This is a genomic window from Parabacteroides sp. TM07-1AC (assembly GCF_003480915.1).
GTDB classification, from domain to species: domain Bacteria; phylum Bacteroidota; class Bacteroidia; order Bacteroidales; family Tannerellaceae; genus Parabacteroides; species Parabacteroides chongii.
Genome location: NZ_QUKD01000004.1, coordinates 1 through 57,671, shown reverse-complemented (window position 1 = coordinate 57,671; position 57,671 = coordinate 1). Strand labels below are relative to the sequence as shown.

Annotated in this window: 58 protein-coding genes, 2 pseudogenes and 1 riboswitch (1 of these 61 running past the window's edge); of the genes and pseudogenes, 36 read left to right on the top strand and 24 right to left on the bottom strand. The window is 50.5% G+C overall.

The features are described from left to right. From DXD68_RS10045 to DXD68_RS10005, 9 genes are all read right to left on the bottom strand, one after another. Nucleotides 1–764: the 5' portion of an ABC transporter ATP-binding protein gene (locus DXD68_RS10045; RefSeq protein ID WP_004293588.1), read on the bottom strand. It extends 1 nt beyond the left edge of the window; the window shows 764 of its 765 coding nt (coding positions 1–764); the start codon lies at nt 762–764; its stop codon straddles the left edge of the window (only 2 of its three bases are visible, at nt 1–2). Further along, a complete protein-coding gene (locus DXD68_RS10040; protein ID WP_004293587.1) occupies nt 761–1,741 on the bottom strand; it encodes a FecCD family ABC transporter permease in 981 nt (326 codons plus the stop codon). Before DXD68_RS10040 ends, DXD68_RS10045 begins: the two co-directional genes overlap by 4 nt. Beyond that, nucleotides 1,742–2,881, bottom strand: coding sequence for an ABC transporter substrate-binding protein (locus DXD68_RS10035; RefSeq protein WP_004293586.1), 1,140 nt, complete (start codon nt 2,879–2,881; stop codon nt 1,742–1,744). It abuts the gene before it with no gap. 24 nt (nt 2,882–2,905) lie between these two features. Beyond that, complete coding sequence (locus tag DXD68_RS10030; protein ID WP_004293585.1) at nt 2,906–4,963, bottom strand: TonB-dependent receptor; 2,058 nt, start codon at nt 4,961–4,963, stop codon at nt 2,906–2,908. Then, nucleotides 4,960–5,457, bottom strand: a complete 498-nt coding sequence (locus DXD68_RS10025; RefSeq protein WP_004303978.1) for a transposase — start codon at nt 5,455–5,457, stop codon at nt 4,960–4,962. Before DXD68_RS10025 ends, DXD68_RS10030 begins: the two co-directional genes overlap by 4 nt. Further along, entirely contained in the window at nt 5,457–6,527 is a 1,071-nt protein-coding gene (locus DXD68_RS10020; RefSeq protein ID WP_004293583.1) for a glutaminyl-peptide cyclotransferase, read from the bottom strand. The genes DXD68_RS10025 and DXD68_RS10020 overlap by 1 nt, the downstream gene beginning before the upstream one ends. A gap of 71 nt (nt 6,528–6,598) precedes the next feature. Beyond that, nucleotides 6,599–8,725 carry a hypothetical protein gene (locus tag DXD68_RS10015; RefSeq protein ID WP_122361472.1) on the bottom strand — a complete coding sequence of 709 codons (2,127 nt, stop codon included), beginning with the start codon at nt 8,723–8,725 and terminating at the stop codon, nt 6,599–6,601. Between the two features lies 1 nt (nt 8,726). Continuing rightward, on the bottom strand, nt 8,727–10,535 hold the full coding sequence (locus DXD68_RS10010) for a PKD-like domain-containing protein (protein ID WP_087393864.1): 1,809 nt from the start codon (nt 10,533–10,535) through the stop codon (nt 8,727–8,729). Nucleotides 10,536–10,588: 53 nt separating this feature from the next. Then, on the bottom strand, nt 10,589–11,548 hold the full coding sequence (locus DXD68_RS10005; RefSeq protein ID WP_004293580.1) for a DUF4465 domain-containing protein: 960 nt from the start codon (nt 11,546–11,548) through the stop codon (nt 10,589–10,591). 156 nt (nt 11,549–11,704) lie between these two features. After that, a riboswitch (cobalamin riboswitch) is annotated at nt 11,705–11,893 on the bottom strand. 91 nt (nt 11,894–11,984) lie between these two features. Here DXD68_RS10005 and DXD68_RS10000 point away from each other — a divergent pair. From DXD68_RS10000 to DXD68_RS24470, 10 genes are all read left to right on the top strand, one after another. Further along, a complete protein-coding gene (locus tag DXD68_RS10000; RefSeq protein ID WP_004293579.1) occupies nt 11,985–16,754 on the top strand; it encodes a hypothetical protein in 4,770 nt (1,589 codons plus the stop codon). 51 nt (nt 16,755–16,805) lie between these two features. Further along, nucleotides 16,806–17,093: a hypothetical protein gene (locus DXD68_RS09995; protein WP_004293578.1), complete on the top strand. Its 288-nt coding sequence runs from the start codon at nt 16,806–16,808 to the stop codon at nt 17,091–17,093. A 5-nt stretch (nt 17,094–17,098) separates the two neighbouring features. Next, nucleotides 17,099–17,422, top strand: a complete 324-nt coding sequence (locus DXD68_RS09990) for a hypothetical protein (RefSeq protein WP_004293577.1) — start codon at nt 17,099–17,101, stop codon at nt 17,420–17,422. Nucleotides 17,423–17,532: 110 nt separating this feature from the next. After that, entirely contained in the window at nt 17,533–18,210 is a 678-nt protein-coding gene (locus tag DXD68_RS09985; protein WP_004293576.1) for a hypothetical protein, read from the top strand. Further along, nucleotides 18,203–19,135, top strand: a complete 933-nt coding sequence (locus DXD68_RS09980) for a hypothetical protein (protein ID WP_004293575.1) — start codon at nt 18,203–18,205, stop codon at nt 19,133–19,135. The genes DXD68_RS09985 and DXD68_RS09980 overlap by 8 nt, the downstream gene beginning before the upstream one ends. Continuing rightward, entirely contained in the window at nt 19,132–20,025 is an 894-nt protein-coding gene (locus tag DXD68_RS09975; protein WP_004293574.1) for a hypothetical protein, read from the top strand. Before DXD68_RS09980 ends, DXD68_RS09975 begins: the two co-directional genes overlap by 4 nt. Continuing rightward, complete coding sequence (locus DXD68_RS09970; protein WP_004293571.1) at nt 20,015–20,581, top strand: hypothetical protein; 567 nt, start codon at nt 20,015–20,017, stop codon at nt 20,579–20,581. Before DXD68_RS09975 ends, DXD68_RS09970 begins: the two co-directional genes overlap by 11 nt. Beyond that, complete coding sequence (locus DXD68_RS09965) at nt 20,578–23,160, top strand: hypothetical protein (RefSeq protein WP_004293569.1); 2,583 nt, start codon at nt 20,578–20,580, stop codon at nt 23,158–23,160. The genes DXD68_RS09970 and DXD68_RS09965 overlap by 4 nt, the downstream gene beginning before the upstream one ends. Before the next feature lie 2 nt (nt 23,161–23,162). Then, nucleotides 23,163–23,375, top strand: a complete 213-nt coding sequence (locus DXD68_RS24475; protein ID WP_191835317.1) for a hypothetical protein — start codon at nt 23,163–23,165, stop codon at nt 23,373–23,375. Nucleotides 23,376–23,409: 34 nt separating this feature from the next. Continuing rightward, the gene (locus DXD68_RS24470) at nt 23,410–23,769 is read left to right on the top strand and encodes a hypothetical protein (protein ID WP_224241394.1); all 360 of its coding nucleotides are present in this window, start codon (nt 23,410–23,412) and stop codon (nt 23,767–23,769) included. A 108-nt stretch (nt 23,770–23,877) separates the two neighbouring features. Here DXD68_RS24470 and DXD68_RS24280 read toward each other — a convergent pair whose 3' ends face one another. Continuing rightward, nucleotides 23,878–24,036 (bottom strand): hypothetical protein, encoded by a 159-nt coding sequence (locus DXD68_RS24280; RefSeq protein WP_008672739.1) that lies wholly within the window; start codon nt 24,034–24,036, stop codon nt 23,878–23,880. Between the two features lie 14 nt (nt 24,037–24,050). Between DXD68_RS24280 and DXD68_RS09955 the strand changes: the two genes are divergently transcribed. From DXD68_RS09955 to DXD68_RS09860, 20 genes and pseudogenes are all read left to right on the top strand, one after another. Then, nucleotides 24,051–25,310 (top strand): hypothetical protein, encoded by a 1,260-nt coding sequence (locus DXD68_RS09955; RefSeq protein ID WP_004293566.1) that lies wholly within the window; start codon nt 24,051–24,053, stop codon nt 25,308–25,310. Nucleotides 25,311–25,477: 167 nt separating this feature from the next. Continuing rightward, complete coding sequence (locus DXD68_RS09950; RefSeq protein ID WP_233577089.1) at nt 25,478–26,452, top strand: exonuclease SbcCD subunit D; 975 nt, start codon at nt 25,478–25,480, stop codon at nt 26,450–26,452. Continuing rightward, on the top strand, nt 26,440–28,764 hold the full coding sequence (locus DXD68_RS09945) for a hypothetical protein (protein WP_004293564.1): 2,325 nt from the start codon (nt 26,440–26,442) through the stop codon (nt 28,762–28,764). The genes DXD68_RS09950 and DXD68_RS09945 overlap by 13 nt, the downstream gene beginning before the upstream one ends. Continuing rightward, nucleotides 28,739–29,224, top strand: coding sequence for a crossover junction endodeoxyribonuclease RuvC (locus DXD68_RS09940; protein WP_004293563.1), 486 nt, complete (start codon nt 28,739–28,741; stop codon nt 29,222–29,224). Before DXD68_RS09945 ends, DXD68_RS09940 begins: the two co-directional genes overlap by 26 nt. Before the next feature lie 144 nt (nt 29,225–29,368). Beyond that, nucleotides 29,369–29,971, top strand: coding sequence for an RNA polymerase sigma factor (locus DXD68_RS09935; protein WP_004322848.1), 603 nt, complete (start codon nt 29,369–29,371; stop codon nt 29,969–29,971). After that, nucleotides 29,949–30,566, top strand: coding sequence for a hypothetical protein (locus DXD68_RS09930; RefSeq protein WP_008672745.1), 618 nt, complete (start codon nt 29,949–29,951; stop codon nt 30,564–30,566). The genes DXD68_RS09935 and DXD68_RS09930 overlap by 23 nt, the downstream gene beginning before the upstream one ends. Then, entirely contained in the window at nt 30,563–31,918 is a 1,356-nt protein-coding gene (locus DXD68_RS24745) for a DnaB-like helicase C-terminal domain-containing protein (protein ID WP_004293560.1), read from the top strand. Before DXD68_RS09930 ends, DXD68_RS24745 begins: the two co-directional genes overlap by 4 nt. 634 nt (nt 31,919–32,552) lie before the next feature. Next, complete coding sequence (locus DXD68_RS09915; protein WP_004293559.1) at nt 32,553–33,593, top strand: toprim domain-containing protein; 1,041 nt, start codon at nt 32,553–32,555, stop codon at nt 33,591–33,593. Beyond that, a complete protein-coding gene (locus DXD68_RS09910) occupies nt 33,590–35,347 on the top strand; it encodes a PHP domain-containing protein (protein WP_004293558.1) in 1,758 nt (585 codons plus the stop codon). The genes DXD68_RS09915 and DXD68_RS09910 overlap by 4 nt, the downstream gene beginning before the upstream one ends. Continuing rightward, nucleotides 35,313–36,080 (top strand): DNA-methyltransferase, encoded by a 768-nt coding sequence (locus DXD68_RS09905; protein WP_009316563.1) that lies wholly within the window; start codon nt 35,313–35,315, stop codon nt 36,078–36,080. Before DXD68_RS09910 ends, DXD68_RS09905 begins: the two co-directional genes overlap by 35 nt. Next, a complete protein-coding gene (locus DXD68_RS09900; protein ID WP_004322855.1) occupies nt 36,073–36,615 on the top strand; it encodes an HNH endonuclease in 543 nt (180 codons plus the stop codon). Before DXD68_RS09905 ends, DXD68_RS09900 begins: the two co-directional genes overlap by 8 nt. Further along, the gene (locus DXD68_RS09895) at nt 36,612–38,789 is read left to right on the top strand and encodes a DNA polymerase III subunit alpha (protein ID WP_117600110.1); all 2,178 of its coding nucleotides are present in this window, start codon (nt 36,612–36,614) and stop codon (nt 38,787–38,789) included. The genes DXD68_RS09900 and DXD68_RS09895 overlap by 4 nt, the downstream gene beginning before the upstream one ends. A gap of 6 nt (nt 38,790–38,795) precedes the next feature. After that, a complete protein-coding gene (locus DXD68_RS09890; protein ID WP_117600109.1) occupies nt 38,796–39,563 on the top strand; it encodes a PolC-type DNA polymerase III in 768 nt (255 codons plus the stop codon). Beyond that, complete coding sequence (locus DXD68_RS09885; protein ID WP_009316565.1) at nt 39,560–39,919, top strand: hypothetical protein; 360 nt, start codon at nt 39,560–39,562, stop codon at nt 39,917–39,919. Before DXD68_RS09890 ends, DXD68_RS09885 begins: the two co-directional genes overlap by 4 nt. Further along, nucleotides 39,888–40,409, top strand: coding sequence for a hypothetical protein (locus DXD68_RS09880; protein WP_118158622.1), 522 nt, complete (start codon nt 39,888–39,890; stop codon nt 40,407–40,409). The genes DXD68_RS09885 and DXD68_RS09880 overlap by 32 nt, the downstream gene beginning before the upstream one ends. After that, the gene (locus DXD68_RS24275) at nt 40,390–40,548 is read left to right on the top strand and encodes a hypothetical protein (RefSeq protein WP_004322860.1); all 159 of its coding nucleotides are present in this window, start codon (nt 40,390–40,392) and stop codon (nt 40,546–40,548) included. The genes DXD68_RS09880 and DXD68_RS24275 overlap by 20 nt, the downstream gene beginning before the upstream one ends. A gap of 3 nt (nt 40,549–40,551) precedes the next feature. Next, entirely contained in the window at nt 40,552–40,851 is a 300-nt protein-coding gene (locus DXD68_RS09875) for a hypothetical protein (RefSeq protein ID WP_004322861.1), read from the top strand. 22 nt (nt 40,852–40,873) lie between these two features. Then, the gene (locus tag DXD68_RS09870; RefSeq protein WP_118158621.1) at nt 40,874–41,080 is read left to right on the top strand and encodes a hypothetical protein; all 207 of its coding nucleotides are present in this window, start codon (nt 40,874–40,876) and stop codon (nt 41,078–41,080) included. Further along, nucleotides 41,073–41,666 carry a DUF6549 family protein gene (locus DXD68_RS09865; RefSeq protein ID WP_118158620.1) on the top strand — a complete coding sequence of 198 codons (594 nt, stop codon included), beginning with the start codon at nt 41,073–41,075 and terminating at the stop codon, nt 41,664–41,666. Before DXD68_RS09870 ends, DXD68_RS09865 begins: the two co-directional genes overlap by 8 nt. A 153-nt stretch (nt 41,667–41,819) precedes the next feature. Further along, nucleotides 41,820–42,074, top strand: a pseudogene (locus tag DXD68_RS09860) (site-specific integrase); the annotation flags it as partial. A 144-nt stretch (nt 42,075–42,218) separates the two neighbouring features. Here DXD68_RS09860 and DXD68_RS09855 read toward each other — a convergent pair. Next, a complete protein-coding gene (locus tag DXD68_RS09855; protein ID WP_233577085.1) occupies nt 42,219–42,515 on the bottom strand; it encodes a WG repeat-containing protein in 297 nt (98 codons plus the stop codon). Between the two features lie 635 nt (nt 42,516–43,150). On the opposite strand from DXD68_RS09855, the gene DXD68_RS09845 reads away from it, so the two are divergent. Genes DXD68_RS09845 through DXD68_RS09835 form a run of 3 tightly spaced genes read left to right on the top strand, consistent with a single transcriptional unit; the run spans nt 43,151 to nt 44,451 of the window. Further along, nucleotides 43,151–43,759, top strand: a complete 609-nt coding sequence (locus DXD68_RS09845) for a DUF4948 family protein (protein ID WP_118158619.1) — start codon at nt 43,151–43,153, stop codon at nt 43,757–43,759. Between the two features lie 10 nt (nt 43,760–43,769). Beyond that, the gene (locus DXD68_RS09840; RefSeq protein WP_118158629.1) at nt 43,770–44,051 is read left to right on the top strand and encodes an Imm17 family immunity protein; all 282 of its coding nucleotides are present in this window, start codon (nt 43,770–43,772) and stop codon (nt 44,049–44,051) included. A 4-nt stretch (nt 44,052–44,055) separates the two neighbouring features. Continuing rightward, nucleotides 44,056–44,451, top strand: a complete 396-nt coding sequence (locus DXD68_RS09835; RefSeq protein ID WP_118158618.1) for a hypothetical protein — start codon at nt 44,056–44,058, stop codon at nt 44,449–44,451. Here the strand turns inward: DXD68_RS09835 and DXD68_RS09830 are convergent. Further along, nucleotides 44,435–44,851 carry a hypothetical protein gene (locus DXD68_RS09830; RefSeq protein WP_118158617.1) on the bottom strand — a complete coding sequence of 139 codons (417 nt, stop codon included), beginning with the start codon at nt 44,849–44,851 and terminating at the stop codon, nt 44,435–44,437. The genes DXD68_RS09835 and DXD68_RS09830 overlap by 17 nt on opposite strands. Before the next feature lie 13 nt (nt 44,852–44,864). Continuing rightward, complete coding sequence (locus DXD68_RS09825) at nt 44,865–45,695, bottom strand: hypothetical protein (RefSeq protein ID WP_118158616.1); 831 nt, start codon at nt 45,693–45,695, stop codon at nt 44,865–44,867. A gap of 274 nt (nt 45,696–45,969) precedes the next feature. Between DXD68_RS09825 and DXD68_RS09820 the strand changes: the two are divergent. Beyond that, a pseudogene (locus DXD68_RS09820) lies at nt 45,970–46,730 on the top strand (ParA family protein). Between the two features lie 4 nt (nt 46,731–46,734). After that, nucleotides 46,735–46,992: a hypothetical protein gene (locus DXD68_RS09815; protein WP_004328504.1), complete on the top strand. Its 258-nt coding sequence runs from the start codon at nt 46,735–46,737 to the stop codon at nt 46,990–46,992. A 188-nt stretch (nt 46,993–47,180) separates the two neighbouring features. Here DXD68_RS09815 and DXD68_RS09810 read toward each other — a convergent pair whose 3' ends face one another. The 3 genes from DXD68_RS09810 to DXD68_RS09800 are packed head-to-tail and all read right to left on the bottom strand — an operon-like array spanning nt 47,181 to nt 50,483. Beyond that, on the bottom strand, nt 47,181–48,302 hold the full coding sequence (locus DXD68_RS09810) for a fimbrillin family protein (protein WP_122361471.1): 1,122 nt from the start codon (nt 48,300–48,302) through the stop codon (nt 47,181–47,183). Nucleotides 48,303–48,345: 43 nt separating this feature from the next. Further along, nucleotides 48,346–49,266: a DUF5119 domain-containing protein gene (locus DXD68_RS09805; protein WP_118399414.1), complete on the bottom strand. Its 921-nt coding sequence runs from the start codon at nt 49,264–49,266 to the stop codon at nt 48,346–48,348. After that, nucleotides 49,263–50,483: a DUF3575 domain-containing protein gene (locus DXD68_RS09800; RefSeq protein ID WP_122361470.1), complete on the bottom strand. Its 1,221-nt coding sequence runs from the start codon at nt 50,481–50,483 to the stop codon at nt 49,263–49,265. Before DXD68_RS09800 ends, DXD68_RS09805 begins: the two co-directional genes overlap by 4 nt. 303 nt (nt 50,484–50,786) lie before the next feature. Here DXD68_RS09800 and DXD68_RS09795 point away from each other — a divergent pair, with 303 nt between their 5' ends. After that, complete coding sequence (locus tag DXD68_RS09795; protein ID WP_018665648.1) at nt 50,787–51,845, top strand: LuxR C-terminal-related transcriptional regulator; 1,059 nt, start codon at nt 50,787–50,789, stop codon at nt 51,843–51,845. A 353-nt stretch (nt 51,846–52,198) separates the two neighbouring features. Here the strand turns inward: DXD68_RS09795 and DXD68_RS09785 are convergent, their stop codons facing one another. The 8 genes from DXD68_RS09785 to DXD68_RS09750 form a co-directional block, all read right to left on the bottom strand. Beyond that, nucleotides 52,199–52,510 carry a hypothetical protein gene (locus DXD68_RS09785; protein ID WP_081032677.1) on the bottom strand — a complete coding sequence of 104 codons (312 nt, stop codon included), beginning with the start codon at nt 52,508–52,510 and terminating at the stop codon, nt 52,199–52,201. Between the two features lie 23 nt (nt 52,511–52,533). Further along, nucleotides 52,534–53,124: a DUF4948 family protein gene (locus DXD68_RS09780; protein WP_009316585.1), complete on the bottom strand. Its 591-nt coding sequence runs from the start codon at nt 53,122–53,124 to the stop codon at nt 52,534–52,536. A 70-nt stretch (nt 53,125–53,194) separates the two neighbouring features. Further along, nucleotides 53,195–53,743, bottom strand: coding sequence for a hypothetical protein (locus tag DXD68_RS09775; protein WP_009316586.1), 549 nt, complete (start codon nt 53,741–53,743; stop codon nt 53,195–53,197). A 144-nt stretch (nt 53,744–53,887) separates the two neighbouring features. After that, entirely contained in the window at nt 53,888–54,898 is a 1,011-nt protein-coding gene (locus tag DXD68_RS09770) for a hypothetical protein (protein WP_009316587.1), read from the bottom strand. Nucleotides 54,899–54,971: 73 nt separating this feature from the next. Then, nucleotides 54,972–55,436: an Imm21 family immunity protein gene (locus DXD68_RS09765; RefSeq protein WP_009316589.1), complete on the bottom strand. Its 465-nt coding sequence runs from the start codon at nt 55,434–55,436 to the stop codon at nt 54,972–54,974. A gap of 71 nt (nt 55,437–55,507) precedes the next feature. Beyond that, a complete protein-coding gene (locus DXD68_RS09760) occupies nt 55,508–56,257 on the bottom strand; it encodes a DUF4241 domain-containing protein (protein ID WP_004327342.1) in 750 nt (249 codons plus the stop codon). 80 nt (nt 56,258–56,337) lie between these two features. Next, entirely contained in the window at nt 56,338–56,952 is a 615-nt protein-coding gene (locus tag DXD68_RS09755) for a suppressor of fused domain protein (RefSeq protein ID WP_122361469.1), read from the bottom strand. A 77-nt stretch (nt 56,953–57,029) separates the two neighbouring features. Then, the gene (locus DXD68_RS09750) at nt 57,030–57,617 is read right to left on the bottom strand and encodes a hypothetical protein (RefSeq protein WP_009132151.1); all 588 of its coding nucleotides are present in this window, start codon (nt 57,615–57,617) and stop codon (nt 57,030–57,032) included. Nucleotides 57,618–57,671: the final 54 nt, after the last annotated feature.

The following is a 57,671-nucleotide window of genomic DNA, read 5'->3' as shown; positions in this document are numbered from 1 at the left end:
CAGTCTCTTGGCATGGATTTCACGATCCCGCTCACGGGGTCGAATTGTACGGCGGCATTGTTGAACAGCCGCTCGATATGCCCGCTGCGGATCATTTCGGAGGTCGGCAGACAGTGAAGGACGGGCGTATCGATAAGGGCTATTCTGTCACTCAGCGAGAGGGCTATATCCAGTTCGTGAGTGGAGAACAGAATGCATTTGCCCTCAGCATGCGCTAACCGTGCGAGCAGGGAACACAATTCGTAACGGTTGGGCATGTCAAGAAACGAGGTCGGCTCGTCCAACAGGATGACGGGCGTTTCCTGAGCCAGAGCACGGGCTATCATAATGCGCTGGCATTCACCGTCCGACATCTTATCCATCGTGCGGCCGGCATACGCCTCCATTCCGACCGAAGAGAGCGACCGCATGACGATTTCCCTATCTTGAGGCTGCATGCGGCCGATCCAGTTGGTGTAAGGGGCGCGGCCGATAGCCACGACATCCTCGCACCGCAGGTTGGCGATGCGTGTGCGCTCGGTCGTGACAAATGCCAGTTGCCTTGCCTTCTCCGGAGTTCTCATGTTTGCGATACAATGTCCGTCGAGCAGGATTTTACCGCAATAATTATGATTCAGTCCGGCTATGGCACGGAGAAGTGTAGATTTCCCCGTGCCGTTCCTGCCAATAAGGGCAGTCAGCTGTCCTCTTTTGAAAGAGGCATCGACCTTATCGAGAAGCCTCTTCTCTGCGTAGCCTATGGAAAAATCGCACAGTTCTATCATACCGTCATCGATTTATTGCGTAAAACCACCCATACGACTATCGGGATTCCCAGCAGTGCGGTAATGGCATTTACGGGCAAAGTGAACATTTTGGAAACGATATCGCAAAGAAGCAATACCGCCGCCCCCGAGAGAAGGGTTCCCGGCAGGAGCACGCGGTGGTCGGCCTCGCGGAAGAGCATCCGCGCGACGTGAGGCATGGCAAGACCGATGAAGCCGATCGGGCCGCAGAAAGCCGTTACCGTGCCGGCCAGCAGCGTCGTCGAGAGAAACAGCAGACCGCGCGAACGGCGGATATTCAGTCCCATCGTTACGGCATATTCCTCGCCGAAGAGCAGGAGGTTGAGCGGTTTGATCGTCCATACGGCCAGCAGCAACCCGACGATGACCGACGGAAGGAGGATGGCGAGCTGCGGCACCGTCACGTCGCCGAGCGACCCCATCGTCCAGATGACGAACGCCTTTAACGCCTCCTCTTTGCTCAGATATTGCAATATCTGCACGACAGCGCTCACGCCTGACGAGAACATCATACCCAAAATCAATATCACCATAATGTCCTTTATGCGGTGTCCGACGGCAGCGATTACGAGCAGCACGACGGCCGCACCCAGCCAAGCCGCTCCGGCGATGCCTATCGACGAGCCGACGCCTGCCAGCACCACGAGCGCCACGCCGAGGCTTGCACCCGAGCTGATGCCCAGCACGTAGGGGCCGGCCAGCGGATTGCGGAACAATGTCTGCATCTGCAAGCCGCTGACCGATAGCGCCGCCCCGGCCAGCAGAGCCACAACCGCCTTTATCAGCCGTATGTTCAGTACGATTTTCGCCGTAGTCCGCGGGCAGTCGCCGCCCGTCAGGGCCGCCCATACGTCGCCGACGGGAATGCGAACCGCGCCCACAGCCAAATCCAACAGGAAGAGGCCGACCGTAAGCACGGACAACGCGGTGAACAGGATGACGGGGCGTGAACGCATCTATTTCAGTTGTTTGTAGTATACGAAATCTTCTTCGACCAACTCGGGGTGGAATATCTTCACGAGGTCGCGCAGAAGAAGGTCGGGATTCACGACGGCCGATTCGTAGTAGTCGTTGCCTCCGGCGGCATTGGTGCGGGCGTTGTTGTTATAGACATAGCCGTTTCGGACGCAGCGGGTATCGGCGAACTTCGGGCAGGCGGCTTTCAGTTCGTCGAGTGTGTTCGCCATGCCGACGTTCAGCCACATATCGGCCTCCGAAGCGAGCAGGTATGCCTCCTCCAAGTCGATAGGCGTCGAAGAGTTGCCCGTGTTCTTCTTGTAGATGTAGTCGCCTCCGGCGTCGGTAATCAGCCGCACGGCATAGTTTTCCGTCGAGGGCATGAACCACGAATCGCCGTAGGGCGTATTGAGCATGACCGACGGGGCATCGAGAACGGCACCGGACACTTTCTGTTTCAGCGCATTGTATCGGATCGGAATATCCGCGAATACCTTTTCGCCCTTCGCGCGTTTCCCGACGACCTCCGAAAGCGCCACCAGCCATTCGGCTTTGCCCAGCGGAGATTCTTCGAGATAATCGCCGACATACATGAACGGGATGCCGAGCTCCTTGAGTTTGCTCTCCATCGCACTGGCCCCGTTCACGCCGAAAAGCAGCACAAGGTCAGGGTCGAGCGACAACAGAAGTTCATAATTGATATTTCCCTCGTAACCCACGTCGCCGATGCTGTCGCGGCGTGCCTGAATGTCGGGATTGGAGATATAGTCGAGTCCCGAAACGCCGACCACACGTGCCGTCTCGCCGATGGCGTCGAGCATGGCGATATGGGTCGAGGACATCGCCACGATGCGCTGCGCATCCCCTTCGAGGACCTGCCCGTCGAAACCCTCGGGAACGGGTTCCCCGTTACGGGAGATGAACAACCGGGTGGTGACGCTATCCGCGCCCTGCCACGGATTCATGACGGAAACCAGCACGCTCTGTCTGCCGTCTGCTCTTTCAATCTTGAATCCCGAGGCATATTCGGGAGCGTAAAGCTGTTTGTTGAAATCGGCAAGTTGGGAACTCTTGCCACGACAGCCTGCAAATGCCAGCGCAAGCAGCACCATCAGGCTCAAATTCTTTAATACTTTCATATCATTACCTTATTTACGTTTACATTATTTTCTGCTTTTCCCGAATTTCGGGGTGATGCCGATGAAGAACTCGAAGTTGATGCCGGGCATAGGACGCGACAGCACCGAGAGATAGTCCTCGTTGAACAGGTTATTGACGGCAAGTTTCAACTGTACATCCAGCGGTTTGAACGACAGCATTTTCTCCAGTGAGATATTGCTCATGAAATACCGGGGCAGGTGGCCTGTCAGCGTGTAATCGTTGCTCGACATGGTGAAACGTTCCGAGTAGTAAGCCCACTTGTAGAGGAACGCCCACGTCCGCCATGACAGCCGTCCTGTCAGCGAGGCGGAGTGCTCCGGCACGTAAGGCAGTTGTTTTCCCACCGACTGGTCGGCGGGCGACATCTTTTCGCCCTCGTTGATGGAGGGGGTCCACGAATAGGAACCGTTCAGGTCTATCAGCCAGTCCTTTGCCGGCTGCACGGCAAGGTTGGCCTTCACTTCGACACCGTAGGCATGGACTTTCTTCACGTTGCGCGGCGAGAAGAACCCCTTGGTCGTCGGCAGCCAGATGATCCAGTCGTCGATGTAGGAGTCGAACCAGCTTGCGCTGCCGCCCAGTTTATATACCCCCTTTTTGCCGACATCGAAACTCACTCCGGCGTCATAGCTGAAGCCGTGTTCGTTTTTAAGGTCGGGGTTGCCGCCCGGCAGAAAGTAGAGGTCGTTCAAAGTCGGAAAACGATAGTTGCGCGATACGGAGGCTTTCACCATCACGTTCCCTTTGCGCGAAATCAGTCCGTCGATGAAGAATGCCGGGATGAGCGGAGCCCATTTGTCGCCCGACATCTCCTCGCGCAAGACCAGCGACAAGCCCAACGGCTCGACAGGCTGCCATTTGGCCGATACAGAACCGGAGAGCTCGACACGCCCCTTGTCATATCCGACGACGGCTTTGTTGCCATCCTGAAGGATGATGTTCTTGTCTTCGCTGCGCACGAGATGCTGGTACACGGATACGTTCGAGGTGAAGAACCATTTCCTGCCGGGCGAGTATTCCGCTTCCGCCTGTCCGTAGAACGTGTTTATCTTGCTCCGCGAACGGGTCATGGAGGCCCAGTTGTCCGGCGCCACCTCACGACGGTAGTCGTAGGCCATCCACGTATGGATATAACCGCCTTTCACGCCGACTTTCCATTTCTCTTTGATATGGTCCCATGACAGGACACCACGAAACGTCTGCTCCCGCTGGCGGTTCTCGAAGGCGGTCTCATCGCCGTAATCGGTCGTGAGCATCGGCAGTTCCCGGTTGGAGTTGATATACCATGCGTTCAACCCGAAACGGTCGCCTTTCAGGGTGTTGTAATATACCTCCTGCAACAGGTGCAGGTCCTTGAACGAACCCGATCGGTTGCGTTCCTTGGGATGATACTGTCCGATGATGTTCTTCTCCTCGTCGTAGATATTTATCTTCTTGTCGTGGTTGGTGTACTTGTAATCGTTGGGCGACGACGAATAGACCGCGCGGGTCGAGACCTGCCATCGGTCGCTGCCGTAGGTGAAGCGGGCGAACTCGTCGAACGTGCGGAACGACCCGATGCCCTGCACGTATTGGGCATGGAAGCCCTCGCCGACCTGCGGCGTAGTACCGAGTTTGACAAGTCCGCCGAGTCCGCCGCCCGTTTCATTCACCGACGACGTGCCATGAAGCAGCGAGGCCTGATCTATGAAGTAGGACGGTATGGTGGAAAAGTCGGTCATACCCAGCATGGGATTGTTGATGCGCATGCCGTTCCACGTCACCTGCGTGTGGCTGGGCGACGTGCCGCGGAAAGCAACGGTGGAGAGCGTGGCGCGTCCGTAACTCTTGACGAACACGGACGAATTGAACGTCAGAATGTCGGCCATCGATAAGGCAATGTTCTCTTTCAGTGCGAGCGAGTCGAACTTCGTCTTCTGCACGCCGATTTCTTTCATCGGGCGTTTGCCCCACACCGTGACCTCGTCTATCTGGTGGATGCGTCGTGTGATTCCCTGCGCGGACAATACGGACGGACAGACGAGCAGTAGCGAGAAAAGTATGTATTTCGTATAAATCATTTGATTCCGTTTTTAGGGTGGGTATTCGCGGAAAAATGTACCGTGGAGGATGCCGGCACGGACGTTTGATGCGGGTCGAACCCATTCTCTTCAAGCAGTTGTCCGTATTCTTCCTCGAACGAGATCTCCTGATGGATTGTATGCTGCTCCTCGATGTGCCGTCTGAGCCGGTGAAGGTCGCTGAACGACACGCTGAACGAGTCGAATCCGGCAGCCCAACCGGAGAAGTCGGCATATTCCGGGGTTTTCTGGTATACCGTTCCCGTGGCGCCTTTCACCTTGTTCACGATCTTGCTGAAATCCCCGGAATTCGGAATCTCGACAAGTACATGCACGTGGTTGAGAAAGGCATTGGCGGCATGTACGCGGCAACCTTTCCCTGTAAAAATCCGTGTCATCCGCTCGAGCATCAATCCTTTTCCCGTTGTCGGAATCGTCATCTTGCGTCCTTTGGTAACGAAGATGAGATGGTATAGGTGTCGTATCCTGCCCATCACTTCCAACAAAATGCGCCGGGGATTATCCCGACATAGAATTCATCGATCAGTTCACCTTCGGACGAGTAGCGGTAGACAATGCCCTGCTGCTGGTAGTCGATGGCATCGGCCACGTAGACATCGCCACGCACGGGGTCGACGGTCAGGCCGTAATAAATCGTACCGCTGTATTCGAGGAACGGGCGCACGGGAACACGTTCCGCATCCACGTCCATCGACCATATGTCCTTGTTGATCCAGTAGAGCTTGTCGCCCGTACCGTTGAGCTGCACCTCCGAAGGCCAGTCGCCCATCTTGAACTTGAACTGCTTCTCTACGGTGAACGTCTCGGCATCGATGCGGTAGAGAGACGGGGCTTCGTAGCCGTAGGGCGAACCCTCGTACCCACCGTCGGTGATCGTCCACATCTTGTGGTTCTTGTCCATTACCAGCGAGGTGGGCTGGATGCCGACTTTCAGTTCTTCTACCACCTGATCCGTTTCGGTATCGATCTTGATGATGCGGTTTTGGTACGACCAGCAGTTGCAATAGACATATTTGCCATACTGCACCATCTGCTCCGTGGAGCCGCTTTCCATCGTCATGTCCGGCACCTGGATGTAACCGGTGATTTCATATTTCTTGGGGTTGATGATGAAGATGCGGTTGTCCCACAATTGGGTGACATAGGCTTTCTCGTCGCTGAGGAAATGGATATAGCGCGGCGAAGTCAGGTTCGTGATACGGCCCACCTCTTTGAACGTATTGAGGTCGATGGCGAAAATCACGTGGGAATTGTTCACCACGACCCAGCCCTTATTGTCGTGGATGCACATCGATTGCGCCACGTCGCCCAGCTTCATGCCGTTGGCACGGAAGAACACTTCATTCTGCACCTGTTGGGTTTCGGGGTCGTAGTACGACAACGTGGCATTGCCGTACTGGAAGTTGCCCTCGTTGGTGATGAACAACCCGGCTCCGGTAGCGTTGAAATCTTCCACCGCATCTCCGTAGTCCCACTCCATGCAGCCCGCCAGCAACAGCGGCAACCCGCATAGAAGAATGATATGTCGTATCAGATGTTTCATTGGCTTGTTATAAACGGGAAAGAGTACCGGTCTTTTGGCCAGTACCCTGTTCCCTTGTAAAATAATGGGTGTTACTGCTGGGTATAGCGACCGGTTTGCATATCCTCGTAGGTGGGGTTATAACCGCAATTGGTTACAAGCCAGTCTTCTTTCTTGATTTGCTCTTCTTCTACAAAAGATTTGAAGAACGTATAATCAACAAACCGTGTCAACCGGATAAATCGAACTCCTGAGAGTTTTGTTAAAGTTGGCATATTGAAAGTCGTAAGCGATGCTGCATTTGCAGCACAAAGTGTTCCATCAATGGCCTGCAATTTGGGGCATGAAATAGTTTTTACGGCACGAACAGTCATACCAACACCCCCGACATGTTCCAATGACGGAAATGTAAAATCTTTATTTGATGCCATAAAATCTAAAGAACCATATAAAATATTATTAATCACCCCTTCTTTGATATATTGAGGATTGCTTGAACAACCGACTGACTTTAAATTCGTAAAATCATAATCATAGTTAGAAACAGCGTTCAGATTACCGATAATACATAACTGACCTCCGACAATTTCCAATTTCGGGAACGAGATATTGTTTGCCATTGTAGTTTCGATGCTTAAATATCCATCTACACTTACCAAGTTAGGGGCTGAAACGCCTTTTTTTGAACCTCTTATAATTTCCATATTCCCGTAAACTCGTTCAAATTGGAATACAGGATCTGTTGTCATATTGCTAGAATACTTAAAATTCTTAATACTCTTAAAATTCAATTCTGGATCTATTCCAACACTTGAACCGGTAATACCGCTCGGAGCTAGAAACATGCTAACTTGCGACATATCCTCTTTTGTGATAATTTTTGAGAATATAGTCCCGTCTGTAATAGAAATTAAAGGTTCGTTATCCTCAAAAGGTACAAAATTTACTTTGCTCAAATCTAAAATTCGATCAGAACACTCCAATAAACGCAGCAAGGTCAGTCCTCCGAGTTGTTCTAATTTACTCCAATCCGGCAATTTTTTCAAGACTTGGAATTTAGATATTGTCAATGTGCCTTTAACAATCGACAAGTTAGACAGTCCATCTATTTCTTGTAATTTATTATTTCCCGTAGATGTAAAAGCATCGGACGCAATATAACTGGAAACGAGATTAAGGTCGCCGTTTACTACCGATAATTCCGGCAATGAAAGGGTCTCCAACGGAATCGGTATAGAAGCAAAATCCACACTTCCAACTTCTTGTAATTTCGGAAATTCCAAAGAAATCATTTTGCCTAAATTATTAACCCCTAAGCGACCGTTTACTTTTGTCAATTCAGGAATTCTCAAAGATGTGATTTCTCCTCCTGGTTCTCCGTCACTTGTCAGACACTGGAGATCAAAATCCTTTACGACAGTGGTTAATTTAGGGAATTCAAAACTTTGTAGAGATGAAGTCCTGAATATTATATTTCCATCAATCGTTTCAAGGTTGTCGAATTGCACATATGCTACTTGATTGTTGCAGACAACGATGTCGCCAGTAATATGCTGCAAAGATCTCATACTGACCATCTGCAATTTACTGTTGGTCGCAAAGGCAGTTTCAGTTCCTATTTGCAAACCTCCAATTGAAGTGATATTATCAAGTCCCGTAAGATCTTGTCCAACATAACTTTTCCGAATGATGATGTTTCCTTCGACTTCCTTCAATATTTTTAATGCGGCGATATCCGACAATTCTTCTGCATCCTCAGCATCCGACCCGATAATCAAATCACCTTTGATAACCGTTACGTCCGTATCAATGAAAGCCGTAACATCCGCTGTTGTCTTCAATTCCACATCCCCTTCATAGCGAATCTCGTCTTTAATGACTTTATATGTATAATCATTCGCTTCTCCATTGTAAGAGGTTACACGAAACGTTCGTTCCGTATCCCAGTCAGTAATGCTTGCCGGATCGGGAATAATTGTTGCCGAGGATGTGTATTTGAATTCGACTTGAGCATTATTTAACGAAACAGTATATGGAACTGTTATGGTAATTATATTGTCAATTATTTCCGCTGTATAGGATTGACTTGCCACAGTCATCACGACTGATGTGATAAAATTGTCATCGGCATCAGCAGGACTTTCTGGAGTCTGATTATCTTCTGAACATGATAAAAAAAGAAATGGGGCAATGAATAGTAAAAGCCAAAACTGTCTCATATTATTGATTATTAGTTATTGATAAGTCTTCAAATGAAAATACTTCTGTGGATATCTCTCCAAGCCAACCACTTTTCGATAATACTCCACACTGAACTTTGATAAAGTCTATATATTGCAATTTTACTGGAGTCCCGTCATGATATATTGCATTGGCTATTTTGAATCCGTTGCGCTGACCGCTACCATCAATGACATTTCCTCCTACCAGATTATCTGAACCCATATTATCCACATACCCCCACTCATAAGCGTTATTCGCCCAATATCCTGTAACGGGATCTTGATTGTTGCGAGGAGTCAGACGCGTCCCATATAATGTATAGCTATCTTCTTTAATCCAATTGGGATAATAATATTCTTGGCCATGGTATGCATTCATATCGACAGAACCTGAATTACCTTCACTATCTACCCACGGAGTATGTGCTCTGGGTGCAGGTCTATAGTAAGTTACTTCGTAGTCTTGTATTGTACCATCGATGCCGGTTTCAGATCCTTTTAATTCATACCATTCATCGTCTGGCTGGCCATTGCCATTTATATCTTGCATTACCCAAACAATGCCCGGCTCATTTGAGCCACCGCTCGAACTGTTAAAAGCATTTCCTTGTATTGCAAAATCGTATTCTCGGCCACTCGGAGCAATACTATGGTCAAAACCGATGATGATATAACCACCGAAAGATCCCAGTGAAACATGCGCTTTTTTGTTCAATCGTTTCGTTGCATACTCTATGGCTTGTTGGGGCGTCGTTTCATTTCCTATAAATCCGGTATTTTGGGATAACTCATTAATAAACTGTCCGGGAGCAGGAATGAATTCATAAACCTTATCCCAAATACCTGAACTTGTCGCTGTCGCTTGCCGATAGCGTTCTTGTTCCGTTTTTTCTTCACAAATAACCTTAACTGTCGTTGTAATTGAAGTATTACTACGTGTTATGTTACGTGAAAGTGGCTGTGTGTTGGGCATTTTTTCTGTAACAGTAACAGCAACGAAATATTCTCCAGGAGTCGTCGGCGTGAATTTAAAAACCCTGTCGGTAGCGGCTTCCATAATTTTTCCATTGACCTGCCATTGATACTGTGGATAATCGAAATATTCCAGCAAAGGCCGCAAATATACAGGACGCCCTGCAAAAGTATAACGATCCGTAGAAGTTTGTGTATAGGATGGTGTCGGAAACCGTACGGAATAAGGCATTGTTTCCACAACTTCTACGTCGAAATCACGGATTGTTTCTCCGTCTATATTGGATGCCCGGATTGTTATCGAATATGTACCGAGTTCTTTTTCGTGAAACGTATATGCTTTTTCTGTTCCGACGATTTCTCCATCGCGTACCCATTCAATTCTAAAATTTTCAAGATCGTCATGTTGAATATCTGGAGATAAAATATAATCCGTGTTTTGAGGCACTTTTAATCCTTTAGAGGGGATTATGATTGAAATTGTAGGTGGAGTTAACTCCAATACTTCTACTTTTAACTCTTCTTCCGCATAACCCTCTGGTGTATCAACTCGCAATTTGATATATAGATGTTGTTCCTGATTCCATGTATACTTCAATATTGATTCAGATGAAAGAAGTTTTCCATCTACTGTCCATGCATAAAGTGCATTATTCGCATATTTATATGTCGGGGCAATTGTCAGTTCACGCCCAACTTTGATAGTGTAAATGCCAGTCTCACTATCGAGTTCAATTATAGGAGCTTGTTTTATTGCTTCAGTAATTACATCGTTCTTATTACAGCTTGTAATAAAAAACAAAAGTACAAGAATACTAAATATGAAAGCCTTCATAATAAAAAAGGCATAGAACTGAAATCAGTTCTATGCCAAACTATATTAAATTGTTATTCTATTGTAACGTCGTCTATACAAAGATACGCCGGAGTATTGAGTCCATATATAGGATCGACATCAGATCCTTCAAAATTGAATTTTACACTTTGCACATCCGCTACATTAATATCCCAATATGTCCATGTAGTTACGGGGGACACTGTTGGTTTATCATATCGGTAGTCGGCCAACAATTTCGATACAGTGGTGATCAAATTTCCATCTACGTCATAACATTCGATGTTGACTTGGAAATATCCTATATTGTTGCCGTCAGAATCTTTCAGATTACTCAACGGTGTTGCAACACCCGATGTTCCGAACTGATTACCATTTATAATCACACCATAGGTATATGCTGTGTTACAATACCATAAACCCTTGAATTTGCGAGGGGAGTCAAAATAGAATTCAGGTTTGGCCATCCACTCCGTATTTCCGAAATCAGAGTAGCCGTATACAACAGCAAAATTGGAACCGCTGTGACCTGCCCCTGTATTGGCCCCATCTGTGGATGCTGTATTATAGACACTACATTGATTCTCCCAAGTATACCACCAATTAGTTCCAGAAGTCTTGCCGGCAGCAGAATCAGAACGATAATTGTATTTCGACAACGCAATGGCACCACTGGAAAATTCAGTATACGCTCCATAAGAATTGGTTACAGTATTCATGTCGGAGACAAACACAAAATCGGGATCGTATATTTCCCTGATTTGGTTCTCTGCAGTATATCCATAAAGCGTGTAGTAGTTCTCTGCTTTAGGCGAAACCGCCATGAATGTTTCATCGAAGTCATCGAATGTAATGGTTGTAGTGCCATCATCATTAAAGTTGGCTCGGGTTTCGGGAGTTACTGAATCAGTTTGAGGATTCATCAAAAAGTCATCGTCTGAATTACAGCCGGTGAACAGGGCGGTTGCCGTCAACAGGAAAGCTCCCGCCAGAAAGCGTAAATTTCTTTTCATAGCTTACTTGTTTTTTAATAAAACATATTTTTAACAAACACAAAAAATCCCGTTCGCGCAGGTTTACACGAACGGGATTATGTTTGTCTTCAAATATGAGAATGACTCCTACGGCATTCCGTATCTGATCGCAACCCGATTTTCTCCCGCGGGTGTAAATCCTTTTCCGGTCATGGCAGGTCTTCTGACTCGTCCCAGTCGTCGCGCCTTCCCAGCATTACACCAGTGGCAGGTTGCGGCAACCTTGAGGGGACTTACAGCAGCGGGTACTGTCCCGGATTCTCACCGGATTCCCTTTTCATCCGTGGCGGCGAACCGCCCGGAACCATTTCCAATTACAAAAATACAAATATTTTTTATAATAATATCATTTACACGAAAAAAAATCCGCAACCTGCCGGAATCATTCCGCACTATACTTTCAGAAAAAGGTTTCATGGCAAAGATTCTCATCGCCCGGGGACAGGCGACCATCTATGTCCAGAAGGACGGGTATACCATAACCCAGTCTTTGGGTGAATACGTGTTCCCCGCGGATGACACGGGGAAGATTCTCTCGTCCGTCACTCTCACCTCGACCGTACGGGTGATGTGCGGGGACGAGGAACTCACGGCCTTTACCATCGGTGCGGTGGGTAAGCCGGCGGGATTCTCATCCGTTACCGTCAATAACGGCACGAAGACCTTAACCTACGTTATCACCGCCGGTACGACGACCCTCGCCGACCACGGAACAATAGATATTCCCGTGACAATTTCCGGTATTGTCTATCATCTGTCGTTCGTCTGGTCGAAAGCCAAGGCGGGTATCCCGGGCAAGGACGGGGTCGATGCCGACATGCTCGACTGGGTCAAGGAGTGGAATACGGGTAAGACGCTCATCAACGGCAACACGGTCATCACCCCCAAACTCTTTGCGGGCACGAAAAACAGCGACGGCACCGTCTCCGGGATAGCCATAGGCTCGTTTACACTCAATACGAAGACCTCCTCGGGAACGATCGCCGCAGAGGCGGTAAACGGCATCTATGGATTTAGGGATGGCTACAAAACCTTCTATGTAGATAACGGCGGTAACGCCCAGTTGGGTTATGGCGACCAGTATGTCAGGTATAACGCCACGACAGGCAAGGTCGAGTTCGGCAGCGGAGTGAGTCTGAACTGGGTCGGTGCGACCTACATCGACAAGGACGGCGTCTTTACCGGAACACTCTCGGCCGATACGATTAAGACGATTTCCATCAGTGCTTCCCAGATCACATCGGGGATTATCGCTGCGGCACGCATCGACACGGCGGCGTTGAAAGCCTCCTTGATTACCGCCGGAAACATCGAAGCTCTGACCTTGAACGTTACAAAAGGGAAAATCGGCGGCTGGACGGTGGATGCCGACTCCCTTTACCGGGGTACGAAGAACAACACTGTGGGGAGCTGCACCTCTGCCGCAGGTAGCATTACGCTCGGCTCGAACGGTATCCGGGGCTATAAATGGCGGCTGGATGCCTCGGGAGCCGGAGCGGTCGCGGGCGGCAACATCGCGTGGGACGCTTCGGGCAACGTCACGTTCGCCTCGACGGTCAGTGCCTTGTGGACGGCACCTATCGGCTCCCTCACCACGGCTTTGGGCGGCAGCGGCTATCCCAAGCTGACGAAGATCACGGCCGACGGAATCTATACCGGCAGTATCACCGCCTCGCAGATTACCGCAGGAACCATCTCCGCCGACCGCATAGCGGCAGGCAGTATAGCGGCCTCGAAGCTCGATGCCGCCAGCATCAGGTCCTCCATCATCAACACGGACTATATCAACGGCCTGAGCTGTACCTTCACCAAAGGAAAAATCGGCGGCTGGATGATCGGGGCTTCGGCCCTCACTGCCACGCATATCTCGATAGACAGCGGCAACAGACGCATCGCGGTGTACGGGGCCAATTCGGGTGTCGCTAGCGGGCAGCGGGTGCAGCTCTACTACAACAGCGACACGGACTTCGGGCTCTATACCACGGACAGTGCAGGGTACTGCGTGGCACAGCTGGGTTCGAGCAACAGCATAGCCGGCTGGACGATCGACACGACTTCCATTCGCAAGGGCAACGTGTCGCTGGGCAGCGACGGCTCGATCATCAACTCCACGAAATGGAAACTGAACAACGACGGTTCGGGGCAGATCGCCTCGGGCAACATTGCATGGGACACTGCCGGGAACGTTACGTTCGGGGCTTCCGTATCGCTGCAATGGAAGAACGACATCGAAGCGGCCAAGGTTACGAACTTCGGCTATCGATATTACAAGAAACTCATCATCAACGGCGACGAAGCGACCTATTATCCAGTCGTTTTCAAAGGTGGCGACCAGAACATCAAACGTACCATTCTCGTCCGTCGGGGATATGCCGAGCAGGCTCCGGTCTCGTGGAACACATCCACGCACAAAGGAGGTCTGATCGTACTTATCAAAACCAACTTCGGCGGTTGGGGTGGCATTGCCTATTCATGGGATATCTATGACCTTTCCGAGACCTACTGCCGGATGTTCGCCGGGGCGCAGCTGTGCGGCAACTACTGCATGTTCGCCGTCTTCCTGCGTGGCGGCGGCGATACGGGTGCCGTGTACCACCTCTACTCCGACCAGCCGATAGAGAGCAGCAGTTATAGTCCTTCGCCGATTCCGGCAGCTCCGCAAATCGCTTACGGCAACGACCTTATCTTCCAGAGCGGTTCCACACAAGCCTATGCCCCCGCGCCGCGCACCCTCACGGCTGCCGTCGAGGAGGAGATCCGCCGCCATCGGTTCATTGCTCTGGCGCAAAGCACGGACAGCACGCTTGCGGCGCACCCGCTGACCTATATCGGCTCGACAGGGATTTACACGGGCACCCTTACCGCGGCGCAGGTCAACGCCGTGGCGATCGATGCCGGCAGTATCAAGACGGGAACACTTTCGGCAGACCGTATCGCCGCGGGCAGCATCAGCGCCTCGAAACTCGATGCCGTGGGTATCAAGTCGTCCATTATCAATACCGATTACATCAACGGTCTCAGCTGCACGTTCACGAAGGGCAAGATCGGCGGTTTCTCCATCGGCAGTGACAACATGACCATAGGGAACGTCGGAGCTGTGGGTGCCATCCCGTTGCAAATCCGTTCCGCCTCCACGGGCAGCGGTTACTGGTACACGGGAGCCTACAAGCCGCTGGGTATATGCCTTACGTGGTATCAGAGCAGCAATGCAGGGCATATCGTCCTCGGGCAGGTGGCGGCATCCGGCAACAGTGTCAAGACCGGATTCATAGGTCTTCAGATGATGTCATGGGACAATCTGGAATACTTCTGCCTCTCGGTGAACTATACCAAAAGCGGCAGCAAGGAGGTATACAACCGTATCGCGGGGTGGGCCTTCGACCACAACCATATCTGGAAAAACAACATCTCGCTGGGCAGCGACGGATCTATCGCCAACTCCACGAAATGGAGTCTGAACAACGACGGGTCTGGGCACATAGCCTCGGGTAATATCTCATGGAATGCCGCCGGCACGGTTACCTTTGCCGCATCCGTATCCGCCCAGTGGACTACGGGCATCACGACGGCGCAGGAACTCGCTTCGGCCATGGCGTTCGGGAAGATGCTCTACCGCGACCCGACTTTCTGGAACGGAAACAACGGTGTCGTGGTTTACAACAACTCCCAGAACGGTATGGTGACCGTTACCCGGCAGCAGGATGCCACGGCACCCAATGACAGCAAGTATGTCCTGAAAATCCAGACCAGCGGCAGTGCCAGCCCTCGCAACGGAGGCTTCTATTTCGGGGCGAAATGCGGTTACCGCAAGGTGCTCGTCGCCCGCATTATCGCCAAGATCCCCGCCGGCAGAAATCTCTGTTGGGCGACGAACAGCGTCGGCACGGGAGGTTCGCACCGGTGGCTTACGTCGAACGCCGGCACGGGCGACTGGAAAGAATACGTCTACAAGGTCGTGTGCGGCACCGCCGATTTTTCCAGCACCCATTTCTTCTACGTGGACGGCACGCAGGGGACTTCCGATACGCCTGTCATCTGGTATGTGGCCTATGCCACGGTCTTCGACCTTACCTCCACGGAGAAATACACGACCACCATCGATGCCAACGGCATTTACACGGGAACCGTACGCGCCAACCAGATTATCGTGGATTCCGCCCTGACTGTCGGAGGGAGCAGCTATAACGGCAGCATCTCCGTCAAGGATGCGAACAATAGCGTAAAGGTCACGCTGGACAGGAACGGTATCACGGCCGTGAGCGGCAAGATCGGCGGCTGGATTCTCGGAACAAGCGCCCTGACCGCTTCGGCTCCGGCCTCGGGGCACCGCATCGTTATGGGGGCTTCAGGATATATTTACCACGACAACCCTTCCACCGGAGTAAACTATTGGGCGCTGAACACGGACGGTTCCGCCACGTTCGGGTGCGGGAAAATCTCCTTTGCCAATGACGGATCGGGTTATCTGGCCAACCAGAATATCAAATGGGACGCCTCGGGAAATGTCACGATGACGGGCACCATCAACGCCAATGCCGGCACCATCGGGGGATTCGTCATCGGTCAGGGGCGCATCGGCTCGACGGCGACAGGAACCGGCTCAGGCGGCGGCCTTGCCATCTACGACGACCTGTTCCGCGTGGGGGACACCATTTCGTATGTCCTGTTCGGCAGCAACACCATACCGGCATCCGCCGGCGGATCATGTGCCACCGGACGTATTGTGAACAACAAGGTGAACAGCATCTTTAATAACAACTACGGGCTTTATATCGATGTCAAAAACGGTAACCGTAACTACGGAATATGGTCCAATGCCTCTGTTATAGCCCCTGCCTGCATCGGCAACAAGATCAAGAATGTCTATTTCACAGGCAGCGGTTACACGATCGATTTCTCGCAGTTCAACATCTTTTTCGTTTATGCCAACCAGAAGTACAGCGTGACCCTGCCGTCGGCATCGTCCGTGGCCACCATGTTCGGTTACTCGACTCTGCCGTCGGACTTCGCCTGCATATTTACCCTAATTTACAACTACAACTGGGGGAATAGCCTTGTATTCACCAATATCCGTAACCACAACGGGGATCTTGCCAGTTACACGTTAGCCAAGGGAGACTCCATTACGGTATTGTGCGCCAATTACCCCTCGTTCCATTACCAGATATTAAATCACTCTTATTAAAAACTTTTCTGCTGGGAATATCCCTACACTTAATAAAAACAGAAGCGAATTATGAACATCACCAACGTAACGGTAACCAAGGTTGCCGAAGAGAGCACGGAGAATGCCGACTACCAGTTGGAATATTCCATCGTCAATGACGCGCTGACCCGCGTCCACGCCTCCATCCGCAAGAAGGATACGGATGGCTCGGGGAACGCTCCGCAGATAGGTATCATCTACATGGAACAAGGCGTTATTTCATGCAACATTCCTATGGGAGAGCCGCTTGCACCCCTGTTTCATGATTTCGATACCATGATCGACGAAATAAAAAAGAGTAACGTACAAAATGCATAAATAATATGGAACTGTCAGTCAAAGACCGCCTTTACCTGCCGTCCTTTTTGCCGGCACGGGGCAACTTCAAGGACTTCAACCTCAAAAAAGAGATTCTGCGCAAGATCGCCATTCCGGACGAGGAGCGCAAAGCCATCGGTCTTCACGAGAATGCCGAGGACAAGCGCATCGAATGGGATGTGGAGAAGGAGAAACCGCTTGCCGTGGAGTTCTCGGGGGACGAGATGGAGTATCTCCGGAAAGCCTGCGAACGCATCTCGGACGAGGAGCTTCCGGACGATATGTGGGCTACCGTGTCGCGCATCTACGATTTCATTCAGGAGAAGTAAACCATCCTTTCTTTCTGCCGCTACTCTTTTGAAAAGAGTGCCCGGTCGTACTCTGATGTATGGTCGGGCTTTTTGTTGAAGTATCGTTCATGGCAAGACAGGACATAACAATGGACGCCGAATACGGTGAGGTGGAGACTTCCGGCAATATCGCCGGCAAGAGTTTCTACGACTTCCGCCTGCTCGATGCCGTCGCGGGTGCGGACAACGACACCTTCCGCTACGGAGAGATTACCGTCCCCGTCGGCTTCGTGTACACGTATAACGACGGCAAAGGGTTCCATGTCAGGATTCCCTATACGCCCGACATGCGCCGCCTGACGGTCCGTCTGGTTATGGAAAGCGGTTCGGGCGGCACGGAGTACCTGAGAAATCCTGCGACGGGCAAACATTGGTTTCCCGTCGTGGCGGAGACGGAAGCCGGCACGGCCGATATCGCCCTGGCCGCATTTTTCTCCCTCAATGAGAAGGGAGTCTACAACCTGCTGTCACGGGACGGTTACCTTGCCGTGTACAGCGGCTCAGAGACCGACTTCGAAATAGGAGCCGCCAAAGCCCAGAACGAGACGTTTCTGCTGAAAGCTTCAGCCGGAAATCTCTACCAACATTCTACGACAGGTGTCGGCCTCGTCGACTACCTGCATTCGAGTCTGGAAAACAACGGTCTTGCCGCCAAACTGCAGTCGGAATTCCTGTCGGACAAGGTCGTCATCAAGAATGCCTATATGGATTCTGCCACGGGAGAGCTGCTTTTAGAAACCGAGGAAAAGGAGGAGAACGATGGGTAAGTACAGGGTCGTAGCCGGACAGAATATCTACGATGTGGCCCTGTACCTGTACGGCAGCATCGAGGGAGTCGTGGATTTGCTCATCAACAACCCCGATCTCTCCTTCGCCACGACATTGACTGCCGGCCGGGAACTTGTCTACACGGACGATTTCGTTATCCGCGCCGATGTAGTCGCCTATAACGGGTTGCACGGCATCGTCCCCGCTAACGGTGAACGGCATGTCTATCCCAAAACGTTCACCTTGCCGCTTGCTGTCGTCCTCACGCTCGCTGCCGGGATCATCACCGTGCAGTGTGCCGTTTCCGGTGCGGGACAGCTGGAAATCGACTGGGGCGACAACAGCGACACCGAGACCGTCCTCCTCGCGGACACGCCGCAGCTGCTCACCCATACCTTCGACAACAAAGTCAGGGACAGGCGTCGTATCCGTTGGTTTACCGATGCCTGCTTCCGGAGTATCGACTGGAGCGGGCTCAAACCGCGGTCGTTGGTACTGGTGCAGACACTGCCGGTGGAGGAGCTGACGCTCACGCACGCCACACTCTCCTTGGAGAGCCTGCGGCTGCTTTCCGGAACCTACAGCCTGAACCTGTCGAATTGCGCGTTGGCCGATCTTGCACCGCTTGCCGAATGCCGGGAACTGATGACACTCGACCTCTCCGCCGCCCGACTGAAACCGACAGTCATAGATCATTACCTGACAACCCTTGTGGAACATTACGGCGACCGACGGAATTGCACGGTCATTTTACCTACAGCCCCGACGGGAACCTATCGGGAGCCGGACCGGGATACCGAAACGGGGCGCTACCGTATCGCCTCGGGCATGGAAGCCGTATGGGTCATCCTGCACGAGGAGGCCTGGAATGAGGGTGGCGCGTGGAAATTCATTATCGACGATATAACCTATACAGTGGAATGAGCCGGACGATTAAGGAGATATACAATGAAGCCGTGCAGGAACGCAACCGGCGGCTGGAACTGACGGAGTTCGCCAGCGACTCGAAGCTGTCTGTCATGAACGGTATCCTATGGACCGTAGCCGCTGTCATCTACAGTTTCGAGACGCTGCTTGATGTCTTCGCGGTGGATATCTCGGAAGCCATCAACAACCGGATCAACGGCACGCCGGACTACTACGCCAATGCGCTGCTGCAATACCAGCAGGGCGACGAGCTGACCGTCCGCGAGGACGGACTGGCTTTCGGGTATGCCCAGGTCGATGAGACCAAACGCATCATTACGCAGGTCTCCTATGTGGAGAGCACGGACGACAGCAACCTCGACAGCAAGCTGGTACTGAAAATCGCTACCGGCACGAAAGGACATCTGGAAGCTATTCCCGCCGAGGAGCTGGTTCCCATCAATGCCTATATCGGCAAGCTGAAATTCGCCGGCACACGCATCGAGGTCATCTCGACCAAAGGCGACGTGCTGGTGCCGCGTCTTACGGTCTTCTACGATGGTGCCGTTCCCGAGGCGGAGATGTACGACAGCATCGAGACCCGTATCCGGGACTACATTATGGGCATCGACTTCGACGCTGCGGTCTATGTCTCCCGCCTGACGGATGCCATACGCCGTGCCGAACACGTTACAGACGTCTATATCGACGAGACGGCAATCCCCGAGCAGGGCGTGTTTATTGCTTGCCACGATACGGACGGGCAAATCCAGCCCCTGCAACGTGTCGGCCGCATGACATACACCGCCTCGGGCTACCTGAAAGAGTCCTCGCGCAAGGACGAGGAGTCGGAACTGCCGACCTTCCGGGAAGCCATCACGCTCAAAGTCGAAAACCATGAGATATAAGCTGCCCATAGACCGTTCGGTGAACCGGCTCGTGCCGCACTACCTGTCGGGACGGCGGTTCATCCTCTTCGTGCAGAGCTGCCTCTATCCCTTGCAAAGCCTGAACGAACGGTTCCGTACGTTTGCACGGGAACGGCATATCGAGGCGCGCATGACCTCACAGGTCATCTATTTCGAGTGGTTCCTGAACTACCGGTTCGGTAAATACATCAAGGACGGCAAGGACCGCATCTTCATCAAGGACAGCACGAGTGTCGGTGTGGACCTGTACCACGAAGGGGCGGAATACCAGCGTCCTTTCACCGTATGGTACAACGGGGAACAGGTTACAACGGACAATGAGGCGGAACGCCCCCGTCCGTTCTACCTGCTGGCGGAAGAGAAGCTGATCAACAAGGTCAGCTTCATGGTCTGCGTCCCGCCCGTCACCATACCTCCGCGGGAACTGGTCTATATGCTTTCCTATGTGGTGAACACCTATAAGACAGCAGGCAAGACCTACCTGATCAAGATCGACGAAGACGAATACACCCCCAATAAGAATACAGGACAATGAAAGAATATATTGCGGAAACCGGCGGACGGTATACCTACTCGGACGATATCCTGAACTTGCAGGAACTGGCTCTCAGCATGAGTGCCGTTTTTGACGGCTGCTCGGACTTCATCATCTCCGGATGCGAGATCGAGGGTCCCCGCGTCTCCCCGGGTTATGTCTGGCTCGGCGGAAAGGTACGCCGTTTCGACGGCTGCGCCGATGCTGTCTATCCCTATTATATATACGAAATCAACCGGCATGAATCGGTGGTCTACGCCAATGAGGTCAACAAGCGCGGGCGTACCTGTTATCTCTGTGCCGGAGCCAAGGCTGTCCCGGATACGGTCGATCCGGTTACTGACAAACTGCCGGCGGCCATCGAGGTGACGGAGAGCTATGCACCCCGGTTCATCGACAAGTTCTTCGGCCGCTATGCTGTCCTGCTCGATACACCTTTTGCCCGGCAGACCGTCAAGAAGGATCTGGTGCTGGCCGGAACGTTCACCGGGCAGAAAGAAATCAGCTCCAAGACCGCCGTCTCCGTCAGCGGCGGGAACGGCTACATGCTCAAAGGCATCGTCAAGGCGGACGGCCATGCCGCCATCGGTGCCTACCTGCACGGTCTGCTTGTCAACGAGATTGTCATCCGGACGGACGGCACGTTCAGTTTCATGAAACAAGGCAAGGAACTGGCCAGGGTTACGGAAGACGGCATATCCTGCGGTACTTCGCTGAATGAAAACGCCCGGATCGGGGCTGTCCGCATCAAGGGATACGACATCTATAACACCTCGGATGTGACGGATGAGGGTTGTATCCGTATCAATTACCACGGCACGGAGGGCGGCGGAACAAAATACCGTGACTTTGCCGTGCATGACGGAAAAGCCTGCACCACACCTGTTTTGAAAGTCATCGGGCGTACCGCCACCCTGCAGGTCGGCGGACTGCTCTCCCTGCAAAGCACCGGACGGGGTATCGATATTCAGAATACCGCCTATACGAAAGACAATGCCAGGCTGACAAACCTGATTACCTGGCGCGACAGTGCCGCCGCGCTGCTCGCCACCGTCGGCTTCGACACCGCTGACAGTTTCCGTTTTGCGCTGAGGAACGCTCTGGGCGACATCGTGCTTGCCCCTTTGGGAGCGGTGGATGTGCTCGGTACGCTTAAAATCAACGGAAAATCCGTGTCCGACACCTATGTGACCGTCAGGGCCTTTACGGAGGCGATGGGAAAGAAAGTGGATGTGGTAGAAGGCAAACAGCTCTCTACCGAAGACTTCACGACCGAATACAGGAAGAAACTGGCGGCTATCACTACCGGAGAACTGACGGAGGGCGGCGAAGGTTATGTCACATCGGGAACCGTCGCGGCGGCTTTGAAAATGAAACTCTCCGCCGACGGGAACCTTTCCGATGTCATGGACAAGGCTGCCGCCCGGAAGAATATCGATGTCTATTCCAAAGCGGAAGCCGGGGAGGTATTTCTGGAAATCTCCGAAGGATTGAAGGAGCTGGTGCGCCTGACGGCGGACGAGATCAGCGGGCTGACGGCAGAGGAAGCCGCCGAACTGAAAGCAAAGCGGCAGGCGGCCGTCAGGGATACCCTCGATGCCGAAAAGAAAGGTACCGGGGAGCTGAAACTGGCCAAGACCTCGAACCTGTCCGACCTTCCGGACAAGGGCAAGGCACGCAAGAACCTCGAAGTCTATTCCACGGCCGAGATAGACCGGATGATGGACGGCAAGCTCGGGACTGACTCCGCTTACGAGGGCATTGTCTTCACACCCGAACTCAGGGACAAACTGCTGGAAATCAAGACCGGTTCGTTCGCCTACATAGATGAAGGCGGCATTTCGCACGCGCAGGTCGAGGGATACGTGATGACCTCGCAGGTTGTCAGGGAACTCAAGAAAAAGGCGGAGCGGCTGATGGGCGGCTACAACGCTTCCGAAAAGGATACCATCGCCACCAACCTGAACCTGTATACCAAGGCCGGGGCGGACGCCCGCTTCGCCGCGCTTGAAAACCTGTTCCAGGATTACATCGACTTTTTGACCGGGCAAGGAAAATCCCCCATGGAAGCCCGGCAGCTCCTGCGGAACAAGTTGGACGTGCTGTCCAAAGACGAAATCGTCAAGGACTACCTGCGCAAGGACGGCAAACTTTCCGACCTGTCCTTGCCGACAGCGGAGGCGAAACGGCAGGCCTGCCGCGCTATCGGAGCCGCCTATGCGGAAGAATACCAGCCCCTGCTGGCGGATACGGGATGGATGCACATGGAGAACAGCGGCTCGGGAACAGATACCCAGGGGCTGTTTATCCGCCAGATCGGGAATATCGTGTCCATACAGGGGTATATCAATACCGCACGCAGGGACGGCAGCAACTGGGGCGGCATCGTTGCCGTCATCCCGAACAAGATACAGCCCCCGAGATACAGCGTGCGCTGCAGCGCCGCTGACTGGAACGATGACCACAAGTACAACCGGGGCTCCTCGTTCACCATCTACGGCGGTTCGCGCAGGATACAGCTTTACGAGCGCGGTATGTACAATGTCAATGTAGAACTCAACTTCACCTATTTTGTATAGTCATGAAACATAAACTCAATGTAAACGGCGATATTGAAAGCCGCCGGAGGATTGCGGAGCGCAGGAACGTTCCCGTCCGTGAAACCGTACAGCAAACCATTCAACCGCAACATCATGAAACAGAAGAAAATCAGGCGGCAGCCGCAGAAGAAACCGTCTCCCCGGCAGCAGAAGCCCCGAAAGCGAGAAGACGGAAGACCGCAGGGGACGCTTAAGCGCTTTCCTTTCGACGAGACACGGATAGGCTTCATGCTCCGGTATGAGATGCCGGTAGTCTATCATCTGCTCCGCAGGTTATGCGCCACGCAGCAGCCCTTCGAGCCGGACTGGCAGGTCATACGGTCGGTGGCGGAGGCATCGAAAGACCCTTCCTGCGGCAAGGCGAAGTTCCGCCGCTACCTGGACGAGTACCGCCGGGACGGGGTCTATTGCCGGCGCGGGAAACGGCTCACGCCGGAGCGCAAAGCCTACTATGAAGGCATATGCCGCCGCAAGAGAGAAGAGTATATCCGCCGGAACCGCAGGAGGCTGCTTGCCGAAGCGCGGAACGCGCCGGGCGGCGACAGACTGCTCGGAGAGATTAAAAGCATTCTTAAAATGAAACGGTAATGCGCTGAAGGACAATGCCGGTGAGAAACATTCATGTACATGTATGGCTGTTCCGGGTAATTTGCCTAATTTTGTATTCCACGGTCGCTGCAAGACCTTTCCATATTGTCAAATGAGTATCCTCTTTCGGGATACGGTCAGCGAGACATCCTCTCCCAATTTTATCAGTTGAACGCGGACGGTGCAACCGAACCCGTCCGTCCTGTTACCAGTTTCTTTGCGATGCGGGTATACCGTGTCGCATTCTTCGGGCATTTTTAAATCCATAAAACAAAGCGTTTATGCAAGAAGAAGAAAAGAACAACGGCATGGAAGGCATGTCTGTCGAGGAAATGTTCCTCGGCGTTCAGGAATCTTATCAGGAGGCACAGTTGCGTGCCCAGGAGGAGAACAGGGCGTTCGCCCGTACGGAGTTCTTCCGCATGGACAAGTTCGGGACTTACCGTCTCCGTATCCTGCCCATCGCTCCCAATCCGGACGGCTCGCCGACACGTCCGGGCTATGAGTATCCCGTCCACCAGCTGCTTCTGGAGCTGGAGAAACCCGCTACGGGGAACAAGCCCCAGAAGATGTATGTCACTGTCACCCGCGCTACCGATGCCGGATATAGCGTTGATCCCATCGAGACTTACCGCCGCATGGCCGTCGAAGCCGCAAAAGAGGACGGGGACGACAAACTGGCGGAAAAGATTGCCGGGGGCTCGTTCGGAGGCGGTCTGAAATACAGTTACGGCCACTGTCTCTATGTATTCGACCTGGGTGAACGAGCCAAAGGCGTGCAGATGATGACCCTTTCCCATGCCCAGTTCAAGGATCTGGATGAGAGGAAGTTCAAGCTGTGGAGCAAGAAACTGGCCAAGAATCCGTCTTACCCGTGCCCGATTTCCTCGGTGTATGACGCCTATCCGGTGGAGATTGAAAAGCGCAAGAACGGAGCCAAGACCGAGTATGTCATTTCCATTGACAACGAATCGGAACCGGTACCGTTGACCAAGGAGGAGCTGACCGCCCTGATGGGTGCGCCGCGTATCCCGGAAATCATCTACCGCTACACCCGTTATCATCTGGGAGCCACCGTCGAGTTCCTCAAACAGTGCGACGGTATCTACGGCATGTCGCTCATGGAGACGGATGAAATGAAGACGGTCATCGACACGCTGGACGGTGAACTGCCCAAGGAGGATATATCCGCGTTCTCGTTCGACCGCCGTACGAAAGATAACAGAGAAAACGGGCGTGAAGGCGGAGGCATCTCGCTGGACGACCTTTTCGAACGTTATGACGAGCTTCAGCGGCAGGAACTCGGTGAGAAGACCGAGGAAGGCCAGGAGCTGCGTGCGATGATCCGCGGCTACATCGAGCAGGAAGGGCTCTCCGTGCGTGTCACACGCTCCACGAGCAACCGGGAACTACTCGACCTGATCGAAAGCGAGATGGAGGGTCCGAAGCCCAGTGACGAACCGGAGGATGTCCCCGGGGAGGAAGAAGAGCAGCCGGAGGAAACGGAAGAGCGTGCCGGGCGTCCCCGCCACCGCAGATAAGCCTTTCACAAGTTCTTGAATTCTAATCCGACGGGAGGCATCCGGGCCTCCCGTCCTAATCACAATCACTTAGTATGAAAGAGAACAAACCCTGCCTTTTGTTATTGAATGACATCCACATCTCGAAAGACAACATCCCTGCATTCCAGGCCAACTGGCAGGAGGCCATGGGAATTTGCAGGGAACGGGATATCCGGGAAGTGGTTGTCGGAGGAGACCTGTTCTTTTCCCGTGCCGCCCAGACACTCGATGTCCTGCTGGCCGTCAGGGATATGCTTGTATCCGCCGCGGACCATGACATTCATGTCACGCTGGCGGAAGGGAACCACGACAAGGTGAACCAGGAATCCCTGCGCGGATATTGTCATGTCTTCGACCGGCATCCGAATGTGACTGTCGTGGATGAGTACCTGACCCTGTGCCGCCCGGAATGGAAGTTCGCGCTCCATGTAATGAGCTATTTTCCGGAAGACGGCTCTTTTGCCGAAAGGCTCGGACGATTGGCTGCGGAAGCGCTTTCCGGAGAACCGGAGCACTTCCTCTACATCCATGAGGGTATCAACGGGGCATTGGCACAGCCTTCGGAAAAGGAACTGCCTGCCAGGATATTCTCTCCTTTCGACAAGGTCTTTGTCGGCCATTACCACAACCGTACCGTCATTCCGGGGACGGGAATCGAATATATCGGTTCCTCGCGCCAGCATAACTTCGGGGAGGACGAGGAGAAAGGATACACGGTGCTGTATACGGACGGCACGTACGAGTTTGTCAAGAACCGCGTGAACATGCGGTACCGTGTCATGGATATGCCGGCGGAACGTGCCGGGTTGCACCTGATGGACGAGCTGCGTGAAATGGAGGCCGATGGTCGCTACAAGGTCAAGGTGCGTGTCCATGCACCTGCCGCCGCGATGAAATCGGTGGACAAAGCCGCCTTGCTGGAAGCCGGAGCGGCGAAGGTAGAACTGGTTGCCGATGACGAGCAGCTGCCGGAGGCGGTATCCTCTTCGCTCTTCGAGAAATTCGACAGCCGCCGCATCCGGGAAACCTACGAGGACTTCTGCCGGGAGAAACAGATCGAGGATGTGTCGATGGGATTGGAGTATTTATCTAGAATAGAAAACAGATCATGTGGAAATTAAAGACGATAGAAGCCGAAAATCTCTGCGCCTTCCGTTCGCTGTCCTACATGCTGCGGCAAGGCGTGACGACATTGATTTTCGGCGATAACCGGGACAATGAGTCCCAGCAGTCGAACGGGGCCGGCAAGTCTGCCCTGTTGGAATGCATTGCCGTGGGTATCACGGGCAGCCCGCTTAGAAAGATACGCTCGGAGGAGATTATCAACGATGCAGCGGAAGAATGCCGTATCGCTTTGCGTTTCATCAACGATTCCGCCGCCGAGGAACTGCTCGTCAACCGCCGTATCCCGCGCAAGGGGGCTTCCTCTGTCAGCTGTACGCTTTACCGTGGCGGCAAGCAGGTGGTAACCGATGAAGCGGTACAGCCTTCGGTGGATGCCTATAACCGGTATATTCTTGACAAACTGGGTATCACACGCGACGAGCTGCTCAACAATTTCATCCTTTCCAAATACCGGTATGAGGATTTCCTCTCGTCATCGGACAAGGAGAAGAAAGAGGTCATCAACCGCTTTTCCAACGGTATCCTGGTGGATGAAGCCATCGCCAAAGTGGAGGAAGACATCGTGCCGCTCTCTGAAAAGAAACGGCAGGTGGAACTGGAACTGGCCGGGTTGGACGGGCGTATCGGGATGTTACAGGAGCAGATACGCAAGGAGGAGGAAGCCGGAGCCGAGCGGGGGCGTACCCGTGTGGAACGTATCATGGGACTGGAAACGGCCATAGCGGCCAAGAGGGAGCAGATCCGTACCGGGCACGAGAACGTGGACAGGCTTGAGGAACAGCTTGCCGGAGTGCAGCGGGCGGACGAGGCTTTGCAGGAACTGGAAGCCGGAGATACCGCATTGGAAGCATGTCTGGAAAAGATAGCGGAAATGATGTCCCTCTTTCCCGATGCCCGGCAGACGGACTGGGACAAGGTCATTGCCGAAAAGAAAGGACGGTTACAGACCGCCACAGAGCGGCTGAAGGATTGCGATGCCGTCTTGAAGCAGGCGGAACAGGAACTGAAAAACAGGACTGACGGCTGGGAACAGTTCAAGAAGGAGTATGCCGCATTCTGTGAGGCATACAGGGATCAGTCCGATACGACTGCGGAGAGACTGCGGGAAATCGACATCCGTCTGCGCGACCTGTCCGGCAGCATCGAGGAACTGCGTCATAAACGGCGTATCGTTTCTGCCGGTATTGACGGCCTCTCGAACAAACTGGCCGGCTCCATCACCTGTCCTTTCTGCGGGCATGAGTTTCTGGTGGCAGAACCACAGTTCGACATCGAGGCCGGCATGAAGGAACTGAAGCTCCGTCAACGGCAGCTCACGGAAATCAACGGCCGTATCGATGAGAAGCAGGAGGAGACGGATGCCGTGGAGTTGCAGCAGAACCGGCTGAACCATGAGCGCCGGATATTGGAAGGCAGACGCACCGGATGGGAGGAGCAGCTGGCCGGGCACGAACGGGCCATCAGGAATGCCACCCGCCACGTGGAAGAGGTGGAAAGCGGGCATAAACGCATCGCTTCCGAAATTACCGCCCTGCAAAGTGAAATCGAAGGTGTCCGCCGCAAGGTATTCGACGAGGTGTTCGGATTCATAGACGAGCGCAATGCCGCACTGAACCGCGGCATACGGGTAGGCAAGGAAGATATACAGGCTGCGGCCTGCGCCATCGACACTTTGCAGGCCACGATCCGGGAGCTGGATGAGGCGGCTTCACCCGACCTCATACAATCGCTCAAGGACACTCTCCGTGAAACGCGCGGGAAGTCCAACGAGGCGGCAGGGCGCAAGACGGCCGTCGATGCCCGGGTCCGTGCCCTGGAGATACAGCGGGAACGGTTCGTGCAGTTCAAGACCTATCTGGCCAACACGAAAATCGAGGCGCTCAGCCGTATCACCAACGAGTTCTTGCAAGACATCGGCAGCGACATCCGTATCCGCTTCGACGGGTATACCGTCCTCAAGAGTGGTAAGGTAAGGGAGAAAATCTCCATCTCACTGCTGCGCGACGGCATGGACTGCGGCTCGTTCGGCAAGTTTTCGGCAGGCGAAGCCGCCCGTGTGAATTTGGCGACCATCCTTGCCATGCAGAAACTCGTGAACAGCAACTGCGACGGGGACAAGGGACTGGATCTGCTCGTGCTGGACGAGATACTCGAGGCGGTCGATGAAGCGGGGCTGGCCTCCATGTTCGAGGCGCTGAACTCGCTCGGCGGTACCGTGCTGGTAGTCTCGCACGGGAATGTGGCTGAAGGGTATCCGCATAAACTGGTAATCGTGAAAGAGAATGGCGAATCGAGACTCGGAGAATAGCGTACTGACCCGGGAGCAGGTACTGGCGCTGGACATCGCCACGCATACCGGATACTTCTCCCTGCATGAGGCCGGGACATGGAACTTCACCGAAAGCAAACGGCGCAACGGCAACAAGATGCACGGCGCTTTCAGGACTACGCTGCTCTCGCTGCTCCGTCGTTACGGCATCCGCCGCGTCGTGGCCGAGGATGTGAGCGTGAACCGCCATTTCTACGACATGCGGCGGCTCTCGGAACTCAGGGGTATCCTGCTCGAAGTGTGCGATGAACTGGATATCCCGGAACCGGAGTTCGTCAACCCGGCTGTCCTCAAGAAATGGGCGACGGGAGACGGACACGCCACCAAGACGCAGATGGTCGCGGCCTGCAAGGACAGATACGGTATTGTCCCGGTGGATGACAATGCGGCGGATGCCTGCCACCTCTTCTACTATTACATCCGCAGGCACAGGCTGTGACAAGCCGACAACGGTTTGGATTTTTTCCGGGCGGCGGTAATGCTGCCGCCCGTTTTTTCAATTGACGCTCACGGTAGCTGACAGATTAGGACATGAGATTCATTATCAACCTTTTCAGTCAGTGGAAACGTGGAAAAGAAAGATGTGTTTATTGCGGTTCTCCAGCCTGAAGACGAATCCGCGAGACAGAGGGCGGAACTTCTCAGAAAATATGTGATGCCGCACAAGAATCTGATATACAGCATTTGTATCAAATATACCTATAACCAGGAGGACATCGAGGACAACTACCTCGAGGCGTTGGCCAACTTCTTCAAGTATATGGACAGTTATGACCCGGCCCGTCCGGTAAAGACCTGGATCTATGCCGTGACCAAACGGCTTGTGGCGGACCTGAACAACCGCAACAGGAACCGCATGCCCCCGGACGACAATATCGACATTTCGGAAATATCCTCTTCGCTGTCGGATGAGGACGAACCGTCGGGAAACAGCATGGGGATGGACAACTACCGCGAGTTCTATAACGATGACATCCTCTGGGCACTGGACCGGCTCAAACCGATTTACCGGGAAGCCCTGCTCTTGCAGCAGGCTGGTTACAAACTCGGGGAAATCATGGAAATCACCTATAACAACGGTACTTTGCAGACCAGGAACGTAGAAACGGTAAAAAGCCGCATCTTCCTAGCCAAGACGCAGCTGCGCAAACTATTGACACGCGATGGAGAGAAAAGAATGGATTGACGGATGCCGGAGGCTCTTTACACGGCTGGTCCGCACCACGGTGTGGGCGGATTTTGTGTTCCCTACCGGCGGCAAGTCGGACAGGCAGCTCGGGATGTGTTTCGACGGCTTGTGCCGGGAGGTCGTCTCCGTCAGTGCGGAACGCCTGTCCGACTTCTGTATCTGCCAGACATATGCCATTTCCGGATATGATACCGCGTATCGCAGGAAATGGAACGTCTCCCATTCATTCGGAAAGAAAGCCATCGGCCGCTATCTCCGCTCGGGAAAGGAACGCCGCTACCGGGAGGACCGGTGGCTGAAGAGTTTCGGGCTGTCACGGCATGATTTGGCGCGGGCAGTGGAAGACCGCCGCAGCCATCCGTTCGGGCGTTTTATTTATCCGGAATACGAGGAGACGACCAAGCGGCGACTGCTCTCCACCGAAGCGGGATATCTCGTCTGTGCGCTCTCCACGCTGATGTGGACGCCTTTCTCCCCGTCATGCTCAAAATGTGCGAAAGCGGAGCCATGCCGCAGAAGGACACAGGCGCGCTATCCGGAACTGTACCGTATCCGCTGTGAGGCGTGGCGGAAAAAGGAGGCGAAGCCATGAGTGCCGTCAATCCGCTCAGTGCCGAGTTCCTGTATGAACTCTATGCCACGGCGCTCAGACAGGAACCGTTGTGTGCTGTCCTAGCCCGGCATATGCGTAAGGAATACCTGCCGGACCGTTCGTTCCAGCAGGTACAGGAGGCGATAGCCGTACACTTCAAGACATACAAGACACCGCCGTCGTATGCCGTGCTGGCACAGACCTTCCATGAGGATTACGACGCCATCGAGCTGATAGACACTTTCCGGGAGTATGACGAGGGACAGAGTGCCGAGGTGATGACCGACATGCTGGAGTCCTACATCAAGGGGGTCCGGTTGCAGTCGGTCTATGCGGAGGTCGGGAAACTGTATAACGAGAACAAACAGGACAAGGCGGAGAAGACTCTTCGGGAATATGCCGAGTGGCTGGCAGGGTTCACGCTGAAGAGTTCCTCGTTCGTCGATGTGGCCGCGACTTTCAAGGAGCGTTTCGAGAGGAACCGCCGGCGCGAGGAGGAAGAGGAACGCTCGGCCGCCCCTCGTGTGTCCCGCTTCTACATCCCGTATCTGGATGCGCTCAATGCCGGACGTAACCTGCGAGGTCAGCTGACCTGTTTCCTGGCCAGCACAGGCGTGGGAAAGTCGCACATCGCCAAATGGATCGGTGTCAGGGCGGACATCGATGACGGGCTGCATGTGCTGCATTTCCAGCTGGAAGGTTCGGAAGAAGAGGCGTTGAACGCCTATTCCGGCGGACTGATTTCCAGGAACGCCTACTATTACGAGCGGGGAAAGATTTCGGATACGGAGATGAGACATCTGGAAAAACTGGTCGCCTCGTATGCCGGAAGCATCACGGTGCGCAGTTACCCGCGTTTCAATGCCCAGGTCTCGACACTCGACATCAAGAACGGCATTTCGGAATACAGGAAGCTCAAAGGATATAATCCGGACATCGTGATTGTGGATTCGATGGACTTGCTGACGGATGCCAACCGCCGTTCATGGGGAGCCGACCATGAACGGGCGAAGCGTATCGCGGTGGCTAATGACCTGAAGGACCTGGCGGCGGACGAAAAGGTATGGATGGTGGTGACTTACCAGTCTACCATCGAAGACCGGGAGTGGCTGAATGACGAGCGGAACGTGCTGACCGAGTACAACTGTTCGGAGGCCAAAGGTCTGGCCCGCCCGTGCACGCACCTTGTTTCGCTCAACCAGTCATCGGCTGAAAGAAAGGAGAACGTTATGCGCCTGCACGTGGCCAAAAGCCGGTTCTTCAAGAAAGGAGACACTATCAGGATTGCCACCGACTACGACAATGAGGTGTTCTATGACGGGCAGAGGACACTGAATCTGAACAGGGAATAAAAAGCCATCGATCCGGATGCGGCGTGTCGGTGGCTTTTTGACTTGTAACGACTGGAATGTTGAGAATATATGGCAGCTTACATGCGTAAAACCAATTCCGGACAGATACGATTTTTATTGTATGCCCTTTGTATTCCGCCATATCGTCCGTTCCCCATGTTATCAACAGCAGGTTTTCACATTTCAATTCCTCTGCCGCCTCCAAGACTTTCAGTTTCCGCTCACGGGTCTTGGCGTTCGAGATATCATACGACCTTTGTTCGAGGAAAGTTCGAATGACCTCGCAAATACAAATCCGTTATTTGTAGTAATTGGAAAACGATACTTTTCATTCAGTATGTTTATTGTACTGCACAAAAAATACGCTTTTTTTATGTAGAGAGTGATCATTTTAGAAAAGTACATCTCTACACCTGATAATCAGCCAATGCTGATTATCAATCTCCTTATTTATATATTGTTTTATCGATTAGACAAAAGCAGTCATTTTTTGTCCAGCCGGGAAGACAATTTCTCTTTTCCTTTGGGTGGAAAGACCTTCCATGATTCTGCCGGTCTATTTTTATTGGGCTAATCCGGATTCTTTTTCCAAACATTTCAAACCAACCTGTAGCGGTCACGACTATACCTTAATATGGAACTGTCGGTACAGGAATATCAATATCTGGTTTCGGAGATAACCCGCGAGACGGGTGCCAAACGGGACGGGAGCGGTAAGAACCTTATCGTTCCGCGCTGCCCGTTCTGCGGAAAGTCGGGCGGTAAGTTCGGTATCTACATCGGCAAGGCGACTGCCCACCGCCGGCCTTTCATGGCCCACTGCTTCTCCTGCGGGGCATCCACCCGTACATTGGAGCAACTTCTGGCGGCTATCGGTCGCATGGACCTGATGGTTTTGCAGACAGCTGACATTGCCGCACCGTTGAACCTGCACCTGCTGGAGAAGGACGAGGCGGAAGAAATAGACGACGAACTGGTGCCGGTCGAATTGCCGGACTTTTACAAGCGCACTTTCCGGCATCCGTATTTGCAGCGGCGCGGCTTCTGTTTCGACGATTACGAGTATTTCCCGGTCGGGATAACCGGCAGGCTCAATCCGCGCTACGCGGACTATGTCGTCTTTCCGGTCATCGATGACTGTACGGTTGTCGGCTATGTCTCCCGCCATACCTGGCCGAAAGAGGATATAGACGCCCACAACCGCAAGACCAGACATAGCGGCGGGTACAAGATCCTGCGTTACCGGAACTCCACGGAAAACGACTTTTCCAGACTCCTTTATAACTACGATGCCGTCCGTATGGATGAAACCGATACGGTCATCCTCGCGGAAGGTATTTTCGATGTCATCGCCCTGACCCGCAGACTCGAACTCTATGACAATTCCCATGTCGCAGCCGTGGCCACTTTCGGAAAGAAAATATCCGATGTACAGATCTACAAGCTGCAATCGAAAGGCGTCAGAACCGTAGTCATCGGTTACGATGGTGATGCCGTCGAGTCGGTAAAGCGGACGGCTGAACGGCTGAAACCCTATTTCGAGGTTTTCATCGCGGACATTGCTGATGCCGCCAAAGACTGGGACGAACTCACGGAAGCGGAAATCTACGGGATTTTCGCCTGCCGCCTGCTGTCCGTCCTTGAATACAAACTCAAAAAAGTACAGGAAAGATGATACAGGAACTTTTCTCATGGCTCGATGCACAACGGATAACCTATATCCCGGTCGATACGGAAGTGGTGGATATTCCCGGCTTCGGGCGGCTTTTCACGGCCGACCTGTCGGGAGTGGAATCCATCTTCCGCGGCGACGGGGACAAGCTCGTGTTCAACCTGATGGAAAGTCCGGATGTGCTGATGGAAGAAGGAATCTTCCATGTGGCCTTCCCGTTCGGCAGGAACTGGTACTACTATGACCTGCGGGAAGAATTCCGTTTCAACCTGCTGAAATATATCGGCCGGCCCAAGCCTCCGGTACATGATGTACCTTTCGTGAACCTCGGCATCCATACCTCCTACGAGCTGCTGAACGCCTGCTGCTCGCCGGAAGATTTGTGCCGCAAGGCGAAATGGCTCGGGCATACGGCTGTCGGCATCTGCGACCGCAATACAATGGCCGCCACGCTGAACCTTCAGAAGGAGTGCGCCAATACCGGGCTGAAACATATATTCGGCTACTCGCTGACAATGATGCACGAAGAAGAACGTGTCGGGCTGAAGATTTATGCCTTGGATAACGAGGGGCTGCATAATCTGCTGCGCATCCAACGGGCCGTCATGGTCGATTCGGAAGACAACACCCTCCGCTATGAACAGCTGCTGATGTATGCCGCAGGTTGTGTGGTGGTTTTCGCCATCCGTTCCGTCTACTGGATGGCCGGACACCCCAAACAGGTGAAGCGTATCCGGAAAGGTGCCGAAGCGGTCTATTACCAGGTCGACGCCAACGAATACAAGGCGGACCGCATCGACAGGGAGCAACTAGAAGCCCTGAAATATTATTTCGGCAACTGTTATGATGCCGACACGGATTCATTTACAGTAGAACCAGTCCTGATTCCGGACTGCTACTACATGGACAAGGACGATGCAGGGTACAGAATCGTGGTGAACAAGATTGCCACGGGAGCCGCCCATGAACAGAGCGATGACCAGTATTTCAAGACAGCGGATGAATTGTATGACACGCTCCGTCCTCTGTTCTCCGGGCAATGGGACTTCGATTCCCTGTTTAGGCGCATGTGCCGTCCCACGGTGGAGATTGCCGGACGTGCGGACGCCTCATTCGAGACCGGGCGAATGTTCATGCCGGAATACCGTATGCGACCGGAAGAGCGGGAACGGTATGGTGACCGCCGTACGATGTTCCTCCGACTGCTTGACGACGGGCTGGACCGGAAAGTGCCGGAACCGGAGCGGGAACGCTATCGGGAACGGCTGGACGAGGAAGTCTATATCATTGAATCGACCGACAATGTGGACTATTTCCTGGTGCAGTGGGATATGGTGCGGGAGGCGCACCGGAGAGGCATCGCAACTGGTATAGGTCGCGGTTCCGCCGGGGGCTCGCTGGTTTCCTACTTGCTTGGCATAACCTCCATCGACCCGCTGAAATACGACCTTATCTTCTCGCGCTTCCTCGTGCCGGAACGCTGCGGGCTCAGCTGGAAAGACGAACTGACGGTGCTTGCCCCGGACATCACACTCGGCAAGGGCGAACGCTATGTGGAGATGGAATCTGAAGGCAAGACTTACCGTCTGTGCACGGATGCCCGGATGCGGGTAATCCGTAACGGAGAAGAGCGGACGATATACGCAGATGAATTGATGTGTGGCGACGAAATCCTTTTTGACCGCCGAGATTGCTTGTGGAACCTAAAGGAACTCGAAACCCATGAATCCGACCTACGAACACCACCGTCCCTATGACGGTTGCGACCTTTACCGGGGCGATGCACTCGATGTGCTGCCCCTGCTGGCTGAAGAAGGCATCACTGCCGACATGGTATTGTCAGACCCTCCATACGGTACGACACATTGTCGATGGGACGCCGTGATAGACATCCCCGGGATGTGGAATGCTGTACAGGGCATATCCAGACCTGACACTCCCGTACTGCTGTTCTGCCAGCATCCTTTTACGAGCCTGCTGGGCAGCTCCAATCTCCGCAGGCTGCGGTATGCCTGGGTATGGGAGAAGACGCAGGCGACAGGCTTCCTAAACGCCAGGCGTATGCCGATGAAGGCGCACGAGGACATTCTGGTCTTTTACGACAGGTTGCCGAAGTATCATCCGATCAAGACGGACGGGCACAAGCGCAAGGTCGTGATGGCCGAACATCAGCGGAAATGCGATGCCGGCGAGATATACCGGAAGCACGATAATTTCCGGGATTACATATCCACGGAACGCTATCCGCGCAGTGTGCTGAAATTCAAGACGGACAAGCAGCTCTCCTGCCTGCACGCGACACAGAAACCTGTCGCCCTGCTGGAATACCTGATACGCACCTACACCGACGAAGGAGACATCGTCCTCGACTTTGCGATGGGCAGCGGCAGTACAGCCGTGGCCTGCCGGAATACGGGACGCCGGTTCATCGGCGTGGAGATAGACCTGGGAATTTTTCAGACAGCACTAAACCGTATAACCCATGGCTGACACCCGGGAAATCTGGGTGGATATCAAGAACTATGAAGGAAAGTACAAGATCAGCAACCTCGGGCGTGTCAAGAGTCTGGAACGGCAAGTTTCGCATGACGGTATCACCTGGACACAACCCGAACGTATCATGTGTCATTGGTGTGGGACGACTTCGCTCTATGACTGTGTCCGACTCTACAAGGGCGGTGTCGGAAAGAAGTTCTCCGTGCACCGTCTGGTGGCACAGCACTTCCTGCCCGACTGGAATCCGGGACTGGAGGTGAACCATATCGACGGGAACCGCGACAACAACCGTGCGGATAACCTGGAAATGTGTACGCACCAGCGGAATATGGAACATGCCATAGCGGGTGGCCTCAAACGGGATTACGGCGAGAAAAGCGTGAACGCCAAACTGACCAACGGGCAGGCGGAAGAGATACGGGTGAGGTATTCCTCCGGCCAGGCTTCCCAGAACAGCCTGGCAAAACAGTACGGTGTCAGCCGCCAGACGGTAAGCGCGATAATACGATACAAGAAATATATCAGATGAAAGTAACACATATAAGAATCAGGAAAGCAGACGGGCCGCTGACGGTCATGGATGCCTTTGTGGACAAAGGACTGACGGAAGGCGGCCACGCTTCGCTGCCAGATATAGATGTCGACTATGCCTCCGACCGGCGGCAGGAGATCAAGGATTACCTGGAAGAACGGTACAACGCAGACGGCCGCCAGCGTGTCTTTTCCGCCGGCACCTTTACCACGATGAAACTGAAAGCCGCGTTGAAGGACGTGGCCCGCGTACACCGCGTGCCTCACTCCATCGTGAACTATATTACCGCCATGATAGATGACGGCACGGACTGGACAGGACTGTTCAGACAGGCTGCATCCAACAGAAAACTTCGGGACTTTATCCAGACCTATCCGCTGGTCATCGAGGACGTGCAAGGATTGCTCGGACAGCCCAAAGCGGCCTCCATACACGCCTCGGCCATCGTTGTCACACCGGACATGCGGGACGGCAGGCCCGCCGAATGCTTCGATTTCCTGCCGGTCCGTAAGATGGACGGGGCACTGGTATCGGAGTTCGACGGCTATTCGGTCGATGAGATCGGATTGTTGAAGGAGGATGTGCTGGCGACAAAGGAACTTGCCAAACTGAGTGCCGTCATCGCGTTGGTCAACCGGAATTTCGGGCAGGAACTCACTATCGGGCGTATTACGCAGGATATGCTGGAAGACGGGAAGACCTACCGGCTGCTCTCGGACGGCAACACGCAGAATGTGTTCCAGTTCTCTTCGCCGGGTATTACCCGGTTTATCCAGGATGTACAGCCGGAGTGTATCGAGGACCTGATCGCCATCAATGCCCTGTACCGTCCCGCCACACTCGACATCGGCGCCACCGATGATTATGTCCGTTTCAGGCGTGGCGAAGTGGCCCCGGTCTATAACTACGGCTGTTATGAAGCAACGAAGAACACTTTCGGAATCATGGTCTACCAGGAGCAGTTCATGTCCGTTGCCCATACGCTCGGGGGATTCGACCTCGGGAAGACCGACTATCTGCGCAAGGCCATAGGAAAGAAGAAAGCCGACCTGATGGCCACGCTGAAGGCGGATTTCATTGCCGGAGCCGTCGGGAACGGATGCCCGGACTATGAGGCGGAGGAAATCTGGCACAAGATAGAGGTGGCCGGGAAATATTCGTTCAACCGTTCCCATGCCGCGGCATACGCCCTTACAGCCTATTGCGGGGCATGGCTCAAGGCCAATTACCCCTCGGCATTCTACACGGTGGCATTGCAATGGGCGGACGACAAGGAGATTCCTTCGTTGATGGCGGAGATGGAACGCTGCTCGTCGGCCAAGATCGTGCCGCCGGACATCAACCGCTCCGGGACGGAGTTCTTCACCGACTATGCCACCGATGAAATCTTCTGGTCGCTTACCCGTATCAAACAGGTCGGTGTCAAGACAGTGGAATACATCGTCACGGAACGCGACCGGGGCGGGGCATATACCGGTATCGAGAACTTCATCCACCGCATATTCCGTTACAAACTCAAGAAATACAGTTACTGGGACGACCCCGACAACGCGGAAGAGGCCGTGAAAGTCCCCGTGAACGCCCGGCATGTCAAGCACATGATCCTTGCCGGATGCTTCGACCGTATCGAAAAAGTCGGGGCGGTTACCGAACGCTGCGCGCTGCTCGAACGCGCAGCACGGGAACTGGGATTCTCCCTTTCTGAAAAAGACTTCCCGCAGGACATGCGCGGGCGGCATTTCTTCTGGTCGCAGCAGCAGATTGCCGTGTCGGGTATAGGCAGCATCGATTATCGCCGCATCTTCGACAATTCGGAAGCCCGCAGGCAGGTCAAGGGAAAAGCCTCTTACCTGACCCTGGACGAGGTAGCACGGGACGAGAACGACGGCAGGCGTGCGACTGTCTGCGCCACGGTGGTGGATGTAACCGAACATACCTACAAGGACAGGGAGACGGGAAGCCGGAAGCGTTTCGCCAAGCTGACACTCTCCCAGAACAACCGTCTGGCGGAATGTGTATGCTGGAACGACTATTACATGGAACACCGCGCCGAGATACAGTCGCTCAAAGACCGGGTGGTCATCCTCACGGCCGTCATCCGTTACAGCGACTACAACGGATGCAATACATTACAGACCTATAAGAACTCATTGTTATTCATTCAATCCTGAAAAGATATGGCACCCAAGACAGAACAGAAGATATATGTAGGCATCGGGCTGGACTTCGAGACCGGAGGGCTGGACTGCCGTGAATGCGCCTGTACACAGATCGCCCTGCAAGCCGTCCGTTTCGACACATGGCAGGTATTCGACCGCTATCAGGCGTATATCACCCCCTACGGGAAACAGGACGCGGGGCTTCCCCGACGCAAGGTGTTGCGTACCCGCCATGAACAGGCGAAAGAACCGGAATATGTCCCGATGAAGTACGAACAGACGGCATTGGACTATTCCGCCATTACCATGGAGATGCTGCGCACACAGGGTGTGGACATGAAGAAAGTCGCCGGAGAAGTCATCGCCTTCGCCAAACGCAGCACCCTCTCGAAGGGCTATCAGTGCAAGCCCGTGCTGGTCGGACAGAACATCGCTTTCGACATCGGATTCCTGCAACAGCTGATGAACTATGCCGGACTGGCCGCCGAGTTTGAAAAGACCTTTTCCGGAACCAAGGACTATTACGGCAACTTCCAGCCGCACTACATCGACACGCTTGCCATGGGACGGTTGGCTTTTGCCGCTGATCCGGAGGTTACTTCGTATAAACTGGAACTGGTAGCCTCAAAATTGGGGGTGGAACTGGACGATGCCCACGATGCGGCTGCGGATGTGACGGCCACGCTTGACATCCTGGGGGTCTATACCTCCCGTCTGCGCCAGACGGAAGGGGCGGCAATCGCCACGCAGAAGAAAGAGAAAACCCGTAAATATTTCAAGATATGAGTATGGACACGAATAAGGAAGCCCAAGGCATTGACCGGGAACAGATTCCAGAGACCATTACATTCCGTACGGCGGACCGGATGACCTACGGGGCGCTGGGTTATGACGGGAACGAACTGATGGCGTTCATATCGGGCTACGACCTGGAAATCAAGTTCAACCTGCGGCTCATCAACTCGCTGGCGGATGCGGAGGCGTGTGCCGATGCGTTGGCCCAGGTATTCTATGACGCATTAATGGAGCAGTTGCTCAATGAAAAGGCGGATTTTGTAAAACCTCCGGGATACAAACCCGCTACTCTTTCAGAAAAGGAAGGAAGAACCGATGTCAGACAAGATAACGAACACGCAGGATAGGCCGGAAGAGAAACCGCTCACGGAACAGGAGCTGCAATTCTGCAACCTCTATGTGAACGGCGGGCTGGAATATGCCGGACGGCCGAAAAAATGCTTTGTGGAGGTATTCGGTGAGGATACGGTGAAGAACCCGTATGCTTCGGCCAATTACCTGATGAACAAACCGCATGTGCTGGCACATATCAAGGCATTGCTCTCCTCGGAACGGTTCGAGATGGAGACGATGGCCGTAAAACTGCAGGTGACCGAGACACTCAAAGCCATCATGGACGAGACGGCCGCTTCGGATTATACCGACCGTTTCGGTGTGCCGCTCTCTCCGGCACCGCTCAGGGCTGTATCGGTCAATGCCGCCAAGGCGCTGATGGATATTTTCCCCATCAAGCACAAGGAGGAGAACCGCCTGTGTATCGAGGGCAGTGACGGCAATGTTATCTTCAATGTAATCGTACCCCAAAATCCTGTAAAAGATGGCGAAGCGGAAACGTAAAATCACTAAGGAAGAAATCGCCTGGTGGGTCTATCTGGCAATGATGATCGCGCTTGTCATCTATGGGTTCCGGGATAGTACGGCAGCCGAGGCTCTGCTGAGGGCTATCAGGGATGCATTCTCACTTTTAATGGAATAAGATATGGAACAACTCAAGGAATTTGTAATGAAGTACTTCAAGATTATCGTCGTGGTACTCTCATTCTCGCTGACACTGTACATACAGCATGTCAACAACACGGCCCAGATTGCAGAACTGGAGACCAAATGTATCGGTTTGGAAGTGGAAATCAAGAACCAGTATGACCGCATCAACGCCATGAAGCTGGACAAGTCCGTGTTCGAGGCAACCATGATGCAGCTCAACACGGTACAAAATGACCTGCACGAAATCCGTGCCGATATCCGTGAACTTCTCAAATGTCAGGGAACGCACAAGTAAAAACATCGTGGAAAGACCAGTTATGAAAAAGAATGCATACATCACCATCATCGCTTCGCCTGGACTCTCCGAAATGAGGTTGGACGAACTGGTCGGCCGCCGTGGACTGGTCGTTGAAGACCTCTCGCAGAACCGAAAAAAGAACCGGGGTGGTCTTGTATTGTTGGAAGAAATCTATATGGATGAATTTCTATGGTTCATCCCCGAAGAATCAGTATCATATGAGTAGATTAAGCAGAATACTTCTGGTTGCCGTGCTGCTGCTTGGCGGCATCCTCTGGTTGCAGCACCGACGGACAATACGCCTCACGGAAGAACGCGACCGATTCCGCATGAACAGCACCGCACTGCTTTCCGATGTGAAGCGGATGCAGATCGATTCAGCGACGATGGCCCTCGATGCCAAGGCACTGCGGCTGACCATAGATGAGTATAAAGAGTTCCGTGTCAAGGATGCCGAGACCATCGAAAGGCTAGGCGTGAAAATCAAGAACCTCGAAGCGGCTGCACGGCATGAAGTCGAAGTGAAAGCCCCGATAGATGCCGCCATCCGCGACACGCTCATTATCCGTGATACCGTTCCGTTGCTGCGGCAGAAGGTGGTGATGGTTACACCGTATATCCAACTTACCGGGTTGATCGAGAACAAACGGCTCAAAGGCGACATCAAAGTTCCGGTAACCCTCAATCAGGCGGTTTGGGTAGAATACAAGGGATGGTGGTTCTGGAAGCGTGTAAAGGCTATCCATCAGTCCATTTCCAGTGACAACCCGTATGTAGAAATCAAGTATTCGGAATATATACGGATACGGTGATAGAACATGCGTTTTTTATATGTGAAAAGTTCCTGTAGCATCGGTGCACCAAGAAACTTTTTGCTTTTAGATGTGTTAAAGGGCGATGAATATTCATGCAATGGTTTCCCCGGGATTAGTTTTCAGGTGAAAAATTAAATAACAGATATATTCATGGCAACAATAAAAGTCAAGTTCCGGACCTCTTCCGTCGAGATGAAGGAAGGCTCGCTCTACTATCAAGTGATTCACAACCGTCTGGCAAGACAAGTGCATACCGGCTACAAGCTTTTTCCTTCGGAATGGGATGTCGGCATTTCCGAGATCATGCTGGATTCCGGCACGGCAGGGGGACACAGGAATTACTTGCTCTCCGTGAAGACTGCCCTAGCAGAAAACTTGTCCCGTTTGAGAAGCATCATCGCACAGCAGGGATGTTTTTAGAAAGCCTTTCAAGCTCCCGTCCGTGTTCCGAAACGATAAATATCTGTGTATCTGACGCATGTATTGTCTCGTTCATCCATAAACCCAAATCGGTTTCCCTTGCGGCATTTTCAAGTCTCTCAAGTAAGACTATTGTTGTCTGTTTTCTTCACTTCTATTCCCTTTCTTGTCGATGTAGTACCATTCGTCGCTTTCCCAATAGTGGTATTCTCCGTCCGAACCCGGCACTTCTTTCGTCTCTCCCTTGTCCGTTACTTTAGCCTTGCCGTTCTCGAATGGGAAGCCGAAGGCGAAGCGGGGCTTGATGACCGTCCTGCCGCTTTCGTCCGCGTACCCGATACGCCCTCGCTTGTCCACGATACGGTACAGTCCCTCGCTGACATAATCGTTGCCGTTGTCACATTGAAACACGCCGTAGTGTTTCATGGAACTGCAACCGCATAATAACATTATCGCAATTATCGTTGGAATTTTGCCCATTGTGTAAATCTTAAAATTATCAGAACCTGAACTATTATCCTTCTTCCTGCTCATTGACATACTAAGAAAAGCCAAAGACTTATGCCTAAAACTATCGAATACAGGCAGAGGGGTAACAGCAACTGCAACCAGAAGTAGTTTTTATCTTTCCTTTCAGGATACCGGCGGTAATAGGCACGCTCCCTCGCTTTGGTAAAGTACTTCTTTTCAATCTTTGAATACACCTCTACTGTTGCCCAGACCCAACCGACAGACAAAGCTGACGGCAGCCACGACGGTATTACCCAATATAGGAATCTCATTATAAGAAGCGAAGGGAAAACACCGAAGACACAAAAAAAGAGGGCTTCCAACGGCATAAACCACCTGTTGTGGATACGTCGTATGCTACCCGTATAATACAGGTAGTCTATTATACTGAACTTATATTTCCGTCTGAAACCCTTCTTCGCTTTTCGTTTTCGCAAAAATACTGTTTTTGCGGCAGACAAAGGACATCCGGCACATTGTTTTTCGGCATAACGTGATGATTAAGTGGGCGGAAAACATTATTTTTGTGTTCGGGATTACGATTATCAGCTATGGCGAGCATATTTCTGCAAGTATTATTGCCGGCAACTGTAGTGGCTTTCATTGCCGTAGGGTGTGGCAACAGAAGTTTCAATCCTCCGTCTGACGAGGATATGATTCGTAATTTCTATGCCCATGAAGATGCGTTTAATGAAATAACCGAAATTCTGTTGAATTGCCCGTATGGCGACATTTACCCTCCGTTCTATCCAATCGGGAGCGCAACGGATTCATTGTGCTTGGCAAGTCTTGGCAATGAAAAATGCACGCGTCTTGATTCCCTGCTTGCATCGGTGGGTGGTAGGAGATTGTATTTCAAAAGCCGGCATACTTTGTGGCAGATTGAACATGGCGATTTTAGCTCAATTCCTCCCATTGAGGAACTGCCCGACACCATTGTTCCAAGCATCTCTATCATTTACTATTCTGCCGGTTGGTCTGTCGGGCCGAGCGTGGACAAGCAGTATGCTTACAGGTTCGCGGAGGACTCAACCTATGCGGTCAATTGGGAACTGAACGACCTGATTGAGCCTGTTAGGAATGATCCGGATGCACCGGGCGGTATGGCATCAAGACACATTAAGGGCGATTGGTATATTGAATTATGGTATGACAAATGATAATTATGCAATGAAAGTTACCGATATATACGAGGCTATGAACAACAAGGCGGAAGCGTTTTTCGAGTGGTTGCAGGCTCACCCGAAATACGGGTTGCTGTTTGGTGTCGGGTTACTTGCCCTATGGCTTGCAGGGTTGCTGTTCCGTTGGAAATGGGCATGTGAGTGGCAGTTTCATGGAAAGCTATGGTTCTTTGATGATTGCAAACCCGAAACACGCCGACGGATTAAGATAGTGCTGGTCAGCGTTCTGATTATCCTCATATTGGTCGATTTCTTTGTATGGAGGTGAGAGCATGGATAAGGACAATCGCAAATACCGGTTCTGCTTCATCGACTATATGTGGTATGTAGCCGAAAAATGGAGCGAGCGAGAGCATAACAATCTCAATGGGAGAATGTTGCTTTTCCTATGCTGGCTGTTTGCCATAACCATACCGCTTGGAATACCGCTACTATTTCGCCTTTTCAGTTGGATAATTGCTTTTGCCATAGTAATGATTCTTTGCTTTCTTCCCGACTTATTTTGCCAGCTCCGCTACACAGCCGAGCGGCGTGAAGCGCTCCGTAAATATTACGGAAAGATGAAACACTCCGGCAGGAAGCTCGCCAAAATAGTCCTTATCGCCATCGCCCTGACCGTAGCGAATTTCGCACTAATGTTTCACTTCGGATTTATACATTGGGCATGACAATGCCTGTCACTACCGCCACTGCAATGACAACGGCATAGTACACCTCTATCGCCTTTTTCCAATATAGAGGACGCAAATCAAGTTCTTCTCGGATTTCCATTCTCCAATTAGAAGGTTTGAACTGAAATCCGGAGATGCACCATGCTGCGACAACCGCCCATCCGATCAATATGCCGGTAACTATTTTCTGACCGTTATTCGGGTCGTCTTTTAGCGTAAGTAATGCCACCAAAATTAATGAGAGATAGGGAAGTCCAATTATCCCACCAGCCCGACGCTCCACCCAATCATGCCCCCCTTTCCTTCGCAACATATCGTAGGCAAGGATGTATGCGGTTTTATGTATCATCGCAATCAAGCGAAATAAATGAGGTCTTCCTGTTTCTGCTCTTTTCATACTTTTGTAGGTTTTAAAATTCCATATCCTCCGTCCATTCCAGAGAGTCCACCGGACAAAGCCCGGCGTTTCTCACCTCGTACCATCCGGTCAGCAGTACCCTTATGCTGTCCGGTGTATATCCTTTGATCCATGTACATTCGACAAACTTCTGGCTGCCGTCTTGGATTTCATCAAAGGTGGCATGGTTCAATAGCCCTACACGGAACTCTCCTCCCATATCTTCCTCCCTTACCTGCATGACATAGACCGGTTGCCCGTATCGGGATGTGCGACCGTCCTGATTAATCAGATATTGCAAGGCTTCGCTGGGTACTTCCTGACGGGCTCCTACCGTGATATGCAGCGCAAGGTAATCCCTCCACCTTTGCGGAACTTCCGTCCGTGTGTTCTCCACCGGCTCCGCCTTGCGCCCGTCTATCCGCATCAGTGTGCTTGGCAACAGGTACATTTCGGCAATCATCAGAAAGCCGAGGGAGAACAGGAAGAAGTAACATCTGAAGGGGCTGAACCTGCGTCCCTCATAGTGCTGCATGACCGCTTCCCTTCGTGAAAACGGGTATATCCGACCATTCGATAGATAGTGGAGAATTGCGACGATTCCGGCTATCATGGCGACTGTAAACCACTCAAATACCGTGGAGTCGAAAAGGAAATGAGCGGTTGTAAGGAAGATCGGCTCATAGATAAATATCATGATGCAAAGCATCAGCATGGACTCCCCGTCGGGGCGTCTTGGCTCGCCCTTGTAATGCCTCTGTGCCATTTCTCCCAACCAGAACAGGTAGTCGAAGAAATAATAGCGCCGTTGTCGTTCTTGCTCCTTATAGTCCCGTTTCTTCATTCTAAATATAATATTTGGTGGCTAACCGACCTTTAGGGGAGGTTACGCCGTTTGCTATCTACCGTTGTTTGATTTCTTTCGTTTAATATGTCTTTGATTAATTCCGGTACAGAAACAAAACGTACCGAAAGACGGAAACAGGATTTATTTCGGTACGCTTCCCCGATCGGTACAAAAAACACGCAAAAAACGAGAAATACTACTTTTAGTATTTTAGTATATTAGTATTTTAACTATATTTGCGGACATGACAACCATTTAAAAAACTGAATTTATGAGCAAAGCAAAAGTAATCTCCGTATTGAATCACAAAGGGGGAGTAGGAAAGACTACAACCACGATCAACCTGGGCGGCGCGTTACGTCAAAAAGGGTACAAGGTTCTTTTGATCGACCTTGACGGGCAGGCCAACCTGACCGAATCGCTGGGCTTCTCTGCGGAGCTTCCCCAAACGATCTACGGTGCGATGAAAGGCGAATACGACCTGCCGATCTACGAGCATAAGGACGGTCTTAGCGTCGTTCCCTCCTGCCTGGATCTCTCGGCCGTTGAAACGGAGTTAATCAACGAGGCCGGGCGGGAACTTATCTTAGCCCACCTTATCAAGGGCCAAAAGGAAAAATTCGATTATATCCTGATCGACTGCCCCCCCCCTCGCTGTCGCTGCTCACGCTTAACGCACTGACGGCCTCGGATCGGCTGATTATCCCGGTTCAGGCTCAATTCCTGGCAATGCGTGGAATGGCCAAACTTATGCAGGTCGTCCACAAGGTGCAGCAACGTTTGAACTCGGATCTTTCGATCGCCGGGGTCCTGATAACCCAGTACGACGGAAGAAAGAACCTGAACAAGAGCGTTTCGGAACTGGTACAGGAAACATTCCAGGGCAAAGTGTTCAGCACCCATATACGCAACGCCATTACGCTGGCCGAAGCCCCGACACAAGGGCAGGATATTTTTCACTATGCCCCAAAATCTGCCGGGGCAGAGGACTACGAGAAGGTATGTAACGAACTGCTAACAGAAATAAAGTAACCATATGGCAAAGAAGAACGATTTAAAAAACAGTATGTCGGCCGGGCTGACCGGGGGATTAGACAGCCTGACCCAATCCACGGCCGGGCAAAAAGAGGCTCAAAAGCCGAAGAAAGCGAAAACCGTGCATTGTAATTTTGTCATGGACGAAACCTATCACCAGAACTTAAAGCTGATCGCGATCCGCAAAGGCGATTCGCTAAAATCGGTATTGCAAGAGGCTATATCTGACTACTTGGATAAAAACAGTTCCCTGCTATAACAGCGTATCGGGAATATACAGGGCAAACACTCCACAAAAGAAATTCTCCAGGAAAAAGGTACGCAAAAAGCACCCCTACACATCAAAAAGTATATTGAAAATGCGATTCCCTATAAAAAACCCGTTGGCAGGGTTAATCTTGCGTATGTTTAACCTGCCAACGGGTACGATATTAATAAACGTTTGGATTAAGGTTGGACGTTTACGTCTTTATCTGCATCAACCCAGCCTGTTGTCTCTGCATCAAACTGGATCGGATTCAACACAGCCTCTCCCTGATCATCATAACCACCACCGAAAATCAACGTGTAGATATGACGCTTGCCCTGTTCCCATGTATCTCCGAACGGAACATAAATTGTTTCGTATTCGCTTGCTGAACCCAACAGATAAGCTCCGGACTGCCGGATTTTGCAGGCGATCTCCAGATAACATTGCTTCGCATTATCGGCCTCCAACTTGCTTTTGGTGGCTGTTTCGGAAACTTTCCAAGCAGTCAGCTCCTGTGGTATATTCAGCATAGGAGTATTTGTGGTAATATCGGTAGCTTCGGTATTGCTATTGACCGTGATGTTTGCGTTTTTCACTACGGTAAATGCGTGTGGAAATGCTAAATCAGACGAACTCCAACTTCCCGTTCCATCGGCTGCCGCAGGCAATGTGAAGGCGCCGGCAAATTTGAAATTATGAATCTTGATCACGTCGATGTCCACCTGCATGTTATCGTATTGGGTCTTTGCTTTGAATACGACCTGTGACAGAATATGTTTGAAATTAAATTTCACTATTCCGTTGTTCATGTCTTTTGTCTGGCCTTTGGCCATGGCATACATCACGTCGTAGTTTGCATGAGTAGTACCGCTTCCATACTCATCCATGCAGGTATAACTTATCTTTTGGACATCCTTGGTGGCTTCCCAACTATAAAACACTATCATGTCTTCACTAACCGTTCCGGGATTGAACGCGTAAAAGTCCAAAGCCTCGGTAGGCCAATAACGAAGGTCGTTCGCATCGTCATAATCCCACTTACCATTTTTGTACACGATCTTCACTCCGTCATGTCCAAATTCCGTGTCTACCTTTCCCATGAAGGCAGTACCATCCCCCGTAAAAGCGAACACGTCGAAATCGGTGTTCTTCAAGTTGTCGGGGGTAGTAGGGATAGCCCTCGTTTCCGCCGCATTACTTAACACGTTAAAACCAATCGCATTCCGTGAGGAGGTTTCCACATTCGCAATCTCCTCGTCTGAGCAACCCATGAGTAGAGCTCCAAAGATTGCCCAAAGCATTACTGTACTTTTTTTCATAAAATGAATAAAATTGTTAATAAATATAATTAATAAAACTCGATTACAACACTATATCCACATTCACATCATCCCAATCATCAACGTCCACATCAAATCCCGGACCGCCACTTCCCGGCTCGGATGGTACCTCATAATCAAAATTCAACACCAGATGCACATCACCGACATGCCCCGCTACCGGGACATCATGCACTTGGTCGCTCACGTCCTGTTCCAATACAGACATGCTGCCGGAACGGTTCTTGAGATACAGCCGGAAAACATTGGGCTCTCCTTCAAGTGCGGAATGTCCAAACGTATAGAATCCGCCTATAATCTGATTCCGTGAAACCATTCCATCAAAGAGCAGGCTCTCCGAAAGACCGGCGGGCAAACTGTCGCCGGACATGTTAAGCGAGCCGGACATGCCGGAAAGAGCAGCCCGCAAATCCGCCACCCTATCCAGTCCCCGAAGACCGTTCACCTCATACGTGTAGTGACATACCATGTTTACGGGAGTTAGCCGTACTATCTCCGCGCTTCCTCCCGGAATGTCCTTGAGGATAACTCTGTCTATATGGTCGCCACACAGCCAGGGTGGGGTGACAGCCATTGTCCGGTTATCCGGCGACCGAACATCACGCGTATCGGCAGTAAAAAGCGTGTAACTGCCGTTTTCTTTCCAAACCATCCCGTCGGTATCGTAGTTGAAGCAAATTACCCGGTAATCATTCTCGGGGAGCTCCACTTCCCCATCCTCTCCTCCGGGGAAATCAAATATCCACGTGTTGCTTTCATCGTCGGTCGGATAAAATACGACCCTCATGCCTTCAGGCTTGTCATGATTGGAAATCTTGGTCCAGTCGAATATTACCCGCACCGTGGCAAAGTGCGGATGATCGTAACATAAATCCTTATGCTCACAAGCCGTCAGTCCTATCCATAAAAATATGAACACCAGACAAAAGCGTATCCGTATCACTGCCTGCCTCCTTTCTTCTCGTTGTAGTTGCCACGGCCGATCAACCACACCAAAGAGATACCCGCCTTGGTCGGGCCGAACCAGCGGCGTTTTTTAGTGGTCTGCCATACATAGTGATCGTCCAAAGGGATGTACTCCTTGTACGATCCTCCAAGGTAGCCGATTCCCAACGTGAAATCCACATTGAACCGATGTCCCACAGGTAACGAGTAGCCGTAAGCCACGCCTCCCCCGTAACTCCATTTATCCCCCAAGTAACCTTTCCCACCCAATTCGAAATCATAGGTGACGATCTGCCCGTACAATCCGACATGATGCCCGGAAAACGGTTTTTCCACCGCTCTCCGACCGAACCAGCGGCGCAACTCCACATCTCCCCCATAGATACGCCAATAATTATGCTTCCGATCACTTTTCCACCAGGCATACATCCAATTCCCGGCCACAGACCAGTTCTTCCCCAAACAGAACTCAACCCCGATGTCAGGTATCAAAACAGCGTCATAAAGCAAGTTTGTTTTCACCGCCATGCAAAACGGCCGTTTCTTTACCGGAGCTATGACGGTAACGGTATCACGGATGCACAACGTATCACGTGTATGTATATATACCGTATCTCTGACGGGATTTATCGGATCACTATCATAGCATATTTTCACCATCGACGAACGAAGTTTCGGAAAATGGAATTTATACAAATATGAGTATGGCCTCCCCCCTTTCAGTCTTTTCAGTTCCCCCCCCCAATAAGGGCTATCCTGGTTTTCCAAACGTACGATCTTCTCCAACAAACGAAGGACATCCTCCCTCTCCGGAACATTCACATCCGCTCTCACCATCGTTATAAGTCCGTTCCAGTCGCTTCCCGAAAAATGAAAATCCCACTCCAATACCGGAATCTTTATATAAGGTGATATATACCGCCACAAAACCTCTGCTCGTTTTTCAGACAGCCTTCCATTCAACAGCCCCCCTCCTTCCGGGGAAGCTCCTCCTATTATTTGAATTTTCCTGATAAGACGGACGGAGTCGTTCAATGCGGAACAGATTTTAGCAAACCGCTCCATCTCGTTCCCATTGTCAAGTAAACATGTATCTATATTTACCTTTCCTTGATGAAAATAGATCCTTACCGAATCACGCTTCTCCTGAGCGGATATTTCTCCGCTTATACTCAACACGAGCACGAACAATACACATTTAATATAAAAAAACATCTTTTCGTCATTTAATCATTTGTTAATATGACAATCCAAACCCAGGCTTTTACACCCCTTGAATTTCGACCGCAAAATACACACCTATAAACCAACCTCCAAAGCAAAAAACAAGTATTTTAAACTTATAAATACTTAAAAAGACGACCACACAACAACTACAACACTTACCACAGCAGCCAATCATGCTTACACAACAACTAAAAATACTTAACATCATAAAGAAAAGTACTTAAACATACAAAAAAACAGTTATCTTTGCAAGAAACATCATACTTAATAACACTTAAAACAATAAAATACATGATATTCAGCACAAAAGCCGCCTCTTTTCTAAGTTCAATAAAAACTCAAACTTACGACAAAAAAGAAAGAGAAATGATAATAACGTATCAACAAAAACGAGTCTTTCATCTATCCCTGCTCATGCTGGTCTTATGCGCACCCATATACATATATTCAGTTCCATTTCCCAATGAACAGTTTTATTATATTAACAGCGTATTATTCCTGTTTATCATTATGTGCACTCTCGCTTATTTTAAAAAGAGAGTAAATCTGACCACGACCTTTTCCATTATACTGATAGCCATACATATCGAGATTTTTATCGAAATAATTTATTGCTCAATATGTAGCGGATATGAATATAGTTATCAAAGAGCATTGATAATGAGTAACATTACTATCTCTCTCTTATTTACCATGCTTTCCATCTGTGCCTATATGAGTAATATCTCCATCCTATTGTCCTCCCTTACCATAGCTTCCTATACAATCTGCACACTTATCACCGACGAACCGTTCCTATACAGTTATCTGCCTTTGATCATCATCATATACACCATGATCCCCTTATTAGGAAGATCCTTACACAGTAATATCAGCAGCTTGCTAAAAAGTAGCAACTTGCTAAAAGAGGAAGAGGAAATGCTTTTGAAACGTCTCCAAATGAAAAAGGAAGAACTATTCGCGTTCGCCGAGTTGTTAAGCGAGAATAACCCGGAAGAAAAGACAAGCTCCCTGTTAAACATAATAGGGGAACAATCCAAAGAAAATCTTTTTACAGCCCTTGCCGCATACCAGAAAAAGGAAAAAAGTAAACTTGATACAATCAGGAGAATATATCCCAATTTATCCCCGTCCGAATTAAACATCTGCCGTTTAATACTGCAAGACAAGACCGTCAGCCAAATATGCGAATTATTACATCGGAGTAGCGGAAACATAACCAGCCAACGAGCGAACATACGTGCCAAACTCGGACTGAAAAAAAGCGACAATTTAAAAGAAGCATTACAAGAACGCATGAGGCTGTATGAAGAAGAACACCGGCAAGAGGACTTTTCAGCCATGCGTTAGGGATTGCAGAGTAAAGCCCACAGCCTTTAGGCGAGGACTTGAAACGTAAAGCCCGACCGTCCCACGGGAACGCCCAAAAGAAAAAAAATCCCCCGAACATTCCTGTTTCTTCATTCTAAACATAATGTTCGGCAGCCAATCGCTGTTTATGGCAATCTTTTCATTTCGCTCAATTACAAATATATATCATAAGGAAGAAACTTCAGAACATTCGGTCTTCCTTTTTTCTATGGTATGCTCAAAAGCATTTTTTGGGGATGCTTGTTTGGACGTTCTCCCTAAGGTCGGTGGAGCTGTCTCGCCCGAAAGTTTCCCGGCGTTTAATCGTTAGTTAGGGACAATAAAGCAAACCCCTATCCATAAATGACTATACAATTCCAACAACATCGAAGTAGTGTCAGTACAAAATGTACCAACAGTATTTTTCCGCTATACTTGAAACGATAGCAGGCAGATGCGACAAAGCCGATGGCACTCCAACCAATCGCCACCCGGCTTGTAAAGATATAGTTTTCGGAAGATTCATAGCTCCAACCTAATCCTTCACAACCTATCGGGTAAAGTTCCGGATGCTTTGAGAATTGTATAGAATCACTGACAACCATCCACAGCAATAGCAGACAGCATAGTCCCCACAATATCCTTAATACCAATCTTGATTTCATATTGTTTTGTTCATCATTTCAGGTTATCGTAAATGGTCTAACTCGATGTACCAACCTTCCTTGATGGGCTTGTAAAGCGTGGTGTCGTTGTACGTCCTGCGGTAGATCTCGTTTAGGTCGCCATGTTCGGTGATACGGATATTCCGACGGCTTCTCAATCCGGGATCGTAAACGAAACTCTTGGACGTTCCTGCATCTACGATACTGTGGGAGTAGTACGGCATAAAAAGGCTCACATATACCGAATCTGCCGTTTCCCATTCCCTGCGATCAACAAGGATAAAACCGCATCCAATCTCTGATAACAGGGAGTCGAGTAGGATTCGGTCTGGCTTTAACAGCCCATATACCGGGATGTCTTGTTCGTCATTTGATTCATAGGATGTATCACTTTGCTCTATTGAATCAAGTATAATGATCCCGTCAGGAGAAAGTGGCGGGTAGTGAAAACTACCTTCTGAACTCTCTGACATGATTTCGTACACCTTACGGAACGCCGCCTCGTGCGTGGCAAAGTGGCGTATCATTTCCTCATCGCTTGGCGGCATAGGCGGTTCTCCGCAGCTTGCAAGAAATAGTGTAATAAGAACCCCGATTACGTAATACATTCTCATGTTCTTCCAGTCTTATAACTACTTTAATAAGTAAATTAAGAAATTGCTTTCGCTATTTTGCCATTGAGTTTTACTTTCTCTTAAAATCGTATTTGGAATAAATCATGTCAAAATTTTCATTCTGTTCCCATGAATATCCGTAGAGAAAGAGCAACGTGTTTTCTGCTCCGCACAAAACCTCTGTCAAACCGTTATCGGACAAGATTTCTTTTACCTTTGGATATGTTAGATTAGGTAACTCAATGTTTAATAGCGATGAAATGTGATCGCGTTGGGCATCATCTATATTCAAGTGGATGGCAGTAACGTTTGGCGGGACAGGGAGTTGTGATGTCTCAAATTTTATTTCATCATCAGGATGTTCCTTGAAATACTTTTCAATCTTTCTCATAACAGCTTTGGTTACATGTTGGCACAGCGACAAATCACATGTGGACATTTCCATGTTAAATTTGAATGTATTGTTGAAAGCTTTCTGTAGCACAGCTTCAACACCAATTGGTTCGCCTTTGTGCAACCTGTCACAATCGAATGGTGAGTACTTCGGATGCAACTCTTTCACTTTCCAATAACCCGTTCTATATTGTGTAACCCAATCTCCAATATTGATTTTTTTCATGGCATTATTTTTTTTGTTCAATCTTTTCCTTCAAGCTTTGAATGTTCAGCAGGGAATGGCTTACCGTTATCCTGCGTTGTTATCAGTATTATATCTTTTTCATTATTTAATCTAATGGTTCTTAGTTTATTGTAGTTAAAACAATTATTCTAATTGTGTGTCTGTCTTCATTTCTCTCTGTTTGCTTTCCCTTATCGCATCTATCTCTTTATAGGTGTCGTCCACAATTTGATGGGATTCCGTATTTAGTTTCTTTGCATATTCCTGAACAATAGAATTTATTTCATGATAAATCCAGGCGGCTACAATCAGTATTGCAAAGACAGCCAATATTTTCTTTATCGGTTTGAAGCGGAGCAGATAACCTAAGAAGGCAAACAAGATATAAGCGATGTATATATACCCGGTATTGAGAGTCCTGCCAAAATATTCCAGTCTATGACGTCGCAGTTCGTTTGAAGTTTCCCATGCACCGATTGCGTGCTGGTACAATTCTGTATGTGCTACCAACCTCAGACTGTCTTCGTTGGCAACAGGATGAACGGCATCTTGATACACAACTCCGATTTCTCTCAATCGGTAGCTGTCATAGGCTTTTGATGCTAAGGTATCCGGAAGTATTGAGAGCAACAGACCGCATGTGTCAATATCAGCCTGAAAAGATGTTTCAAGAGAATCAATCTGGGCTATCAGCTTTGTTTTAGACATAGACATCGGCTTTTTGTTCAATATCTGTTCTATGCTTATACCGTACTTGTCCGCCAGTGACCGGGGATAGCTGTGGTTCATATCAACTATTTTTCCGACGGATATGACCATCATCTGTGGACGCACAAACCAGTCATAATAATAAGTCATTGCCGACAAAGGAAGGACAAGAATCAGACCGATTGCCAATGTCCGGAAAAAACCGGTCCACTTTTCTCTATCCATAGCCCAAAAGACCAGGAAGGTTGCAACGCTCAAACTGTATGGAATCAGAGATGTAAATGCTGTCAGTCCTAGCTGCACACAAAAGCTAAGAGCTTCTTCTGTAGGCAGATCATAAAATGTACCTTTGTTCACTTCCTTGATTACAAGTCCCGCAAAGCCACACGCCACAGCGATAGTAAAAATCACAATAAAATAGATGCAATTCTTCTTCAAATGTTTCATATTCTTTTTACTGATAATGTTTGGTGGCTAACCGACCTTTTTCTGGGGAGGTTTAGCCGCATGTTAATCGTCTTTATTGGATTGAATGTATTATTAAAGATACTTCGTCTTTTTGGTAATGATAAGTTTTTATTATACAAGATGTTTTTTGTAGTGATAAAAACACTTTAACCGATGCTTCACAATAGGGAGACAAAGAATCAAATAGGACTAATTCAGTAGAATCCCATTTTACTTCAACTTCTTCTATCGGTTCTGCTCCAGTTACTATATCATTCTCCAGAAGTTTTTCCACCGTTAGATAATCGGGAGCATACTTCCAACGAATTATTAAGATTGCTCCATCTTTATTTACTATGCGTGTAGCCATCGGTTCATCTCCCATTACCAATAGGACATGATTGTCTATATAGATTTTCCCCAAGTAATCTGTTACGCTACATATAGCATTGTAGTCTTCTTGACCGTTCCATTGATGGGCATATTGTTGCTCAACAATGACAAATGGGCTTCCTTCTGTTGCAATCCAATTATTCATATTTTTTCTCAGCGATTAATGGGTTGTAAATAGCAACTGTTAGGGTTGCTTATTTATTTGTTATCCGCACATTAATTCTCTTCATCATTGCCATAGGCTAATTCTATATCAATAAACTGAATTACCAACTGACATATTTCGCCGCCTTCGTCTATGCCCCAATAAACCGGATACGTACCATCTCCGAACCCTGATTGAAAAATGGGAATATGATACTCCGTCCCCGGCACTTGCCAATTTAACCAGTCTCCGCCTGCACGTTGATATTCTGGATGGAGATAATAGTTTTCTTTGAATAATGCAGCAAAATATCCATCATAAGGATTATCATCGGGATTATCTTTGCGCCATTGTTCATCCCAGTCGCAATAAATACGGTGGATAATTTCATCACATACACATCCTAAACCAGCATCTACACAAAATCCAAAGTAATCACCCTCTTCCAATGTTTCAAGGTTTTCATTCCCAACTAATGCTTCATAGAATCGAACAGCCCGCTTTTCATTGAAGCGCAAACGTACTGCGGCATAACGGTCGCAATCCTCGTCGTCAGATTTGATTACACAAATTTCCGTTTCATATTTACCCGCAGGAGCGTTCTGAAAATATGGACGTTCGTTTCTGTTTGGGAGATATACCAATGGATCTCGTACCAAAAGATTTCCACTCGGCAAATCGCAAGAACCGATATTAATCGTCGTTAACGATTTTCCTGCAATTTCTTCTTGCTCAAAATAAGTATTGAGGTCAACAGGGCAGACGGTTTTTTCTTTTACCGATTCCCATTTTTTCATCCAGTTGTTTTCTAATTCTTTCATATTCCTTTTTGATTTTTAGTTGCGGATAATGGTATGCAACTTGCCGCCGTTAGGTGGCACAGGTGCTTGTTAGCTGCTTGTTACACTATACTTCCTCTTTTATAATCAGTTATGGAATGCCCTAATTGAGTTATTAATTCTTGAACAGTTAATCGTTTGTCCATTATTTGTTGAAGTTCATTATTAGTTACACCAACCAACTGGACAAATTGGAGTTTTCCATTTGGGGTTGTAATTTCTCCAGCTTCATCAAGAATGGTAACGAAACCTGTTAATTCAGACAATCCTTCTGAGTCAATTCCATTCGTTTGACCAGTATAGATATATTCAAAAGGTTGGAATATAGAACCATTTGAGAACGTTTCTCCTGCCAAGGATTGTAAAATGCCACAAACACATTCTAACTCATTTTGGACATTGTTCAAAGACGATTTTTTTAGTTTCAAAGTAAATTCAAAACCGTAACCGCTATATTCCTTATCTTCGGATTCTTTTTCATAAAGTTCAGACAATCCGTAAGATACAAAATGAAAAAAATCGTCACTTTCATACACATTTATATTATCTAACGGATCTCCTCCAAGTCTGTATGAAAACAATGGAGCGAAATGTAGTGGTTCCGTTTGCTCTGGATATAATTTTAGGAATGTATCTGTTATTGCATTCCAACCAGTCATGTTTTTTTCTTCTTCCATATTATTCTTATTTTTTGTTTTGCAGCTAATGTCCGGCAGATAATCGACCGTTAGGGAGATTCATCCGCTTGTTATCGTCATAAATTGTACTTCATTAATAATGATTTAAATTCTTCATTTAACCTCTTTCCTCCAAATTGAGCAGCAACTTTTTGAATACTGTCTTTTTGCATTACAAATTCCAATTCAGTAGGCTTTAATTGAGAACAACACCAATCAAATACACGCAAATTGGGAATATTGGCTATGCTTTTTATATCAACTAAATTTTTACATTCAAAAATAAATAATTTATATAAACTATGTAAGTTCGATAAATTGGGGAATTTGATAAACGGTTGTATGTAACCAATGATTAGTTCTTCTAAAGAAGAAAGATTGGCTATATAATCAAAAGTTTGCTCTTCCTTTGTGGCAATACCATTAATACATAATTTCCTTAGATGTGTCAATTTGCTTAATGCTGTATAGTCATTGAATTTACACGCATACATCCTAATATCTTGCAATTCGGGCATATCCAAAATAAAATCCATTGAGTCGCCTTTGATATGCCACAACGATAACATAGTTGCATCTTTATACTTATTCAATTTGATTTGAGGACAAGTAAGATATGCAACGTGAACACCATTCTGCTCAATTTTTCTAATGCCTTTCTCCATATTCTTTTGACGATAATGTTTGGCAGCGTTCCGCTTTAAGCGGTAGTGCTGTTT

What these genes read in the sequence shown, in the direction of transcription:
- DXD68_RS10040 (WP_004293587.1), bottom strand. Translation starts at nt 1,741, where the DNA reads ATGCGTTCACGCCCCGTCATCCTGTTCACCGCGTTGTCCGTGCTTACG.
- DXD68_RS10035 (WP_004293586.1), bottom strand. Translation starts at nt 2,881, where the DNA reads ATGAAAGTATTAAAGAATTTGAGCCTGATGGTGCTGCTTGCGCTGGCA.
- DXD68_RS10030 (WP_004293585.1), bottom strand. Translation starts at nt 4,963, where the DNA reads ATGATTTATACGAAATACATACTTTTCTCGCTACTGCTCGTCTGTCCG.
- DXD68_RS10025 (WP_004303978.1), bottom strand. Translation starts at nt 5,457, where the DNA reads ATGGGCAGGATACGACACCTATACCATCTCATCTTCGTTACCAAAGGA.
- DXD68_RS10020 (WP_004293583.1), bottom strand. Translation starts at nt 6,527, where the DNA reads ATGAAACATCTGATACGACATATCATTCTTCTATGCGGGTTGCCGCTG.
- DXD68_RS10015 (WP_122361472.1), bottom strand. Translation starts at nt 8,725, where the DNA reads ATGAGACAGTTTTGGCTTTTACTATTCATTGCCCCATTTCTTTTTTTA.
- DXD68_RS10010 (WP_087393864.1), bottom strand. Translation starts at nt 10,535, where the DNA reads ATGAAGGCTTTCATATTTAGTATTCTTGTACTTTTGTTTTTTATTACA.
- DXD68_RS10005 (WP_004293580.1), bottom strand. Translation starts at nt 11,548, where the DNA reads ATGAAAAGAAATTTACGCTTTCTGGCGGGAGCTTTCCTGTTGACGGCA.
- DXD68_RS10000 (WP_004293579.1), top strand. Translation starts at nt 11,985, where the DNA reads ATGGCAAAGATTCTCATCGCCCGGGGACAGGCGACCATCTATGTCCAG.
- DXD68_RS09995 (WP_004293578.1), top strand. Translation starts at nt 16,806, where the DNA reads ATGAACATCACCAACGTAACGGTAACCAAGGTTGCCGAAGAGAGCACG.
- DXD68_RS09990 (WP_004293577.1), top strand. Translation starts at nt 17,099, where the DNA reads ATGGAACTGTCAGTCAAAGACCGCCTTTACCTGCCGTCCTTTTTGCCG.
- DXD68_RS09985 (WP_004293576.1), top strand. Translation starts at nt 17,533, where the DNA reads ATGGACGCCGAATACGGTGAGGTGGAGACTTCCGGCAATATCGCCGGC.
- DXD68_RS09980 (WP_004293575.1), top strand. Translation starts at nt 18,203, where the DNA reads ATGGGTAAGTACAGGGTCGTAGCCGGACAGAATATCTACGATGTGGCC.
- DXD68_RS09975 (WP_004293574.1), top strand. Translation starts at nt 19,132, where the DNA reads ATGAGCCGGACGATTAAGGAGATATACAATGAAGCCGTGCAGGAACGC.
- DXD68_RS09970 (WP_004293571.1), top strand. Translation starts at nt 20,015, where the DNA reads ATGAGATATAAGCTGCCCATAGACCGTTCGGTGAACCGGCTCGTGCCG.
- DXD68_RS09965 (WP_004293569.1), top strand. Translation starts at nt 20,578, where the DNA reads ATGAAAGAATATATTGCGGAAACCGGCGGACGGTATACCTACTCGGAC.
- DXD68_RS24475 (WP_191835317.1), top strand. Translation starts at nt 23,163, where the DNA reads ATGAAACATAAACTCAATGTAAACGGCGATATTGAAAGCCGCCGGAGG.
- DXD68_RS24470 (WP_224241394.1), top strand. Translation starts at nt 23,410, where the DNA reads ATGCTCCGGTATGAGATGCCGGTAGTCTATCATCTGCTCCGCAGGTTA.
- DXD68_RS24280 (WP_008672739.1), bottom strand. Translation starts at nt 24,036, where the DNA reads ATGGATTTAAAAATGCCCGAAGAATGCGACACGGTATACCCGCATCGC.
- DXD68_RS09955 (WP_004293566.1), top strand. Translation starts at nt 24,051, where the DNA reads ATGCAAGAAGAAGAAAAGAACAACGGCATGGAAGGCATGTCTGTCGAG.
- DXD68_RS09950 (WP_233577089.1), top strand. Translation starts at nt 25,478, where the DNA reads ATGGGAATTTGCAGGGAACGGGATATCCGGGAAGTGGTTGTCGGAGGA.
- DXD68_RS09945 (WP_004293564.1), top strand. Translation starts at nt 26,440, where the DNA reads ATGTGGAAATTAAAGACGATAGAAGCCGAAAATCTCTGCGCCTTCCGT.
- DXD68_RS09940 (WP_004293563.1), top strand. Translation starts at nt 28,739, where the DNA reads ATGGCGAATCGAGACTCGGAGAATAGCGTACTGACCCGGGAGCAGGTA.
- DXD68_RS09930 (WP_008672745.1), top strand. Translation starts at nt 29,949, where the DNA reads ATGGAGAGAAAAGAATGGATTGACGGATGCCGGAGGCTCTTTACACGG.
- DXD68_RS24745 (WP_004293560.1), top strand. Translation starts at nt 30,563, where the DNA reads ATGAGTGCCGTCAATCCGCTCAGTGCCGAGTTCCTGTATGAACTCTAT.
- DXD68_RS09915 (WP_004293559.1), top strand. Translation starts at nt 32,553, where the DNA reads ATGGAACTGTCGGTACAGGAATATCAATATCTGGTTTCGGAGATAACC.
- DXD68_RS09910 (WP_004293558.1), top strand. Translation starts at nt 33,590, where the DNA reads ATGATACAGGAACTTTTCTCATGGCTCGATGCACAACGGATAACCTAT.
- DXD68_RS09905 (WP_009316563.1), top strand. Translation starts at nt 35,313, where the DNA reads ATGAATCCGACCTACGAACACCACCGTCCCTATGACGGTTGCGACCTT.
- DXD68_RS09900 (WP_004322855.1), top strand. Translation starts at nt 36,073, where the DNA reads ATGGCTGACACCCGGGAAATCTGGGTGGATATCAAGAACTATGAAGGA.
- DXD68_RS09895 (WP_117600110.1), top strand. Translation starts at nt 36,612, where the DNA reads ATGAAAGTAACACATATAAGAATCAGGAAAGCAGACGGGCCGCTGACG.
- DXD68_RS09890 (WP_117600109.1), top strand. Translation starts at nt 38,796, where the DNA reads ATGGCACCCAAGACAGAACAGAAGATATATGTAGGCATCGGGCTGGAC.
- DXD68_RS09885 (WP_009316565.1), top strand. Translation starts at nt 39,560, where the DNA reads ATGAGTATGGACACGAATAAGGAAGCCCAAGGCATTGACCGGGAACAG.
- DXD68_RS09880 (WP_118158622.1), top strand. Translation starts at nt 39,888, where the DNA reads ATGTCAGACAAGATAACGAACACGCAGGATAGGCCGGAAGAGAAACCG.
- DXD68_RS24275 (WP_004322860.1), top strand. Translation starts at nt 40,390, where the DNA reads ATGGCGAAGCGGAAACGTAAAATCACTAAGGAAGAAATCGCCTGGTGG.
- DXD68_RS09875 (WP_004322861.1), top strand. Translation starts at nt 40,552, where the DNA reads ATGGAACAACTCAAGGAATTTGTAATGAAGTACTTCAAGATTATCGTC.
- DXD68_RS09870 (WP_118158621.1), top strand. Translation starts at nt 40,874, where the DNA reads ATGAAAAAGAATGCATACATCACCATCATCGCTTCGCCTGGACTCTCC.
- DXD68_RS09865 (WP_118158620.1), top strand. Translation starts at nt 41,073, where the DNA reads ATGAGTAGATTAAGCAGAATACTTCTGGTTGCCGTGCTGCTGCTTGGC.
- DXD68_RS09855 (WP_233577085.1), bottom strand. Translation starts at nt 42,515, where the DNA reads ATGAAACACTACGGCGTGTTTCAATGTGACAACGGCAACGATTATGTC.
- DXD68_RS09845 (WP_118158619.1), top strand. Translation starts at nt 43,151, where the DNA reads ATGGCGAGCATATTTCTGCAAGTATTATTGCCGGCAACTGTAGTGGCT.
- DXD68_RS09840 (WP_118158629.1), top strand. Translation starts at nt 43,770, where the DNA reads ATGAAAGTTACCGATATATACGAGGCTATGAACAACAAGGCGGAAGCG.
- DXD68_RS09835 (WP_118158618.1), top strand. Translation starts at nt 44,056, where the DNA reads ATGGATAAGGACAATCGCAAATACCGGTTCTGCTTCATCGACTATATG.
- DXD68_RS09830 (WP_118158617.1), bottom strand. Translation starts at nt 44,851, where the DNA reads ATGAAAAGAGCAGAAACAGGAAGACCTCATTTATTTCGCTTGATTGCG.
- DXD68_RS09825 (WP_118158616.1), bottom strand. Translation starts at nt 45,695, where the DNA reads ATGAAGAAACGGGACTATAAGGAGCAAGAACGACAACGGCGCTATTAT.
- DXD68_RS09815 (WP_004328504.1), top strand. Translation starts at nt 46,735, where the DNA reads ATGGCAAAGAAGAACGATTTAAAAAACAGTATGTCGGCCGGGCTGACC.
- DXD68_RS09810 (WP_122361471.1), bottom strand. Translation starts at nt 48,302, where the DNA reads ATGAAAAAAAGTACAGTAATGCTTTGGGCAATCTTTGGAGCTCTACTC.
- DXD68_RS09800 (WP_122361470.1), bottom strand. Translation starts at nt 50,483, where the DNA reads ATGTTTTTTTATATTAAATGTGTATTGTTCGTGCTCGTGTTGAGTATA.
- DXD68_RS09795 (WP_018665648.1), top strand. Translation starts at nt 50,787, where the DNA reads ATGATATTCAGCACAAAAGCCGCCTCTTTTCTAAGTTCAATAAAAACT.
- DXD68_RS09785 (WP_081032677.1), bottom strand. Translation starts at nt 52,510, where the DNA reads ATGAAATCAAGATTGGTATTAAGGATATTGTGGGGACTATGCTGTCTG.
- DXD68_RS09780 (WP_009316585.1), bottom strand. Translation starts at nt 53,124, where the DNA reads ATGAGAATGTATTACGTAATCGGGGTTCTTATTACACTATTTCTTGCA.
- DXD68_RS09775 (WP_009316586.1), bottom strand. Translation starts at nt 53,743, where the DNA reads ATGAAAAAAATCAATATTGGAGATTGGGTTACACAATATAGAACGGGT.
- DXD68_RS09770 (WP_009316587.1), bottom strand. Translation starts at nt 54,898, where the DNA reads ATGAAACATTTGAAGAAGAATTGCATCTATTTTATTGTGATTTTTACT.
- DXD68_RS09765 (WP_009316589.1), bottom strand. Translation starts at nt 55,436, where the DNA reads ATGAATAATTGGATTGCAACAGAAGGAAGCCCATTTGTCATTGTTGAG.
- DXD68_RS09760 (WP_004327342.1), bottom strand. Translation starts at nt 56,257, where the DNA reads ATGAAAGAATTAGAAAACAACTGGATGAAAAAATGGGAATCGGTAAAA.
- DXD68_RS09755 (WP_122361469.1), bottom strand. Translation starts at nt 56,952, where the DNA reads ATGGAAGAAGAAAAAAACATGACTGGTTGGAATGCAATAACAGATACA.
- DXD68_RS09750 (WP_009132151.1), bottom strand. Translation starts at nt 57,617, where the DNA reads ATGGAGAAAGGCATTAGAAAAATTGAGCAGAATGGTGTTCACGTTGCA.